The organism is Streptomyces sp. NBC_01197 (genome assembly GCF_036010505.1).
Lineage (GTDB): Bacteria > Actinomycetota > Actinomycetes > Streptomycetales > Streptomycetaceae > Streptomyces.
In genome coordinates this window covers 5050265-5107935 of the sequence record NZ_CP108569.1, presented here as the reverse complement: position 1 = coordinate 5107935, position 57671 = coordinate 5050265, and the positions used below count along the sequence as shown (strand labels likewise).

Sequence of the window (57671 nt, the reverse complement as noted above, 5' to 3'; positions counted from 1 at the left end):
AGACGACCGTGTACGCGTCGGGCTTCGCCGTCTGGTCCGGGTGCTCCGTGCCGGACGCCGGGTCGACGGAGGTCACGCCGTGCGTCTGGCCTGAGATCAGGTTGAGCGCACCGGGCGTGGAGGGGCCGTAGTTGGAGCTGTACGAGTTGTCGCCGAGCGTGTAGTGCTGGGCGTAGTTCCACAGTCCGGTGACCGTGTTGCCGTCGTAGTAGTCCATGACCAGGCCGGGCTCGCCGAAGAGGTTGCCCGAGCACTTGCCGGAGTCGGTGTTCTGGACGTACTGGTCGGCCTTGCCGCCGTTGGCCGCGTACTGCTCGGCCCCGTAGTTGTGGTTCTGGTCGCAGGTCAGCGCCTGCGACGAGGAGAGCCTGCGGGGCGTGTACTGGTTCGGGTTGTTCTTCAGCAGCCCGGCGTTGCTCAGGGTGTTGATGTTCTTCGGGGTGCGCGGGTCCGCCGTGAACTTCGTACCGTCGGTGTTGGCCGCCTTCGGGTACGTACCGAAGTAGTGGTCGAAGGAGACGTTCTCCTGGAAGATCACCACCAGGTGCTTGACCGGGGTGGCGGTCGAGTGGCTGCCGCCGTGCTGACCGTGTCCGGGCCCCTGGGGGCTCGCGAACGCGGGGGCCGAACCCCCGAGGACGGTGAGCGCCGCAGCTCCGGCGAAGGCGCCCCACCGTATCGCCCGCCGTCCGGGCCCCGCCGTTCTCCCTGTGCTGACCATGCTCTCCGTGCCTCCGCTGTTGGCTGTCGGCTTATCGCTCACGCGGAGGATGCTGCGCGGGCGCCACGACCGGGTGGCTGCGCGTCCGTGTCGCCGGGGTGAACAGCCAGTCACGAAGTCCGGGGGAAGACTTGACCGTTCCTTGGGAGAAGGAAGTTCGGGACTGCCGGCCGCGATTGCCGGGCAGGTTCAGGCGAGAAGCGTCCGGCCGAACCAGTCCGTACGGTCGCGTACGCCGGGCAGGGCGAAGAAGTAGCCCCCGCCGAACGGCTTGATGTAGTCCACCAGCGGCTCCCCGGCCAGCCGCTTCTGCACGGTCTCGAACTGCCGTGCCAGGTCCTGCTGGTAGCAGCAGAAGAGCAGCCCCATGTCGAGGTTGCCGTTGGAGTCCATGCCCCGGTCGTAGTTGTAGGCCCGGCGCAGCAGCCGCTGCCCCTCGGTCCTGGGTGTCCGTGGATTGGCCATCCGGATATGGCTGTCCAGCGGGATCACATCCCCCTTCGGGTCCTGCGCGTACTGCGGGGAGTCGAACTCGTGGTTCCCGTCGAGCGGGGCGCCGGTGTCGCGGGCCCGGCCGAACATCCGCTCCTGCTCGGTCAGCGAGACCCGGTCCCAGAACTCCACCAGCATCCGGATCAGCCGCGCCACCTGGTAGCTGCCCCCCGCCGTCCAGTCGGGCTCGGCGCCTCCTCCCACCCAGACCAGCCGGTCCATCGCGGCGGCGTCGTGTGCGTCGGGGTTGGCCGTACCGTCCTTGAATCCCAGCAGGTTACGGGGGGTCCCGCTGGGCCGGGACGGGCTGCTGAAGCCGTCCATCCGCCAGCGCACCTGCATCGCGCCCCGGGTGTGCCGGGCGATGTCCCGCAGCGCGTGCAGCACCACATCGGGGCTTTCGGCGCTGAGCTGCACGCTGAGATCGCCGTGACACTGGGCCTGGTCGAGGTCGTCGTCGGGAAAGGACGGCATGGTCTTGAGCCGCAGCGGCTTGCGGCTGTGGAGCCCGAAGCGGCCGTCGAAGAGGGACGCGCCGACACCGGCCGTGACGGTCAGCCCGCCCGCTGGGACCTGCGGTCCGAGCACGCCGGAGTCGCTGGGCGGGGCGGTGATGCCGAGCGGGGGCGGGGTGCCTCCGGTGGTCAGGAACCGGGCCCGCGCGGTGAGGGTGCGTAGCAGTTCGGTGAGTTCCCTGCGGCTGTCGGCGGTGACGTCGAAGGCCGCGAACACGGTGGCGCGCTGCGGCGCCCCGAGGATTCCCGCCTGGTGGGCGCCGTGGAAGTCCGTACGGGATGCGGCCGGGGCGGCCGGGGTACCGGACAGCGCGGCGGGCCGGTCGGCGCCCACCAGGGCGGCCCCCGCTGCCACGGACCCCACGCTCAGCGCCGCACTCCGCAGGAATCCGCGCCTGCGCACGTCGTTCGCGCCGGTCCCGCCGGTCCCGCCGTTCCCGCTCATACCGCTCCTCCTGCTGTTCCCGTGCCGTGCCGCGAGCTCCCGTCCGACGGACGGCCGCACCGCATACCGCAGTCCCGCATGTTTTCGTGCCGCACGCCGTCCCGCAAGACACCGCCCATGCGCTTGTTCACGCCGTCCCATCCACGTACTCATGCCGTTCTGCGCAGGTCGCAGAGGGCTGCCACCGAGGACAGCAGCTCGGTCGTCTGGCTGACGTCGGCGTCGAGCCGCTCCCGGTCGGCGGTCTTCAGCCGGTCCACCGGGGTCCAGCTGCCACCGTGGCCGAATCCGTCCAGGGCGCGCCGGGTGCGGTCGAGCCAGGAGTCCAGACGCGCCAGCTCCGGATCGCGGGAGGTGAGCAACGGCCGCAGTACGGAGAGGAGTTCACGGGTGCCGTCGAGGTTGGCGCGGGCGGTGGCCAGGCTGGTGCCGCTGCCGCGGTCGGTGCGTCCGGTCAGCTCGAACTGGACGGTGTTCTCCAGGACTTCATGGGCGCGCAGCCCCAGGTCCGCCGGGTCCATGCGCTGCTGCGGCCAGCCGTCGCGCAGTGCGCGGACCGCCGCGTCGAGCCGGTCGGCGGGGCCGCGCAGCGAGGCGGCGGACTCGCCGTGCCACAGCCCGTACTCGACGCGGTGGAAACCCTTGAAGTCCGGGTCGTGGGGGCCGCCGGGCAGTCCCGCACCGGTGCCGTTGATGGCGGTGTCCGCCTCGCCGAAGGTGCCGTATGCCGCGCCCATCCGCTCGTACACCAGATGTGCGGGCAGCCACGCCGCACGGGCCGCGACCAGGTCACCGCTGTCCACGGCCTTCCTCAGTACGCCGGTCTTCCGGGCGAGTTCGGCGGCCCTGGCGCCGATCCACTTCTGGTAGGCGAGGGTCGGCGGGACCAGATCGTGCTCGGTCACCGGCACCGAGTGCGGGCCGCTCCCCCGCGCGCCGCCCGCGATGTGCACGGTCGGGCCGCGTACCGCGTCCGTGTCGTCGGGCAGACAGGTGAAGGCGTACGAGCCGCCGCCGAGCGTGACCCGCATCGCGCGGGTCGTCCCGGGCGCGAGCCCTTCGGTCTCCGCGTAGACGGCGCCGGTGCGCGGGTCGGTGAGGTCCACCTCGGCCGGACCGTTGGAGGTGTTGGTCAGGTCGAAGACCTGCGTTCCCGGGTGCGGCCTGGTCCAGCCACGGCCGCAGGAGCCGGGCGCGACCTCGACGGCGGTGTGGCGCAGCCCGTCGGACGCGGTGGCCGGGTGCCCGGCCGCCGCGCCGGGCCCGTCGACGGTCAGGAGCGCACCGAGGGCGACCGCGGCGGCGGTCGCGGTGACGGCAACCGCCACCCATATACGGCGGCCGACGGCGGGAGCCTCACCGGAGCCGGAGCCGGAGCCGGAGCCGGGATCGGGGCCGGCAGCGCGGGTGGGCACAGGGTGGCTCCGTTCGTACGGCAGGCGAGCGGGGGCGGTCGGACGCCGCTCATGCTAGGCATCCGTTCCGCCCCCGAACTGCCGTACGGGAGCCGTCCCGGCGGGAGTTCCCCGAGAGTTCACCGCCGGGCCATACGGCCGTCGACGGCGAACCGGACCCAGGCGGGCCCGGGCGTACCCGCCTCAGTGGTTGCGCGGGAAGCCCAGGTCGACGCCCGCCGGGGCGTCCGCAGGGTCGGGCCAGCGGGTGGTGACGACCTTGCCGCGGGTGTAGAAGTGCACCCCGTCGTTGCCGTAGATGTGGTGGTCGCCGAAGAGCGAGTCCTTCCAGCCACCGAAGGAGTGGTAGCCGACCGGGACCGGGATCGGCACGTTGACGCCGACCATGCCGGCCTCGACCTCCAGCTGGAAGCGGCGGGCCGCGCCGCCGTCCCTGGTGAAGATCGCGGTGCCGTTGCCGAACGGCGAGGCGTTCATCAGGGCCACGCCCTCCTCGTACGTGTCGACGCGCAGCACACACAGCACGGGTCCGAAGATCTCGTCCCTGTAGGCGTCCGAGTCCGTGGAGACCCGGTCGAGCAGCGAGAGGCCGATCCAGTGGCCGTCCTCGTGGCCCTCGACCGTGAACCCGGTGCCGTCCAGGACGACTTCGGCGCCCTGGGCGGCCGCGCCCGTGACGTACGAGGCGACCTTGTCGCGGTGCGCCTTGGTGATCAGGGGGCCCATCTCGGACGACGGGTCGTTGCCGGGCCCGATGGTGATCTTCTCGGCGCGCTCACGGATCTTCGCGACCAGTTCGTCGGCGACGGAGGAGACAGCGAGGACGGCCGAGATCGCCATGCAGCGCTCGCCGGCGGAACCGTACGCGGCGGAGACGGCGGCGTCGGCCGCGGCGTCCAGGTCGGCGTCGGGCAGCACCAGCATGTGGTTCTTGGCGCCGCCGAGTGCCTGCACGCGCTTGCCGTGCGCGGTGGCGGTGGCGTGGATGTGGCGGGCGATCGGGGTGGAGCCCACGAAGGAGACGGCGGCGACGTCCGGGTGGCTCAGCAGGCCCTCCACGGCGACCTTGTCACCGTGCAGGACGTTCAGCACACCGTCCGGCAGACCGGCCTCGGTGGCCAGCTCGGCCAGCAGGTTCGCGGCCGACGGGTCCTTCTCGCTGGGCTTCAGTACGAAGGTGTTGCCGCAGGCGATGGCCAGCGGGAACATCCACATCGGCACCATGGCCGGGAAGTTGAACGGTGTGATGCCCGCGACGACACCGATCGACTGCCGGATCGACGAGACATCGACCCTGCTGGAGACCTGGGTGGACAGCTCACCCTTGAGCTGGGTGGTGATCCCGCAGGCCAGCTCCACGATCTCCAGCCCGCGGGCGACCTCGCCGAGCGCGTCGGAGTGCACCTTGCCGTGCTCGGCGGTGATCAGCGCGGCGATCTCGTCGCGGTGGGCGTCGAGGAGCGCCCGGTAACGGAAGAGGACCGTGGTGCGCGCGGAGAGCGAGGAGGTCCCCCAGGTCGCGTAAGCGGCCTTCGCCGAGGCGACCGCGGCGTCCACCTCGGCGGCGGAGGCCAGCGCGACCTGTGTGGTGACGGCGCCGGTCGCCGGGTCGGTCACCGGGCCCCAGTTGCCCGACGTGCCGTCGACGGCCTTGCCACCGATCCAGTGGTTGACGGTCTTCATGGTGAACGCTCCTAAAGCCTTAGAGATGACGGCGTCGGGCTGCGACCTGCCGGTCGTACTCCTCCCGGGCCCCGACCGCCGAGGGGCGGGTGGCGGTCTCGGCCACAGGAACATCCCACCACGCCTGCGGCGGGGGCGGCCCCGACACTGTGTCTGCCGTTTCGGTCTCCACGTAGACACATGTGGGACGGTCCGACGCACGCGCGGCGGCCAGGGCTTCGCGCAGGTCACGCAGGGTCTTGGCGCGCAGGACGGTCAGTCCGAGGCTGGCCGCGTTGGCTGCCAGATCGACCGGCAGCGGGTCGCCGGTGTACGTGCCGTCCGGCGCCCGGAAGCGGTACGCGGTGCCGAAGCGTTCGGCGCCCACCGACTCCGAGAGGCCGCCGATCGAGGCGTACCCGTGGTTCTGCAGGACGACGACATTGACCGGGAGCCGCTCCTGGACCGCGGTGACGATCTCGGTGGGATTCATCAGATACGTGCCGTCGCCGACCAGCGCCCAGACGGGCCGGCCGGGCGCCGCCAGCTGGACCCCGATCGCGGCCGGGATCTCGTATCCCATACAGGAGTAGCCGTACTCGACGTGGTACTGGTCGGCGGAGCGGGTCCGCCACAGCTGGTGCAGATCACCGGGGAGCGAGCCCGCCGCGTTGATGACGATGTCGTCGCCGGTCACAAGCGCGTCGAGCGCCCCGAGCACCTGGGCCTGGGTGGGCGCGGCGTCCTCGCTGCCCGCGTAGGCGGCGGTGACCCGTACCTCCCACTCCGCCTTCGCCGCCTGGTACGCGCCCTCGTACGCGGCGGAGACCCGGTGGCCGGTGAGCGCGCCGGTCAGCCGCTCAAGGGTGGCGCGGGCGTCCGCGACGAGCGGGAGGGCGGCCAGCTTGTGCGCGTCGGACCCGGCGATGTTGATGTTGACGAAGCGGACCCCGGGGTGCTGGAAGAGCGTCCCGGAAGCCGTGGTGAAGTCGGTGTAGCGGGTGCCGACGCCGATCACCAGGTCGGCGGCGCGGGCCAGCCCGTCGGCGGTGGCGGTGCCGGTGTGGCCGATACCTCCGACGTCCGCCGGGTGGTCGTACGGCAGCGCGCCCTTGCCGGCCTGGGTGGCGGCCACCGGGATGCCGGTCGCGTCGGCGAGGGCGCGCAGGGCGTCCTGGGCGCCGCTGTGGCGGACGCCGCCGCCCGCGACGATCAGCGGGCGGTGCGCGGCGCGGATCGCGGTGACCGCGTCTGCGAACTCGGTGGCGTCCGGCCGCCGTACGGGCACCCGCCAGATCCGCTCGGCGAACAACTCCTCCGGCCAGTCGAACGCCTCGGCCTGCACGTCCTGCGGCAGCGCGAGCGTCACCGCCCCGGTCAGCTCCGGATCGGCCAGGACCCGCATCGCGGCGAGCGCGGCCGGGATCAGCGCCTCGGGGCGGGTGATCCGGTCGAAGTACTTCGAGACCGGCCGCAGACAGTCGTTGACCGAGACATCGCCCGCGTACGGGACTTCGAGCTGCTGGAGCACCGGGTCGGCCGGGCGGGCCGCGAAGGTGTCGCCGGGGAGCAGCAGCACCGGCAGGTGGTTGACGCTCGCGAGGGCGGCGCCGGTGACCAGGTTGGTGGCGCCGGGGCCGATGGAGGTGGTGACGGCGTGCGCGGAGAGCCGGCCGGACTGCCGGGCGTATCCGACGGCCGCGTGCACCATCGCCTGTTCGTTGCGGCCCTGGTGGTACGGCATCGTGTCCTGGCCGCACTCGATGAGCGCCTGGCCGATCCCGGCGACGTTGCCGTGGCCGAAGATGCCCCAGGTGGCGGCGATCAGCCGCTGCCTGCGGCCGTCGCGCTCGGTGTACTGGCGCGCCAGGAAGGCCACCAGCGCCTGGGCGGTGGTCAGCCGGCGGGTGGCGGTGTGCCGGACATCCGGCTGACGGGCAGTCATCGGCGGTTCTCCTGTGCTCCGTTGCCGTACAGCGGGAGCCTCGGGTCGACGGGCTGCGTCTCCCAGGCCTGCCGGATCCAGCCGTGGTCGGGGTGGTCGCTGATCAGCCACTCGCGCTCCGCGCCCGGTCCCGCCATCACGTTGAGGTAGTACATGTGGTGGCCGGGGGTGGCCATCGACGGGCCGTGCCAGCCGTCCGGGATCAGCACCGTGTCCCCGCTGCGGACTTCGGCGAGCAGGTCGGTGCCGCCGGGCCTGGACGGGGAGACCCGGTGGTAGCCGGTGCCGCCGTCCGCGATCTCGAAGTAGTAGATCTCCTCCAGGACCGACTCCTCGCCCGGCCGGTACTCGTCGTGCTTGTGCGGCGGGAACGACGACCAGTTGCCGCCGGGGGTGAGCACCTCGACGGCGATGAGCCGGTCGCACTCGAAGGTGTCGGCGGCGGCGAAGTTGTTGACCTGGCGCGAGCAGTTGCCGCTGCCGCGCAGTTCGACCGGGACCTCCGGCGCGGGGCCGTAGCGGGCGGGGAGACGTCGCCCGCACTTCGCTCCTGCCAGGGCGAAGCGGCCTCCCGCACCGGAGGAGATCTGAGCGCGGGCGTCACGCGGCACGTAGGCGAAGTCGGTGACTCCGGCGAATACCCCTGCCCTGCCCCGCAGTTCGATGCTCTCTCCGTCAACAAGGACCGTACAGCCACCGGCGAGCGGCAGCACGATCCATTCGCTGTCCTGCGTGGAAAGGCGGTGTGAACCTCCGGGGGCGAGTTCCAGGATCCGCAGCGCCGAGCGGTCCCAGCCGGCCCGCTCGGGGCCGATGTCCAGGGCGTACGGGGCGCGGGCCGCGCTGCCCGCCCGTACCACCAGGGCCTCGTCGTGCGGACGACTGTCGTTCATACGTCCCTCCCGGGCGGCTGGAGCAGGCCCGCCGCGATGTCCACGGCGCCCGCCACGTCCCCGTCCGCCGGGTAGAGCAGCGAGCGCCCGGCCACCAGGCCCTGCACCGTGGGCAGTCGGAGTGCTGTGCGCCATTTCTCGTAGGTCGCGTCCTGGTCGCCGCCCGGTTCGCCGCCGAGCAGCACCGCGGGCAGTGTGGTGGTCTCCATGACCCGCGCCATGTCGTCGGGGTCGGCGGTGACCGGCACTTTGAGCCAGGTGTACGCGGAGGTGCCGGCCAGCCCGGACGCGATGGCGAGGGAGCGGGTGACCGCGTCGGCTGTGAGGTCGTTGTGGAGCCGCCCGCCCACCCGGTGGCAGATGAACGGCTCGACGAAGACCGGCAGCGCGCGGGCGGCCATCTCGTCGATGGCTCGGGCGGCGGAGTGCAGGGTGGCCGGTGAGCCGGGGTCCTCGTAGTCGATCCGGAGCAGCAGCTTGCCCGCGTCGAAGCGGAGGCGGGCCAGGTCCTGGGCGCGGTGGCCGGTGAAACGGTCGTCCAGCTCGAAGGAGGCCCCGGCGAGGCCGCCACGGTTCATGGAGCCCATCACGACCCGGTCCTCCAGCGCGCCCAGAAGCAGCAGGTCCTCCAGGATGTCGGCGGTGGCGAGCACGCCGTCGACGCCCGGCCGGGAGAGGGCGAGGCAGAGCCGCTCCAGCAGGTCGTGCCGGTTGGCCATGGCGAGCTCCCGCCCGCCGACGCCGAGCGAGCCGCGGGCCGGATGGTCGGCGGCCACGATCATCAGCCGGCCGCGGTCGCCGAGCAGCGGTCTGCGGACGCGGCGGACCGCGGCCTCGGCGATCGCTTCCGGGTGGCGGGTCCTGGTGGCCACCAGATCACCGACGGAGACCGCCGCGGCGCCGGTCACGGACGCACTCCCCGGAGGGCCGCGTCGACCTCGGCCGCGTACGGCATCGCGGACGAGCAGGCCAGCCGGGAGGCGACGATGGCGCCCGCCGCGTTGGCGTACCGCATGGTGCGCTCCAGCTCCCACCCGGCGAGCAGGCCGTGGCAGAGCGCCCCGCCGAACGCGTCACCCGCGCCGAGGCCGTTGACGACCTCCACCGGCACGGGCGGCACCTCGGCGGTGCGGCCGTCGCGGTGGACGGCGAGGACGCCGCCCGGGCCCTGTTTCACGACGGCCAGCTCGGGGCCCTGGGCGAGCAGCGCCTCGGCCGCCGCGCGGGGTTCGCGCTCACCGGTGGCGATCTCGGCCTCGTCGATGTTGCCGACGGCCACGGTGGCGTGGCGCAGTGCGCGGACGTAGTGCGGCTTCGGGTCGCCGGTCCAGAACATCGGGCGCCAGTCCAGGTCGAAGACGGTGGCGCGGGGCCCGGGAGGGGTGGGCTCCCGGAGGGTGTCGCCGCGGGCCGCCAGTGCGGTCAGGGTCGCCGTCCGGCTGGGCTCCGCGCAGAGCCCGGTCCCGGTCATCCAGAACACCCGCGCGGCCCGGATCTCCCCCAGGTCCAGCTCCTCCCCGTACATCTCCAGATCGGGCGCCTTCGGCTGCCGGTAGAAGTACAGCGGGAAGTCGTCCGGCGGGAACATTTCGCAGAAGGTCACCGGCGTGGGCAGGCCTGGTACGGGGGTCACCCAGCGGTCGTCGACGCCGAACGCCCGCAGTTCCTGGTGCAGATACTCACCGAACGGGTCGGCGCCCGTCCGGGTGACGACCGCCGTCCGGCGCCCCAGCCGCGCCGCCGCGACCGCGACGTTCGTCGCCGAGCCGCCGAGGAACTTGCCGAAGGTGTCGACCTGTGCCAGGGGCACACCGGCCTGGAGGGGGTAGAGGTCCACCCCGATCCGGCCCATCGTGATCAGGTCGTACACCGTGCACGTCCTCTCCATCGGCGGGCGGCCCCGACCGGGTGACGGGCCGGGCGGCGGGGCCGGTATCGGGCCCTCAGGTCTAACTCCCCCCTCGGACCCATGTCAACGCATTGTCCGGACATTCGGACGAACACTTGACAGCTTTCCGGGCCTGGCGGAAGCCTTGGTCCATGACGCAGATCCGGATCGGCTCCGCACCCGACTCCTGGGGGGTGTGGTTCCCGGAGGACCCGCTCCAGGTCCCCTGGACCCGCTTCCTCGACGAGGTCGCCGCGTCCGGCTACGAGTGGATCGAGCTGGGCCCGTACGGCTATCTGCCCACGGATCCGGTCCGCCTCACCGAGGAGACCGCCCGGCGCGGGCTGCGGGTGTCGGCCGGGACCGTCTTCACCGGGCTGCACCACGGGCCGGACGTCTGGGACGCGACCTGGGCGCATGTCGCCGGTGTCGCCGCGCTCGCGCAGGCGGCCGGCGCCGGGCATCTCGTCGTCATCCCGTCGTTCTGGCGCGACGACAAGACGGGTGAGGTCAAGGAACCCGACACTCTCGACGCCGGCCAGTGGCGGCAGCTCACCGGGCTGACCGAGCGTCTGGGCCACGAGGTGCGGGAGCGGTTCGGGCTGCGGATCGTGGTGCATCCGCACGCGGACACCCACATCGACACCGAGGAGAACGTCGCCCGCTTCCTGGACGCGACCGACCCGGAGCTGGTCTCGCTCTGCCTGGACACCGGGCACTACGCGTACTGCGGCGGGGACAGCGTGCGGCTCATCGAGACGTACGGGGAGCGGATCGGCTATCTGCATCTGAAGCAGGTGGACCCGGAGGTACTGGCGCAGGTGCGGGCGGAACGGCTGCCGTTCGGCCCCGCCGTGGCACGCGGAGTGATGTGCGAGCCGCCGGGCGGCGTCCCGGCGCTGGAGCCGGTGCTCGACGCGGCGCGGAAGCTGGAGACCGATCTGTTCGCGGTCGTCGAGCAGGACATGTATCCGTGCCCGCCCGACCGGCCGCTGCCGATCGCCCGCCGCACCCGTGCGTTCCTCCGCTCCTGCGGGTCCTGAGACAGCGGGGCCTGGGGCAGCTGGGCCTGAAGGACCGGCGGTTGCTCACGGTGTGCGCCTCTGTCCCCTCATGTGCCGCTTGAGCCACAGGAGTTACCTTTCCGTCACGCATGTCCGCGTTACGCGGCCTTTCGGTCACAGGAGATCGACAGCCCCTCTCCTGCCCCCTTCGGACGCCGTTGTCCGGGGAGAGGGTGAATTGATCACCAATGCGCAGCTCCGCGACTCCCCCGCCGGCCTTCCGGCCGGCGTCGCGCGGCAGGCAGGGAGGTGCTGGACATGACCGACCGGAAGCTCTGGTCCTACAAGGAGATCGCCGCACACATCCGGGTGCAGCCGGACACCGTCCGCTCGTACCGGAAGCACGGACTGCTGCCGCCTCCCGACCAGGTGGAGAACGGGAAGCCGTACTGGTACGCGGAGACCGTCCGGCTCTGGGTGTCGCGCAGGCCCAGGAACAGAGGCCGCTGACCCCCGGAGAACGGCCGCCGCCGCACCGGGGTCGAACGCCCCGGCGACACCCCGGGCCCCGGTGACCGTCAGGAGCCCCGGGCGCACCATGGATGGGTACACGCGATGGATGGGTACACGCGCATCCGTACGGCAGAGGAGACCAGCATGACCGCTGAGCGAGAGAACACCGCCTATCTCGGAATTCCCCAGTCCGGCCCGCCCGCCGAGGCCGCCCCCGAATCCGGCTGCTGCGGCGGCGGGTGCTGCGGGGGCGGTTCCGACGCGGACGCAGGCTCGGTCACCGCCGTCTACCAGGTGTCCGGGATGGCCTCCGAGCACTGCGAGGGCGCTGTCTCGCTCGAACTCGCCGAGCTTCCCGGCGTCACGGGCGTCACGGCAGTCGCCGCCACCGGACAGGTGACCGTGGTCTCGCTCGCCCCGCTGGACGACCGGACGGTGCGTTCCGTGCTGGGCGAGGCGGGTTACGAACTCGTGGGCCGGGCCTGATCACCAATGACCGGGCCCGATCCGCGCCCGTACGTGGAGATCTTCTGGCGACCGGGCCGCCCGAAGCCCTGTCCGCAGGTATTGCCATGGCCAACTCTTCGCTGTTCGTAGTGACAAACGGCCCGTAATTGCGTACCTTCACAGGACGTTCACAACGAGACTTAGATCACAGGATTTGAGGGGTAACCATTACGGCGCCCCGAGTGTCTAAGTGAACGATGCCAAGGATGTCTTGGGGGACGTCCGGCGGAACATCTTGGGGGATGTTCCGGGCAAGCGTTGGCCGGGGCACGTGCTACGGGGAGCTTGAGCGGCCCACCCGTCGAGTACGTACCCCGGCAGATCGCGTGCCGTGGCAGCAGCAGTACGCGGAGTGGCGTCCGCGCCCAACAGACGCCCGGACCGGATCCCGTGGGGGGAATCCGCCCGGGGAAACGGGAAGCGCCCCGTATCGTCGACCCGTGGGGGGATCGGCGGCGGGGCGCTTTTCGATGCGCTGTGCGCGGTGACTGCTGCGGTTGTGACCACCGCGGGTGCGCCTACGGCGTGGTGCGACCGCCGTGCGGTACGGCCGCCAGGCAGGCGACCGGGGTCAGCGGCCTTCGACCGGCGTGAAGTCGCGCAGGACCTCACCGGTGTAGATCTGACGCGGGCGGCCGATACGGCTGCCGGGCTCCTTGATCATCTCGTGCCACTGGGCGATCCAGCCGGGCAGCCGGCCGATCGCGAACAGCACGGTGAACATCTCGGTCGGGAAGCCCATGGCGCGGTAGATCAGACCCGTGTAGAAGTCCACGTTCGGGTAGAGCTTCCGCTCGACGAAGTACTCGTCGGCCAGCGCGTGCTCCTCAAGCTTCAGCGCGATGTCGAGCAGCTCGTCATCCTTGCCGAGGGCCGAGAGGACATCGTGCGCCGCCGCCTTGATGATCTTCGCCCGGGGGTCGAAGTTCTTGTAGACGCGGTGCCCGAAGCCCATGAGCTTCACGCCGTCTTCCTTGTTCTTCACCTTGCGGATGAAGGTGTCGACGTCGCCGCCGGACTGCTTGATGCCTTCGAGCATCTCCAGCACCGACTGGTTGGCGCCACCGTGCAGCGGGCCCCACAGCGCGCTGATACCGGCGGAGATCGAGGCGAACATGTTCGCCTGCGAGGAGCCGACCAGACGAACGGTGGAGGTCGAACAGTTCTGCTCGTGGTCCGCGTGCAGGATGAGCAGCTTGTCCAGCGCGGAGACGACGACCGGGTCCGGCACGTACTCCTGCGAGGGGACCGAGAAGGTCATCCGCAGGAAGTTCTCCACATACCCGAGGTCGTTGCGCGGGTAGACGAACGGGTGGCCGATCGACTTCTTGTACGCGTACGCCGCGATGGTCGGAAGCTTGGCGAGCAGGCGGATCGTCGAAAGGTGCCGCTGCTGCTCGTCGAAGGGGTTGTGGCTGTCCTGGTAGAACGTGGACAGGGCGCTGACCACCGAGGACAGCATCGCCATCGGGTGCGCGTCACGCGGGAAGCCGTCGAAGAAGCGCTTGACGTCCTCGTGCAGCAGCGTGTGCTGGGTGATCTCGTTCTTGAAGGTCGCCAGCTCGTCGACCTTGGGGAGCTCGCCGTTGATCAGCAGGTAGGCCGTCTCGAGGAAGGTCGACTGCTCGGCCACCTGCTCGATCGGGTACCCGCGATAGCGCAGGATGCCCTGCTCGCCGTCGAGGTAGGTGATCGCGGATTTATAGGCGGCGGTATTGCCGTATCCGCTGTCCAGTGTGACCAGCCCGGTCTGGGCTCGGAGCTTCCCGATGTCGAAACCCTGGTCGCCGACGGTGCTGTCGATCACCGGGTAGGTGTGCTCGTCATCGCCGTACCGCAGTACTACAGCCTTGTTAGCGTTCTCGCTCACGTCATCCCTCACCGACGTAGTGCCTCTTCTTCGAGGTGCCCTGACTGTCTCTACCATCCCCCACTTGGCTCAGCAGAGTGCACTCGGGGTCGCCCGTTGGGCTATTTGGCGGCACTCAGTGCCGCCAACCTGCTTATCCTGCCCTCTTCGCCCCGGTTCCGGAACCCCGGGGTGACGATTCCCATGGTCTGTCGTCCGCCCCGCCCCCGGCCAGTCTGTGGTCCAGCGCGGTGAACCGCCTGCCCGCGGAGACCGTGCGGACCGCCTGGCCGATCGCCTTCCGGGAGCCGACCAGGACGACCAGCTTCCTGGCCCGGGTGACGGCCGTGTAGAGCAGATTGCGCTGGAGCATCATCCAGGCCCCCGTGGTGACCGGGATGACCACGGCGGGGTACTCGCTGCCCTGCGAGCGGTGGATCGTCACCGCGTACGCGTGCGCCAGCTCGTCCAGCTCGTCGAACTCGTACTCCACCTCCTCGTCCTCGTCGGTGAGCACGGTCAGCTTCTGGCCCTCCGGATCGAGTGAAGTGACCACGCCCACCGTGCCGTTGAAGACTCCGTTGGCACCCTTGTCGTAGTTGTTGCGGATCTGGGTGACCTTGTCGCCGACCCGGAAGACCCGGCCGCCGAACCGCTTCTCGGGCAGGCCGGGCCTGGCCGGGGTGATCGCCTGCTGGAGCAGCCCGTTGAGCGTGCCCGCGCCGGCCGGGCCGCGGTGCATGGGGGCCAGCACCTGGATGTCGCGGCGCGGGTTGAGCCCGAACTTCTGCGGGAGGCGGCGGGCCGCCACATCGACCGTGAGCCGCCCGGCCTCCTCGGTCTCGTCCTCCACGAAGAGGAAGAAGTCCGGCAGGCCCTGGGTGACCGGGTGCACCCCGGAGTTGATCCGGTGGGCATTGGTGACCACCCCGGACTGCTGGGCCTGGCGGAAGATCCGGGTCAGCCGGACGTTCGGCGCCGGGCTGGTGGCCGACAGCAGATCGCGCAGCACCTCACCAGCGCCGACGGACGGCAGCTGGTCCACATCGCCGACGAGTAGCAGATGCGCACCCGGGGCGACCGCCTTGACCAGCTTGTTGGCAAGCAGCAGATCGAGCATCGACGCCTCGTCCACGACGACCAGGTCCGCGTCGAGCGGGCGGTCCCTGTCGTACGCGGCGTCGCCGCCCGGTTTGAGTTCGAGCAGGCGGTGCACGGTGGACGCCTCGGCCCCGGTCAGCTCGGCGAGCCGCTTGGCCGCGCGGCCAGTGGGTGCCGCAAGGACCACCTTGGCCTGTTTGGCACGGGCCAGCTCGACCACGGAGCGGACCGTGAAGGACTTGCCGCACCCGGGGCCTCCGGTGAGGACCGCGACCTTCTCGGTGAGCGCGAGACGGACGGCCGCCCGCTGTTCGGGCGCCAGCTCGGCGCCGGTGCGCCCGGCCAGCCAGAGCAGCGCCTTGTCCCAGTCGACGTCACGGAAGGCGGGCATCCGGTCCTGCTCGGTACGCAGCAGCCTGACCACCTGCGACGCGAGCGAGACCTCGGCCCGGTGGAACGGGACCAGATAGACCGCGGTGACCTGCTCCTCGCCGCCTTCGGGCCCCGGCACCCGCTCCCGTACGACACCCTCGTCGGCTGCCAGCTCGGCCAGGCAGTCGATGACCAGGCCGGTGTCGACCTGGAGCAGCTTGACCGCGTCGGAGATCAGCTGCTCCTCGGGGAGGAAGCAGTGGCCCTGGTCGGTGGACTGGGAGAGCGCGTACTGGAGTCCGGCCTTGACCCGCTCCGGCGAGTCGTGCGGGATGCCGACCGCCTGGGCGATGCGGTCGGCGGTCAGGAAGCCGATGCCCCAGACGTCGGCCGCCAGCCGGTACGGCTCGTTCTTCACGACGGAGATCGAGGCGTCGCCGTACTTCTTGTAGATCCGGACGGCGATGGAGGTGGAGACCCCGACCCCCTGGAGGAAGATCATCACTTCCTTGATCGCCTTCTGCTCCTCCCAGGCGGCGCCGATCATCTTCGTCCGCTTGGGGCCGAGCCCCGGCACCTCGATGAGGCGCTCGGGCCCCTGCTCGATGACGTCGAGCGTTTCCAGGCCGAAGTGCGTGGTGATCCGGTCGGCCATCACCGGGCCGATGCCCTTGATCAGCCCGGAGCCGAGGTAGCGCCGGATGCCCTGGATGGTGGCGGGCAGGACCGTCGTGTAGTTCTCCACGGTGAACTGCTTGCCGTACTGGGAGTGGGAGCCCCAGTGGCCCTCCATACGCAGCGACTCGCCGGGCTGGGCGCCGAGCAGCGAGCCGACGACTGTCAGCAGATCGGAACCGCGGCCGGTGTCGACGCGGGCGACCGTGTAGCCGTTCTCCTCGTTGGCGTACGTGATCCGCTCCAGGACCCCTTCCAGCACTGCCATGTTGGACATGGCACGACGTTACCGCCGGAGTCCGACAGCCCGGTACGGGAGGCCCGTCCGGCCGTCCGCGGCACCCCGGCCCGACCGTCACGATCGGATTACGGAGTGCGGGACTCCTCTTGACCGCCACCCATGTAATCGATTCCAATCTCCCGTGTAATCGATTCCATGCGGCCCACAAGGAGGTGGTCCAGCGATGGCGAGCATCAAGGACGTCGCGGCCGGCGCGGAGGTCTCCGTCGCCACGGTGTCCCGGGTACTCAACGGTCATCCGTCGGTCAGGCCCGACACCCGCACCCGGGTGATGGCCGCCGTGGAGGCCCTCGGTTACCGGCCGAACGCGGTCGCCAGGTCGCTGCGCACCCAGCAGACCCGCACCCTCGGCCTGGTCATCAGCGATGTGCTGAACCCGTACTTCACCGAGCTGGCCCGCTCCGTCGAGGACGAGGCGCGGGCGCACGGCTACAGCGTGATCATCGGCAACGCCGACGAGCAGCCCGCCCTCCAGGACCACCACATCCGCACCCTCGTCGACCGCCGGATAGACGGCCTGCTGGTCAGCCCCACCGATGGCGGCTCACCGCTGATGCTCGACGCGGTCAGGGCCGGCGTGCCGATGGTCTTCGTGGACCGCTGGATCCCGGGCGTGGACGTCCCCGTCGTACGGGCCGACGGGCGCGGCGCGGTCCGCGACCTGGTCGCCCACCTGTACGCGCTGGGTCACCGCCGGCTGTCCATCATCGCGGGCCCGGCCACGACCACCACCGGCAGCGAACGGGTGGACGCCTTCCGCGAGGCGCTGCGCGAGCACGGACTACCGCTGCCGGACGCCCGGATCGGGCACGGCGACTTCCAGGCCGGCAGCGGGCGCCGCGAGGCGACCCGGCTGCTGGCGCTCGCCGAGCCCCCCGACGTGATCTTCGCCGCCGACAACCTGATGGCGCTCGGCGCGATGGACGCGATCCGCGCCCACGGCCTGCGCATCCCGCAGGACATCGCGCTGGCGGCCTTCGACGACATCCCGTGGTTCGTGCACACCGAACCCCCGATCACCGCCATCGCCCAGCCGACCGGCGAACTCGGCCGGGCCGCCGTGCGCGCGCTGATCGACCGGCTTGAGGGACGCGAACCGGAGTCCGCGATTCTCCCCGCGCGGCTGGTGGTCCGCCGCTCGTGCGGCGAGCCACCGCCGCCCGCTTCCCCGCCCCCCACGTCCCCCGCCCCCACGCCGAACAGGAGCAACCGGTGAGCGTCCCCGAAGAGTTGCTGCGTATCGAAGGCATACGCAAGACCTTCCCCGGAGTGGTCGCGCTCGACAGCGTCGACTTCGACCTGCGCCGCGGCGAGGTCCATGTCCTGCTCGGCGAGAACGGCGCGGGCAAGAGCACCCTCATCAAGATGCTCTCCGGTGCCTACCGCCCCGACAGCGGCAGGATCTTCGCCGAGGGCCGCGAGGTCCGTATCCACGGCGCGCAGGACGCCGAGCGCCTCGGGATCGCCACGATCTACCAGGAGTTCAACCTGGTGCCCGATCTGACGGTCGCCGAGAACATCTTCCTCGGCCGCCAGCCGCGCCGCTTCGGGATGATCGACCGGGCCCGGATGGAGCAGGACGCCGCCGGGCTGCTGGCCCGGGTCGGCCTCGACATCGCGCCCCGGACCAAGGTCCGTGAACTGGGCATCGCCCGGCTCCAGATGGTGGAGATCGCCAAGGCGCTGAGCCTGGAAGCGCGCGTTCTGATCATGGACGAACCGACCGCGGTGCTCACATCCGGCGAGGTGGAGAAGTTGTTCGGACTCGTCCGCGCGCTGCGCGACGACGGCGTCGGCATCGTCTTCATCACCCACCACCTCGAAGAGATCGCCGCGCTCGGCGACCGGGTCACGGTGATCCGCGACGGCCGCAGCATCGACCAGGTGCCCGCCGACACCCCCGAGGACGAACTGGTCCGGCTGATGGTGGGCCGCAGCATCGAGCAGCAGTACCCCCGGCAGCGTCCAACCGCCGCCCGCCCCGAGGACCCCACGGCCGGGGATGCCCCGGCCCCGCTGCTCTCCGTACGCGGTCTGGGCCGGGACGGCGTCTTCCACGACGTCAGCTTCGAGGTGCGGGCCGGTGAGGTGGTCGGCATCGCCGGACTCGTCGGGGCGGGCCGGACCGAGGTCGCCCGTGCGGTGTTCGGCGCCGACCCGTACGACAGGGGCACCGTCGACGTCATCGGCAGACGGCTGCCCCGGCACGACGTGAACGCGGCGATGGGCGCCGGGATCGGCCTGGTCCCCGAGGACCGCAAGGGCCAGGGCCTGCTGCTCGACGCCTCGGTCGAGGAGAACCTCGGCCTGGTCACGCTGCGCTCGGCCACCCGCGCGGGCCTCGTCGACATCAAGGGCCAGCAGGCCGCCGCAGCCCGGGTCGCCGGACAGCTCGGCGTACGGATGGCCGGGCTCGGCCAGCACGTACGCACACTGTCCGGCGGCAACCAGCAGAAGGTCGTCATCGGCAAGTGGCTGCTCGCCGACACGAAGATCCTGATCCTGGACGAGCCGACGCGCGGTATCGACGTCGGCGCCAAGGTCGAGATCTACCAGCTCATCAACGAGCTGACGGCGTCCGGCCACGCGGTCCTGATGATCTCCAGCGATCTGCCCGAGGTGCTCGGTATGAGCGACCGGGTGCTGGTGATGGCGCAGGGCCGGATCGCCGGTGAACTCCCCGCGCACGAAGCGACCCAGGACGCGGTGATGGCACTCGCCGTCAGCGCGGCCACCTCCCACAACGAAGTGAAGGAAGCAGAGGGTTCCCGTGACCACTGACACGCTCAAGAGCAATACGGGCGCGAGTGGCGCCTCTGCGGTCGTCCGCCGCATCCTGCTCGACAACGGCGCACTCAGCGCCCTGGTCGTCCTGGTGGTGGCGATGTCGCTGCTCTCCGGCGACTTCCTGACCACCCAGAACCTGCTCAACGTCGGTGTACAGGCCGCCGTGACCGCGATCCTCGCGTTCGGTGTCACCTTCGTCATCGTCTCGGCGGGCATCGACCTCTCGGTCGGCTCGGTAGCCGCGCTCTCCGCGACCGTACTGGCGTGGACGGCGACCTCCGAGGGGATACCGGTCTGGATCACGATCATCCTCGCCGTCGCCACCGGCATCGCCTGCGGTCTGGTCAACGGCGTACTGATCTCGTACGGCAAACTCCCGCCGTTCATCGCGACGCTGGCCATGCTCTCCATCGGCCGCGGTCTCTCGCTGGTCATCTCGCAGGGCAGCCCGATCGCCTTCCCCGGCTCGGTCTCCTCGCTCGGTGACACGCTCGGCGGCTGGCTCCCGGTCCCGGTCATCGTGATGATCGCGATGGGGCTGATCACGGCGCTGATCCTGGCCCGTACGTACATCGGCCGCTCCATGTACGCCATCGGCGGCAACGAGGAGGCCGCCAGGCTCTCCGGACTGCGGGTCAAGCGGCAGAAGCTCGCCATCTACGCGCTCTCCGGACTCTTCGCCGCCGCCGCGGGCATCGTCCTCGCGTCGCGGCTCTCCTCCGCGCAGCCGCAGGCCGCCGACGGGTACGAGCTGGACGCCATCGCGGCCGTCGTCATCGGCGGGGCCAGCCTGGCGGGCGGTGTCGGCAAGGCGTCCGGCACCCTGATCGGCGCGCTGATCCTGGCCGTGCTCCGCAACGGCCTCAACCTCCTCTCGGTGTCGGCGTTCTGGCAGCAGGTCGTGATCGGCGTGGTCATCGCGCTCGCCGTCCTGCTCGACACGCTGCGCCGCCGCGCCGGGTCCGGTGCGGGCGCCGGTGCCGGTCAGGCAGGTGCGGGTGCCGGGGCCGGCGGTTCTGGCGGCAAGGGCAGGCAGGCGGCGCAGGCGGGCATCGCCGTCGTCTGTGTGGCGGCCGTCATCGGCGCCGTGACGTACTTCAACTCCGGTTCGTCGTCGGGCGGCAGGACCAAGGTCGGGCTCTCCCTCTCCACCATGAACAACCCGTTCTTCGTCCAGATGAAGGCGGGCGCCCAGCAGGAGGCCAAGGCCGAGAACGTCGACCTGACCGTCACCGACGCGCAGAACGACGCCTCCCAGCAGGCCAACCAGATCGAGAACTTCACCAGTGCCGGCGTCAAGGCCATGATCATCAACCCGGTGGACTCGGATGCGGCGGCCCCCTCCGTACGCGCCGCCGACAAGGCGGGCATCCCGGTGGTCGCGGCCGACCGCGGCGTCAACAAGGCGGACACCGCGACCCTCGTCGCGTCCGACAACATCGCGGGCGGCAAGCTCGCCGCGAAGACCCTGGCGGCCAAGCTCGGCGGCAAGGGCCGGATCGTCGTCCTCCAGGGCACTGCGGGCACCTCGGCCAGCCGCGAGCGCGGCCAGGGCTTCGAAGAGGGCATGAAGGCGTACCCCGGGATCAAGATCGTCGCCCGGCAGCCCGCGGACTTCGACCGCACCAAGGGCCTGGACGTCATGACCAACCTGCTCCAGGCGAACCACGGGCTCACCGGGGTCTTCGCCGAGAACGACGAGATGGGCCTCGGCGCCATCAAGGCCCTCGGCTCCAAGGCGGGCACGTCGATCCCGGTGGTCAGCTTCGACGGAACGCCCGACGGGCTGAAGGCCGTCAAGGCGGGCACCCTGTACGCCACGGTCGCCCAGCAGCCCGCTGAGCTGGGCAAGCTGGCGGTCCAGAACGCGGTCAGGGCCTCGCACGGCAAGAAGGTCAGCAGCATGGTGAAGGTGCCGGTCAAGGTCGTCACAGAGAAGAACGCGGCCGACTTCTCCTGACGGCCCGCCGGCCCCGCCGGAAGACCGGCCCTCCGAGAGACCGCCCACTCCGAAAGCAGGACTGATATGTACGACTACGACCTGCTGGTCGTAGGGTCGGCCAACGCCGACCTGGTGATCGGCGTCGAACGCCGCCCCACGCCCGGCGAGACCGTGCTCGGCTCCGACCTCGTCATCCACCCGGGCGGCAAGGGCGCCAACCAGGCGGTGGCCGCGGCCCGGCTCGGTGCCCGCAGCGCCCTGCTGGCCCGGGTCGGGGACGACGCCAACGGACGGCTGCTGCTGGAGTCCCAGCGCGCGGCGGGCGTCGACACCGCCGGCGTCCTCGTCGGCGGCGCGCCCACCGGTGTCGCCCTGATCACGGTGGACCCGTCCGGCGACAACAGCATCGTGGTATCCCCCGGTGCCAACGCCCGGCTCACCCCGGCCGACATCCGCGCGGCGGGCAGCCTGCTGGAGGCGGCCCGGGTGGTGTCGACGCAGCTGGAGATCCCACTGGAGACGGTCACCGAGCTGGTACGGGCGCTGCCTGCCGGGACCCGGTTCGTACTGAACCCGTCTCCGCCGCAGCCGCTGCCCGACGAGATCCTCGCGGCCTGCGACCCGCTGGTGGTCAATGAGCACGAGGCCAGGACGGTGCTGGGCGACGCGGCGGGCGACTCCCCCGAGGGGTGGGCGCGGGCGCTGCTCGCGCTCGGGCCGCGCTCCGTTGTGATCACCCTGGGCGCGGCGGGCGCGCTGGTCGCCGACGGCCGTAAGGGGACGAGCGCGCACGTACCGAGCCTCAAGGTCGACGCGGTGGACACCACCGGTGCGGGCGATGCCTTCACTGCGGCGCTGGCCTGGCGCCTGGGGCAGGGCGAGGACCTGGCGCAGGCCGCCGCGTTCGCCGCCCGGGTGGGCGCGACCGCCGTCACCAGGCCCGGCGCGCAGGAGTCCTACCCGACCGCCCACGAGGTGCGGGAAGAGACGCGTGACCAGGCACAGGACCAGGCACAGGACGAGGCACAGGAAGAGGCACGGGCGGAATGAAGAAGTCCGGAATCCTCAACCGCCATCTCGCGGGCGCCCTGGCCGAGTTGGGCCACGGCGACGGTGTGCTGATCTGCGATGTGGGGATGCCGGTCCCGGACGGGCCCCGCCTGGTCGATCTGGCGTTCCGGGCCGGGACCCCGTCATTCGCGGAGGTGCTCGACGGGCTGCTCGCGGAACTGGTCGTGGAGGGCGCGACGGCCGCCCGCGAGGTACGGGAGGCGAACCCGGCGACAGCGGAACTGTTGGACGCCCGCTTCCCGGACCTGCGGCTGGTCCCGCACGACGACCTCAAGGACCTGTCGGCTGCCACCCGCCTGGTGGTCCGCACCGGAGAGGCACGCCCGTACGCGAATGTGCTGCTGCGGTGCGGGGTCTTCTTCTGAACGGGACGGCCGACTGGGGGGGATGACCCGGCCACGACGTGCCGAGGGGGCCCGGACCACTGGACCGGGTCCCCTCCGCATTCCCGCGGCGGCCCGGTCAGACGCGGTCGGCCGCGATCAGGAGGTACTGGAACGAGCCGTCCTTGTACGAGTTGATGAACGCCTCTTCAATGCCTGTGACCAGCGAGGACGTGGCCCGCAGCTCCCAGTAGGGCAGCGTCGCCGCGGTCAGGTCGATGATGGTCTGCGGTACGAGACGGTTGTCGGCCATGGACTTCAGGTACTCCCGGCGGGAGTGGATGTTGCACTCGAAGTGCGCATTGATCTGCGAGACCCACTTCGAGGGCTGGCCGTAACGCGGGTTCCAGCAGCCGGTGATGGTCACATAACGGCCGCCGACCCCGAGGACCCGGGAGTGCTCGGCCATGAGGTCGTCCAGGTCGACGTACATACTCGACTCGTTGTTCCACGAGCCCGCGGCCCGGCCCGTCTCGAAGGGCGTGTCGAGCATGTTGCACACCCGGGCGCGGACGTGGTCGTCGATGCCGAGTTCGTGTGCGCGCCGGTTGCCGAACTCGGCCTGCTTGGCCGACAGCGTGACGCCCTCGACCTTGCATCCGAACCGCTGGTGCGCCATCACCATCGAACCGCCCCGGCCACAGCCGGCGTCCATCAGCATGTCGTCACGCCCGATGGAGCCGAGGTGGTCCAGGAGGACTTCGGCCTGCGCCGACTCCAGGCGGTGCAACTCGGCGATGAGCCTCTTCTCGTACTCGCCGTCGCGAGCGTCCCCGAGGGCGGCGTGGTCGACGTCGCCGATGCCGTAGTGGTGGTGGTAGAGCCCGTCGACGTCGCCGAGACGCAGGTTCACTGGCCTGGCCTCACGGTCCCAGTATCGGGCGATGTCACCCTGGTACGGCGACGCCGGGGCCGGGATGAAAACGGAGGCGTCAGTGGTGAGCTCGGTGCTGGTCATGGTGAAGTCCGCTCCTTACCAGAAATCGGGCAGGCTGTATCGGTAGGTGTTGGTCTGGTGCCAGTAGTGATTGCCGTCGACCCACGCGGCCACTCCCCTGAGGAAACGCAGCACGCTCGGGACGGGGCACTCGGCTGCCAGCGCGGCGGCTTCGCTTTCGAAGCCGTGCATGAGGTCGTTGTGGACCTCGACCGCCTTCAGATAGGCGTCCCGGTCGGAGACGCCCTCCCGGTCGGCGATCACCACGGGCAGATTCAGGTGTCTGCCGGGGCCGTTGAGCTCCTTGGTGTACGAGTACAGGTCGTTGACGATGGTGGTGGCGTTGCCCGCGAGTGCGATGACCCGCTGCATGGCCGGCTGGGCGTGCAGGTCGGCGGGGAGTTCGTAGCCGCCGACGGTGTCGGTGATGGTGGGGCAGGGGCGGAAGTTGTTGAACTGGCGCATCGCCAGGTACTCCCACACCTCGGGTACGTGGTCCGCCTGGGCCCACGCGGCCTCGGCCAGGTAACCCAGGTGCAGCCGGGCCATGTCGTGCCGGTACCGGTCGGTCTGCGAGGGGGTGGCCTGCTGGTTGAAGTACTCCATCGCGGAGCGGTAGGCGCGCCGGGGCGCGTCCGACTGGAGCGACTCCGCCCACTCCGGCGCGTACTCCGGCGTCGTGTGCAGGGGGTCCAGAGCCGTGTGGGCCAGCAGGAGTCGGCTGCCGAGTCCGACGGGTGACCCGCCGTGGTCCTCGCAGTAGCAGTCGTCGAGCGCGTTCTCGGCGACCATCAGCCGGGTGGCGACCATCAGATGGTCGACGGTGGGCGCGTCCGGGTGGCAGGCGACCATGTAGCGGCCGACGGAGAAGCCGTCGAACTGGTCCTCCCACTCCGGGGGGTACGCCTGGACCTCGTCCACCGCCCACACCTTGATCCGCCGGCTGACCTCCTCCACCCGAGCCGGGTCGGGGGGCGCCACCGGATGGTGGTAGAGACCCGGGACCGGTGTGCCCTCCACCGGAGGATCGGCCTCGGGCCCGGCCTCCGGCTCGGCAGGAGCCGGAGGTTCCGCGCGCCGTCCCAGGTGCAGTCCCGACGTGCCCAGACCGCTGGGGCCGCACAGGATCCGTTGCAGAGCAGCGCTCGGCTGCAGAAGTGAAGGCCCGGGATCGGGCATCCGTAACTCCTTGGTCAGGTGGGTGGGCTGCCCCGGGACCAGGTGCCTGCCGCGGCACTAGCTCCGGTGGCCGATCTGTACGTTCTCCAGCACGCCGAGCGCATCGGGCAGCAGGACGGCGGCGGAGTAGTAGGTGGTGACCAGGTACGAGATGATCGCCTGCTCGTTCATGCCCATGAAACGCACCGAAAGCCCCGGCTCGTACTCCTCCGGCAGGCCGGTCTGGTGGAGTCCGATGACCCCCTGGTTGTCCTCGCCGGTGCGCATGGCAAGGATTGAGCTGGTGTTGTCCTTGCTGATGGGGATCTTGTTGCAGGGCAGGATCGGAACCCCGCGCCAGGCCGGGACCTGCTGGCCACCGAGGTCCACGTGGTCCGGGTAGAGCCCGCAGGCGTTGAACCCGCGCCCGATCGCCGCGATCGTCCGGGGATGGGCGAGGAAGAGCTTGGTGCCCCGGCGGCGGCAGAGCAGCTCGTCGAGGTCGTCCGGGGTGGGCGGGCCGGACTGGGTCTGGATCCGCTGCTTGAAGGCGGCGTTGTGGAGCAGGCCGAATTCCCGGTTGTTGATCAGCTCGTGCTCCTGGCGCTCACGCAACGCCTCGACAGTGAGCCTGAGTTGCTCCTCGGTCTGGTTCATCGGCCCGTTGAAGAGGTCGGCGACCCTCGTGTGGACGCGCAGGACCGTCTGCGCGACGGAGAGTTCGTACTCACGCGGGTTGAGCTCGTAATCGACGAAGGCGCCCGGGAGCTGGGCTTCGCCGGTGTGACCGGCCGACATCGCGATCTCGGCCTCGCCGTGCCGGGTCTGCGGCCGGAGCGCGAGCGAGCTGAACTGATCGAGGTGGGCCTGGAGACTCGGCGCGCCGGACACCACGGCGTCGAAGTCCGCGCGGGACAGGGTGAGCAGGGTGCCGGAGGTCTCGGCGGTGGCTGTGTAGTCCCACCTGGCGTCGGTGTCCAGAAGGGCGTTCTCCCCGAACCGGTCACCGTCGGCGAGCAGGGCGACGGAGACCTCGTCGCCGTACTTGCCCGCGGAGGTCTGTTTGATCCGGCCGTGCGCGACCAGGTGGATCTGCTCGGCGAGGTTCCCCCGCTCGGCCAGCACCTCGCCGGCGCGGAAGTCGCGCTGGACGCACCGGTCGGCGATCGCGGTGAGCACGTCGACGTCGTCGAAGCCGCGCAGCAGGGCCAGTTCGCCGAGCTCGCGGGGGATCACCCGGACCCCCGCACCGTCCTGGACGAACTCGATGTGTCCGTCGCCGACGGTGTAGGTCAGACGGCGGTTCACCCGGTAGGTGCCGCCCTTGGTCTTCACCCAGGGGAGCATCCGCAGCAGCCACCGCGAGGTGATCTCCTGCATCTGCGGAGCGGACTTGGTGGTGGTGGCGAGGTTGCGGGCGGCCGCTGTGCTCAGGCTGGACTGCCCTGACGGCGCCGGCTCTGTTTCCGGGCCGGTCTCAACTGTCATCAGGCGAGTTCTCCTTTGCGACGGCGGTGATCGGCAACGCACGCGCCGACCGATGAAAGAGGAATGAAGCGGGGCGAATCGCAGGCAATCCGTCCAGATTCACGAGAACCGTAAGGGCCCGTTCGTCCAACCCGCCCGGGTGGACAGCCGAGTTACTTCGATGCAGCGATCTCGCCCCGCATCGGGTTTATCGGATGACCGACGAAATCCGGACAGTGCGAGCGACGCGAAGGAGCACAGCAAGAAGGGCGACCGCCTGGCTGGTCGCCCTTCTTGCTGTGCTGCTGTGACGCTGCCGGTCCACGACCGCTACATCGCGTACCGCACGAACCGCTCAGCCGTCTCCCGCAGCAGTTCCACGCCGTCCCGAGCCCACAGCTCCTCGTTGAACAGCTCCACTTCGACCGGCCCCGTGTACCCTGCCGCGTCCACCCGCTCCCGCCACTCCCGCACGTCGACCGACCCGTCGCCGATCTGGCCGCGCCCGTTCAGGACGCCCGCCGGCAGCGGCGTGGTCCAGTCCGCCAGCTGGAACGTGCAGATGCGACCGCCCGCTCCCGCCCGGGCCACCTGCGCGGGAGACTGGTCGTCCCACCAGATGTGGTACGTGTCCACGGCCACGCCCACCTGGTCGGCCGGGAAGCGTTCTGCCAGGTCCAGTGCCTGGGCCAGGGTCGAGACCACGCAGCGGTCCGCGGCGAACATCGGGTGCAGCGGTTCGATCGCGAGACGCACCCCGCGCTCGGCCGCGTACGGCCCCAGTTCGGCCAGCGCATCCGCGATCCGCTCGCGTGCGCCGTGCAGGTCCTTCGAGCCCGCCGGGAGGCCGCCCGAGACCAGCACCAGCGTGTCCGTACCCAGCGTCACCGCCTCGTCGACCGCCCTGCGGTTGTCCGCCAGCGCCGCCGCCCGCTCGGCCGGATCGGTCGCGGTCAGGAACCCGCCCCGGCAGAGCGTGGTGACGCTCAGGCCCGCGTCCCGTACGAGTGCGGCTGCCGCCTCCACTCCGTACTGCTGGACCGGTTCGCGCCAGAGGCCGACCCCCGGGACGCCCAAGTCGGTGCAGGCGGAGACGAGTTCGGGGAGGCCGAGCTGCTTCACGGTCATCTGGTTGATGCTGAAGCGGGCGAGGTCTGCGGTCACTGAGCGACTCCGTACACACCGAGCAGGGACTTCATCCGGCTCTCCGCGAGCGCCGGGTCGGGGAAGAGGCCGAGGCGGTCGGCCAGCTCGTACGCCCGCGCCAGATGCGGCAGCGAGCGCGCCGACTGGAGGCCGCCCACCATCGTGAAGTGCGACTGGTGTCCGGCCAGCCAGGCCAGGAGGACCACGCCCGTCTTGTAGAAGCGGGTCGGGGTCTGGAAGAGATGGCGGGACAACTCGACCGTGGGGTCGAGGAGGTCGCGGAACCCCTGGCTGTCCCCGGTGTCCAGGACGCGGACCGCCTCGGCGGCCAGCGGGCCGAGCGGGTCGAAGATGCCGAGCAGGGCGTGGCTGAAGCCGCGCTCGTCGCCCGCGATCAGGTCGGGGTAGTTGAAGTCGTCCCCGGTGTAGCAGCGGACCCCGTCGGGCAGCCTGCGGCGCAGCTCCACCTCGCGCCCGGCGTCGAGCAGCGACACCTTGATGCCGTCCACCTTGTCCGGATGGGCCGCGATGACCTCCAGGAAGGCCCCGGTCGCCGCGTCCAGATCCGGTGAGCCCCAGTAGCCGTCGAGCGCCGGGTCGAACATCGGGCCGAGCCAGTGCAGGATGACCGGCTCCGCGCTCTGGCGCAGCAGCCGACCGTAGATCTCCAGGTAGTCGTCGGGGCTCTTGGCCGCCGCCGCGAGCCCGCGCGAGGCCATCAGGATCGCCTGGGCGCCGGTCTCCTCGACGACGGCGAGCTGCTCCTCGTACGCGTCGGCGACCTGGTTCAGCGTCACTTCGCCGGCCGGGAGCTGGTCGGTGCCGACACCGCAGGCGATGGCCCCGCCGGCCGACCTGGCCTCGGCCGCCGACCGGCGGATCAGCTCCGCCGCGACCGGCCAGTCCAGGCCCATGCCGCGCTGCGCGGTGTCCATGGCCTCCGCCACACCGAGCCCGTGGGACCAGAGGTGGCGACGGAAGGCGAGGGTGGCGTCCCAGTCGACGGCGGGCGGCCCGTCCGGCGAGACATCGGCGTACGGGTCGGCGACGACGTGCGCGGCGGAGAAGACCGTACGGGAGGCGAGCGGCGCACCGCCCACCGTGAACGCGGCGGGTTCGGCGCGGGGCGTGTAGGCGTATGTACCGCCGGCGCCCACGCCCGCGCCTGCGCCTTCGCCCGCGCCGGGAAGCAGGATCGTCATAGCGAGATCTCCGGGACGTCGAGACGGCGGCCCTCGGCGGACGACTTCAGCCCCAGTTCGGCGAGCTGCACTCCGCGCGCACCGGCCAGCAGGTCCCAGTGGTACGGCTCGTCGAGCACGATGTGGCGCAGGAACAGCTCCCACTGGACCTTGAAGCCGTTGCCGAAATCGCCGTTGTCCGGGACCTCCTGCCACTGGTCGCGGAACGCGTGGGTGGCGGGCAGGTCCGGGTTCCAGACCGGCTTTGGGGTGGAACTGCGGTGCTGCACACGGCAGTTGCGCAGGCCCGCGACGGCCGAGCCCTCCGTGCCGTCGACCTGGAACTCGACCAGCTCGTCGCGGTTGACGCGCACCGCCCAGGAGGAGTTGATCTGGGCGACCGCGCCACTCTCCAGCTGGAAGATGCCGTACGCGGAGTCGTCGGCGGTCGCCTCGTACGGCTCGGACCGCTCGTCCCAGCGCTGCGGGATGTGCGTGGCGGTGAGCGCCTGTACGGAGGTGACGCGGCCGAACAGCTCGTGCAGGACGTACTCCCAGTGCGGGAACATGTCCACGACGATGCCGCCGCCGTCCTCCGCACGGTAGTTCCACGAGGGGCGCTGCGCCTCCTGCCAGTCGCCCTCGAAGACCCAGTAGCCGAACTCGCCCCGGATGGAGAGGATCTTCCCGAAGAAGCCGCCGTCGATGAGCCGCTTGAGCTTCAGCAGGCCCGGCAGGAACAGCTTGTCCTGGACGACACCGTGCTTGATGCCGGCGGCCGCTGCCAGCCGGGCCAGCTCCAGCGCGCCGTCGAGGTCAGTGGCGGTCGGTTTCTCGGTGTAGATGTGCTTCCCGGCGGCGATGGCCTTGCGCAGCGCCTCTTCGCGGGCGGACGTGACCTGGGCGTCGAAGTAGATGTCGATGGCGGGGTCGGCCAGGACGCCGTCGAGGTCGGTGGACCACTGATCCAGCCCGTGCTTCTCGGCCATCGCCCGGAGGGCGTGCTCACGTCGGCCGACCAGGACGATCTCGGGCCAGAGCACCGTGCCGTCGCCGAGGTCCAGGCCGCCCTCCGCGCGGATCGCGAGGAGGGAGCGGACCAGGTGCTGGCGGTAGCCCATCCGGCCGGTCACGCCGTTCATGGCGATCCGCACTGTCTTACGTGTCACGAAAGATCCCTCCACACGGTCATAGCAAGCGCTTTCTACGCGCTATGAAGCTAACCTGCGCACACCGGCCCCGACAAGAGGCGCGGGCAAGAGGCGGGCAAGAGGCCCCGGCAAGAGGTGTGGTCAGGCGCACGGGCTGAGATCACATGACACATGACAGGAGATGCGGGCGAGTGGCACGGAGGCAGACATGACGGCGACCCTCTCGGATGTCGCGGCCCGCGCACGGGTCTCCCCGGCGACGGTGTCCCGGGTGCTCAACGGCAACTACCCGGTGGCGGCGGCCACCCGGGAGCGCGTACTGGCGGCCGTGAACGAGCTGGACTACGTACTGAACGGCCCGGCCAGCTCACTCGCCGCCGCCACGTCCGACCTGGTCGGCATCCTGGTCAACGACATCGCCGACCCGTTCTTCGGCATCATGGCGGGCGCGGCCCAGTCGGAGATCAGCGGCCAGGAGGGCAGCGGGCGCGCGGGCGGTGAGAAGCTGGCCGTGGTCTGCAACACCGGCGGCTCCCCGGAGCGCGAACTCACTTATCTCACGCTCCTCCAGCGCCAGCGCGCCGCCGCGGTCGTGCTGACCGGCGGCGCCATCGAGGACCCGGAGCACACCACCGCGGTCTCCGCGAAGCTCGCGAAACTCACCGGCGCCGGGACGCGTGTGGTGCTCTGCGGGCGCCCGTCGATCCCCGGCAGCGAGTCCGCGGTGGCCGCGCTGCCCTTCGACAACCGGGGCGGCGGACAGCGCCTCACCGAGCATCTGCTGAGCCTGGGCCACCGGCGGATCGGTTACGTGGCCGGTCCGGCCGAACGGACGACGACCCGCGACCGCCTGGAGGGCCACCGGCTGGCCATGGCGGCGGCCGGACTGCCCGACGACCGGGCGGCGCTCACGGTCCACGGCCCGTACGACCGCCGCTCCGGCTACCACGCCACCCTGGAACTGCTCAGCAGAGAGCCCGGGTTGACGGCGATCGTCGCGGCGAACGACACCGTGGCGCTGGGGGCGTGCGCGGCGCTGCGGGAGCGGGGGCTGCGGATTCCCGATGACGTCTCGGTGGCCGGTTTCGACGATCTGCCGTTCTCCGTGGACGCGGTACCGGCGCTGACGACGGTGCGGCTGCCGCTGTACGAGGCGGGGGCGCGGGCCGGGCGGCTTGCGATGGGCCGCGAGGCGGCGCCGAAGGGGGGCGTCGCGGTGATACACGGCGAACTGGTGACCCGCGCGTCGACGGCCCCGCCGGGGCGGTGACGGGCCGGGCGTGCGCCGGCCGGGGCGGAGCGCGGTCCCGCCCCGCGAGGCGGGGTACCGGGAAGGCACCGAGTGCGCCAATGATGTGCTGGCATCAGCAGCTCTCAGCCTTCAGGAAGGAACAGTCCGTTGAAATTCGCGTTCTCCACCCTCGGAGTACCAGGAATCACCGTCCCGGACGTGGTGCGGCTCGCAGCGGACAGCGGCTACCAGGGGGTCGAACTGCGCGCGCACCCCGAGGAGGCGGTGCACCCCGGCACCGGACTGCGGGAACGGACCGCGGCGGCCGAGGAGTTCGTCCGCGGCGGCGTCGAGATCCTCGGGGTGGCCGGATACGTAAGGGTGGCCGCGCCCGGCGACGACAAGGAGATCGAGGGCGACCTCGCCGAGCTGGTCTTCCTCGCCGCCGACCTCGGCGCCCCGTTCGTCCGCGTCTTCCCCGGCGGTGGCGGCCAGGAACCGGCCGAGGCCGACGCGGCAGCGGCCCGCAGGCTGGGGGCGGCCGCAGAGGTCGCCGCCGACAAGGGCGTACGGATCCTGCTCGAAACCCATGACTCGCACCGTACGGGCGCCGACGCGGCACGGGTACTCGGCCCGGTCGGCCACCGGAACGTCGGCGCGCTGTGGGACGTGATGCACACCTGGCTGGGCGGCGAGTCCCCGGCGGCCAGCCATGCCGTACTCGCGCCGCACCTCGGCTACGCACAGGTCAAGGACATCGCGTCGGCCGAGGACACCACCCCGCTGGCGCTCGGCGCCGGGGTACTGCCGCTCGCCGAGTGCGTGGAACTGCTCGCACCGGACCAGGGGTGGCTCTGCTGGGAGTACGAGAAGCGCTGGTATCCGCACGCGGACGAGCTGCCGGGGCTGCTGACGGCGGGAAGGGAGCATCTGGAGCGGCTGGTGACCGGGGACGGCGCCGCGGCCTGACGGTCCGGCAGCACAGCCGGGGGCGGCCCCAACAGTGCGGCGAGCCGGGCCAGGCCTCCGCCATCCGCTCCGGGGTCCGGCCCGGCTTGCTGCCAAACGGGCCAATGCCGCCCCGATCCGGCCCGCACCCTTGACCTGACAGTTATTTTCCGGATATCCGTGCTCCTTGGAAGTTTCCTTCAGATTCCTTGCGCAGCATGGCCGGAAGGGGCACCAGTGCAGTACCGCACCTCCAGACGCTCCCTGCTCACCGCTACCGCAGCCGCGGTCGCCACAGCAGCCACGGGAGCCACCGCACACGCCGATCCCCACCGCCCCGGTCCCGACCCAAGCGGTCGCGACCGGCGGCTCAAGAAGCTCATCGGCCGTATGAGCATCGAGGAGAAGGTCGGCCAGCTCTTCGTGATGCGGGTGTACGGACACTCCGCCACCGCGCCCGACCAGGCCGACATCGACGCCAACCTGAAAGAGATCGGCGTCCGCACCGCCGCCGAGCTGATCGCGAAGTACCACGTCGGCGGCATCATCTACTTCAGCTGGGCGCACAACACCCGCGACCCGCACCAGATCACCTCCCTCTCCAACGGCATCCAGCGCGCCGGTCTCGCCCAGCGCACCCCCGTACCGCTGCTGATCGCCACCGACCAGGAGCACGGCATCGTCTGCCGGGTGGGCTACCCGGCGACTCTCTTCCCCGGTGCGATGGCGCTCGGCGCCGGGCGCTCGCGCGAGGACGTCCGTACGGTCGGCCGGATCTCCGGGGCCGAGCTGCGGGCGATCGGCATCCGGCAGGACTACTCGACGGACGCCGACGTCAACGTCAACCCCGCCAACCCGGTCATCGGCGTCCGCTCCTTCGGCTCCGAACCGGCCGCCGTGGCCCGGCTGGTGGCCGCCGAGGTGCAGGGGTACCAGAGCTCCCAGGTCGCCGCCACCGCCAAGCACTTCCCCGGCCACGGCGACACGGCCGTCGACAGCCACACCGGGATCCCGGTCATCACGCACACCCGCGAGCAGTGGGAGACCATCGACGCGCCGCCCTTCAAGGCCGCCGTCGCCGCCGGGATCGACGCGATCATGACGGCGCACATCCAGTTCCCCGCACTGGACCCGAGCAACGACCCGGCCACCCTGTCGCGGCCGATCCTCACCGGCATCCTCCGCCAGGAGCTGGGATACGACGGCGTCGTCGTCACCGACTCGCTGGGTATGCAGGGCGTACGGGACAAGTACGGCGACGACCGGGTGCCGGTGCTCGCGCTCAAGGCCGGCGTCGACCAGCTGCTGAACCCGCCGGACCTCGACACCGCCTGGCATGCGGTGCTCGGCGCGGTGAAGAGCGGGGAGCTCACCGAGGAGCGGCTGGACGAATCGATCCTGCGGATCCTGCGGCTCAAGGACCGGCGCGCGCTCTTCAGCAGCCCGTACGTGGCGGACGTCCGGGTGGACCGGACGGTCGGCATCCGCTCTCATCTGAAGGCGGCCGACGGGATCGCCGAGCGGACCACCACCCTCCTGGTGAACAAGGACCGGTTGCTGCCGCTCTCCCGGCGCAGCGCCAGGAGTCTGCTGATCGTCGGCGCCGACCCGGCGTCGCCCTCGGGGACGACGGGCCCGCCGACGACCGTGCTCGGCAAGGAGCTGACCGGCCTCGGCTTCACCACCACGGTCCTCCCGACCGGCACCGCGCCCACCGCCGCGCTGATCGACAGCGCGGTGGCCGCGGCGGCGGGCAAGGACGCGGTGATCATCGGGACCTACGATGTGGCCGCGGGCGACCCGCAGTCCAAGCTGGTGGCGGCGCTGGTCGCCACCAGGGTCCCGGTGGTGCAGATCGCGATCCGCAATCCGTACGACATCGCGGAGCTCTCCGGAGTCCGGGCCTCGCTCGCCACGTACAGCTGGACGGACGTCGAACTCCGGGCGGCGGCTCGGGTGATCGCGGGCCAGGTCGCGCCGCGCGGGGTGCTGCCGGTCCCCGTGCAGCGTGCGGACGATCCCACGAAGGCGCTGTATCCGGTGGGGCACGGCCTGAGCTACTGAGCCGCCGTCGCACACGTAAGGGCTGCGCCCGCCGCGGGAGTTCGCGGCGGGCGCAGTTCAACCGCCCTCGCTGGAGGCCCGGGTGCCGGCCGGGGCCGGGGTCACGGCCGCATAGCCCGTTCCCGCTTCAGGCTCTTGCGGTCGAGCGTCGCGTCGTACGGGGCGAGTGGCCTGGCCCGCTGGGGGTCGGCCTGCACCGCTGCCGGTGCGACCCCGGCCCAGGCCAGAATGCGCGCGGTGGCCTGCGCCTTCTCGGCGGGAGCGAGGCCGTCGACGTTCGCACCGTGGTTCATCCCGGGCGCGGTGAAGACGTAGCTGTCGTGCGGATGCTTGCCGACGCTGAAGCGCTCGGCGCCCCAGGGGTCGTTCTGCCCGTACACGTACAGCATGTGGTCGGCGTGGTGCTTCACCCAGTTGTCCACGTCGGCCATCACACCCGGCTGGAAGCGCATCGGGATGGAGCTGGGCACGAAGTGCCGCGGCGGCTGGTAGCCGTAGCGGCTCAGCTTGCCGAGCCAGGACTGCTGGATGTCCGGCGACCCGAGCTGGGTGCCCGCCTGGTAGTAGTACGGCGTGTACGCCTCAAGCCCCTGGTCGGTGTAGAAGGAGAACCCGGAGATCGTGTCGACGGAGTCCCAGATCGCCTGGTCGGTGGCGTGCGGGGCGTCGGCGGGGACGGTGTCGCAGTCGGAGAGCAGGCTGTACTGCCAGAAGCCCCAGATGTAGTCGAGCACCACGGCCTCGTACGCCTTGTCGAGCGACCCGACGGTGCTGAAGGTGTAACCGTTGTCCTTGGCGTACTGGGCGTACTTCTTCTCCAGCGGACCGCGCCTGATGAGCGCCTCGCGCTGGACGCCCTCCAGCCGGTCGCGGCACTCCTTGGTGCCGACGGTGCTCAGGAACCGGTCGTACGCCGAGTCCTCGTTGTTGACGACGTCGTCGGGCGCCACATACGCGACGACCCCGTCCATGTCCTTCGGGTAGTAGCGCTCGTAGTAGGTGGCGGTCATGCCGCCCTTGGAACCGCCGGTGGTCAGCCAGTTCCGGGTGTAGATCTTCTTGAGCGCCGTGAACAGCCGGTGCTGGTCACTGGCGGCCTGCCAGATGTCCAGCTTGGACCAGTCGGCGGGCTGCGGCCTGGACGGCGTGAAGTAGCGGTACTCCAGTGACACCTGGTTGCCGTCGACGATGCGGGTCGGCTCGGTGCGGCTGGGCGTGGTGGAGACGTTGTACCCGCCGGTGTAGAACACCGTCGGCCGGCTGGTGTCCTTGTGCAGCAGGGTGAAGCGCTGGTTGAAGGTGCCGTCCGACGGGTGGCGGTGGTCGATGGGCTGGGCGTACTGGAGGACGAAGAAGCGGTAGCCCGGGTAGGGCTTCTCATCGATGAGGCTCATGCCGGGAATCGCGAGGATCCGGGCCTTGATGTCCGTACTGTCCGGTCCCGCGGCGGTGGCCGCACCGGCTGATGCCCCCGCCGCACTCAAGGTGCCTATGAGCACCACTAACGCGAGCAGCCATCTGAGCGCCTTGCGCATTCAGCCCTCCCCTGGGGATCACAACGAGTAGCCGCGAACCTAGCCGGGGTAACACCAGGCACGCCAGACCCAGTTGACCATCAGGAGAGATCACCCGCTCAGCACAGGAACCAGCCCGACGCCCCCTTCTTGCCGGAGACCGCGCCCACGGCCCGGACACAGCGGTTCACCGCACGGACCCTCACCGGCCCCGCCAGACGGGTGAACCGGCCACTGTCGGAGACCGGCCGGCCACCGCGCACCTGGAGCTGGACGGACATCTGCCTCCGGGCGCCCGGCTTCCTGGCGAGGGTGACGGCGCAGACGTACTGGCCGGTCCGGTAGACCTGGAGCCGGCCGGTGGCGAAGCCCACGGACCTGACCTCGTGCCCGGGGCACCCGGACGCGGCGCTCGCCGGCTGAGCACCCGGCACCACCAGCGCGAGCGCCACCGCGGCCGCAGCCGTCAGGCCTGCGGCCCAGCGGCCGGCTCCCCGGCCGCGCGGTGGTACCCGTACGGACCCGCGCACCGGCGGACGCACCGGCGCGAGCCCCGCCCCGCTCCCCGGCTTTCGCCACAACTCGAACACTTCTTCCCCTTCGGCCGCATAGGCGTATGTGTGTACGGACGCATGGGGCAGTCCGCCGGTTGCGCCACAGAAGCGGACAGAGGGTGACAGGTTCGATACCACCCCTGCCATCTGTTACGGACCGTGTTTCCGTTTACGGCCAGCAGGACCCGTCGTACACCGGCCGAGCCGTCACCGGCCCGATTCCGCCGCCGGAACCGTCGTCCCGGCGCGGGGTCTACGGCGGCCGCGGACCCCGCCCCTGCCGCCGCGTTCACGGACCGGCCACAGCAGCACGTACGCCGTGGACACCGCCACGAACGCCAGCCGCAGCAGCCCGCGCATGGCGTCGTCCGGGACGACGAAGACGCTCCCGTACAGAGTCAGCAGTGCCAGCCAGCTCCACCACGGCACCAGTCGGCGCTGCCCGATGACGTCCCACAGCAGGGTGCCGAGCAGCACCGACGCCGTGTAGTACGTGTAGACGCTCGGGTCGAGCACGATCCGGGCGTTGGCACCGATCAGGACCACCGCCGGCCAGCGGCCCCGCCAGACGGCGACCGTGCCGAGCACCAGGCCGAGCGCGGCCTGCGCGGGGCGGTCCCAGCCCGGCGTCTCCGGATCGCCGACCCCGAGCCAGCGCAGAGCGGACGCCGGATGGTTGGGGATGGCGAACTTGGCCGCGGCGAAGGACTGCGGGTCGCCGACGAAGAACGGCAGCCAGGCGACCGCCACCAGGCCCGCGCACCACAGGGCGGCCCGCAGCCAGTGCCGCCGGGGAAGGGCCAGCAGCAGCGGGAGGAAGGCCAGCGCGGTGGGTTTGGAGTCCATCGCCAGGGCGAGGAACGCGCCGGTGGCGGCCGGGCTGCCCCGGGTGACGGCCCGGACCGCGAGTGCGGTGAAGAACAGCGCGAGTACGTCGTCCAGGTGCCCGAAGCGGACCGCGACCTCGATCCACATCGGGATGAAGGCGAGCCCGGCGATCAGCACCCGCTGGCGCAGCCGCTGGTGGTTGGTGCCGGTGCCCAGCAGATGGTGCGCGGCGCTGCGCCCGGCCAGGACGACGATGACCAGGCCGAGCAGGGACATCAGCGCGGCGGCGAGGAACTGGCCGGTGGCTTCCGGGAACGGGTTGAACAGTCCGGCGACGAGGAAGCTGACCGGGCCCATCTGGAGCTCGGGATGGTGGGCGTAGAGGTTGAGCCCGCCGGTGCCGCCGGAGTCCTGGTAGATCAGCTCCCCGCCGGCGCGCAGATAGTGCCAGGAGAAGCCGCCGTGCGGCTCCACCACGGCGAACCACAGCACCGTCCAGGCGGTGAGCAGCACCAAGTGCATCCGCTGGCTGATCGTCGGCACCGTATCTCAGCTCCCGCTTCCGGTCTGTGCGCTGTCGGGGCTGCACATCCCGGCATGGAAGAGGGCCGAACGGGAGAAAAAGTTGTCCCGGCGGCGGACGTGCGGCCCCGGTAACGCTCTCATCCCGCCCTCGGAGCCCGGTCATGAGGTCCCGGCATGATCCGGACGAGAGGCCCTACGCGACCACCTCGGCGGGCTCCCCCACGAAGGTCCGCCACAGCCGTGCGTAGCTGCCGTCCTGGGCCAGCAGCTCCTCGTGCGTGCCGTCCTCGACCACCCGGCCGTGGTCCATCACCACCACCCGGTCCGCCCGCGCCGCGGTGGTCAGCCGGTGGGCGACCACCAGCGTGGTCCGCCGCCCGGCGATCCGGTCCGTGGCCTGGTTGACCTGGGCCTCGGACGCAAGGTCGAGTGCGGCCGTCGCCTCGTCGAGCAGCAGGATGTCCGGGTCGACCAGCTCGGCGCGGGCCAGCGCGATCAGCTGGCGCTGACCGGCCGAGAGGTTACGGCCGCGCTCGGCCACCTCGTGGAGGTAGCCGCCCTCCAGGGTCGCGATCATGTCGTGCGCACCGACCGCTCGCGCCGCCGCCTCGACCTCGGCGTCGGTCGCGTCCGTCCGCCCGTACGCGATGGCGTCGCGGACCGTACCCGCGAAGAGGTACGCCTCCTGCGGGACGACCCCGAGCCGGTGCCGGTAGGCGGTCATGTCCATGTCCCGCAGATCGATACCGTCGGCTGTGACCCGGCCCGCTGTCGGGTCGTAGAACCGTGCGACCAGCTTGACCAGCGTGGACTTGCCCGCGCCGGTCTCCCCGACGAAGGCGACTGTCTGCCCGGCCGGGATCCGCAGATCGATACCGCTCAGCGCCGCGCCGGGCTCAGCGGCTCCGTCGGCTCCTTCGGCCTGGCCGTACGCGAACGAGACGCCCTCGAAGGCGAGGTCGCCGCGGAGCGCGGGGACCTCCAGCGGCACGGAGCTCGCCTCGGTCGACGTGGGTTCGGTGAGCAGTTCCTGGATGCGCTTGAGCGAGACGGTGGCCTGCTGGTAGCCGTCGAAGACCTGGGACAGCTGCTGCACGGGCGCGAAGAACAGGTCGATGTACAGGAGGTACGCGACCAGGGCGCCCGTGGTCAGGGTGCCGGCCTCGATCCGGTGGGAGCCGACGATCAGCACGGCGGCCGCGGCCACCGACGAGAGCAGCTGGACGAACGGGAAGTAGACGGAGATCAGCCACTGGCCGCGCACCCGCGCCTGCCGGTAGTGGTCACTGCGGCGGGCGAAGCGGCCCACACCGGTGGACTCGCGGCGGAACGCCTGCACGATCCGCAGCCCGGAGACGGACTCCTGGAGGTCGGCGTTGACGACGGAGACCCGCTCGCGCGCCAGCTCGTACGCCTGCACGCTCTTCTTGCGGAAGAAGTACGTGGCGACGGCCAGGAACGGCAGCGTCGCGAAGACGACAAGGGCCAGCTGCACATCGATCACGAACAGCACCACGAGGATGCCGAAGAAGGTGACGACCGAGACGAACGCGGTGACCAGGCCGGTCTGCAGGAAGGTGGAGAGCGCGTCCACGTCCGTGGTCATCCGGGTCATGATCCGGCCGGTCAGCTCGCGCTCGTAGTAGTCGAGGCCGAGCCGCTGGAGCTGCGCGAAGATCTTGAGGCGCAGGGTGTAGAGGACGCGCTCGCCGGTACGCCCGGTCATCCGGGTCTCGCCGGTCTGCGCCAGCCACTGGACGGCCACGGTGACCAGACCGAGCCCGGCCGCCGTCCACACCGCGCCGGTGGCGAGCCGGGTCACTCCCTGGTCGATGCCGTGCCGGATCAGTACGGGCAGCAGCAGCCCCATGCCCGCGTCGACTGCGACCAGGAACAGGCTGATGAGCAGGACCGGCCCGAAGCCGCGCAGCAGCCGGCGCAGCCCGTACGAGGTCTCGGCGGCGACGGCGTGCGCCTCGTCCACGTCCGGGGTGTCCGTGGCTGGGGGCAACGCGGCGACCTGGGCGAGGAGTTCGGGCGTCGCGGGCATCCCGCCGGGCGCGGGCGCGCCGTCGGTTTCGGCGGCGGTGCCGGGGGCCTCGCTGCGGACCCAGAGCGGCGGGGTGATGCCCCGCTCGACGTCGAACTCGGCGTCCAGCTCAGCGCGTACGGAGGTGTCCTCGGGCTCGTCCGCCGCGGGCCCGGTGTGGCCGGGCGAGACGCCGCCCAGCTCGTCCGGGTCGGTCAGCAGCTGCCGGTAGAGCGCCGAGCGCTGCTCCAGCTCCGCGTGCGTACCGACGTCGGCGAGCCGGCCCCCTTCGATGACCGCGATCCGGTCGGCGAGGTTGAGGGTGGAGCGGCGGTGCGCGATGAGCAGGGTCGTCCGGCCCGCCATGACCCCGCGCAGCGCCTCGTGGATCTCGTGCTCGACGCGGGCGTCCACGGCGGACGTGGCGTCGTCGAGGAGGAGCAGCCTGGGGTCGGTGAGGATGGCGCGGGCGAGCGCGATGCGCTGGCGCTGGCCGCCGGAGAGGGTGAGGCCGTGCTCGCCGACGGTGGTGTCGTATCCGGCGGGCAGCTCGGCGATGAAGCGGTCGGCCTGGGCGGCGCGCGCCGCGGTGCGGATCTGCTCGTCGGTGGCGTCGGGGAAGCCGTAGGCGATGTTGGCGCGGACGGTGTCGGAGAACAGGAAGCTGTCCTCGGGCACCAGCCCGATGGCGGACCGCAGCGATTCCAGGGTCAGCTCGCGTACGTCGTGGCCGCCGATGAGGACCGCGCCGTGCGAGACGTCGTAGAAGCGCGGCAGGAGCAGCGAGACGGTGGACTTGCCGCTGCCGGACGAGCCGACGACGGCGACGGTCTCGCCCGGCGCGATGGTCAGCGAGAAGCCGTCGAGCACGGGCCGGTCGTCGGTGTACCCGAACGAGACGTTGTCGAACTCGACGGTGGCCTCGGCGTCCGCCGGGAGCGTCTTCGTGCCGTCCTCGATGGACGGCTCGGTGTCGATCAGCTCCAGGACGCGCTCGACACCCGCGCGGGCCTGCTGGCCGACGGTGAGCACCATGGCGAGCATCCGGACCGGGCCGACGAGCTGCGCCAGGTAGGAGGAGAAGGCGACGAATGTGCCGAGGGTGATCTCGCCGCGGGTGGCCAGCCAGCCGCCGAGCGCCAGCATCGCGACCTGCCCGAGGGCGGGGACGGCCTGGAGCGCCGGGGTGTAGCGGGAGTTCAGCTTGATGGTGCGCAGCCGCCCGGCGAAGAGCCTGCGGCTGACCGTGCGGATCTTGCCGGTCTCCTGGTCCTCCTGGCCGAACCCCTTCACCACGCGGACTCCGGTGACGGCTCCGTCGACGACGCCCGCGACGGCGGCCGCCTGCCCCTGGGCGTACCAGGTGGCGGGGAAGAGCCGGGTCCTGCTGCGCTTGGCGATGATCCACAGGGCGGGCGCCACCGCCACGGCGATCAGGGTGAGCAGCGGGGAGAGCCAGGCCATGATGACGAGCGAGATCAGGAACAGCAGCACGTTGCCGAGGGTCATCGGCAGCATGAAGAGCAACCCCTGGATGAGCTGTAGGTCGCTGGTGGCGCGGCCGATGACCTGCCCGGTGGACAGCTCGTCCTGCCGCCGCCCGTCCAGCTTCATGATCGTTCCGTACATCTCGGTACGGAGGTCGTGCTGCACGTCGAGCGCGAGGCGTCCGCCGTAGTAGCGCCTGATGTAGGTGAGGACGTAGACGACGACGGCAGCGCCGATCAGCAGCCCTGTCCAGACGGCGAGGGACCGGGTGCCGTTGCCGATGACGTCATCGATGATCACCTTGGTGACCAGCGGGACGAGCGCCATGACGGCCATCCCGGCGAGCGAGGACCCGAGGGCCAGCAGCACATTGCGCCGGTACCGCCAGGCATACCCGACGATCCGCCGAGCCCAGCCGTGCCGCTGCACGCCCCCGGCCGGGGCCCCAGGGGCGTCGTCTTGCGCCTTGTCGTGCTGCGCGCCGTCGTGCGCCTTGTCCTGCTGCGCCTTGTGCTGCTGCGCGCGGGCCTGCTGCGCGGGGTCCTGTTGCGCGGCGTCCGCCACTGGTGCCTCCCGTTGTCTCATACCACCGGAAGGATCCAACGCGGCGACCTGGGGATTTCATCCCGCTGCAACATCCGGGGCCCGGAAGTCGGCCGGAAGTCCACGGGGTGCCGGTCTGCGGACCTAGGACCTGCGGGAGGGCGGGGGCGAAAGCCGTGCGAGGAATCGTTGCGGTGGCCGCCCGGCCGGGTGAGAGAACTCCGTCTGCGACACCCGCCCGGCGCACGGCGCGAGGAACTCAAACTGGCCCGGGACATGGGCCAGGCGGTCCACGACCGGCGGGCCGGGCTGGGGATCTCACAGGTCGAGCTGGGCCGGCGGGCCGGGATGACGCAGCCGCAGATCTCCGAACTGGAGCTGAGCGGTACGGTCCCGACGCTTCCGCTGCTCGCCCGCCTGGCGCGGGCGCTGGACACGTCGCTCCAGCTGGAGCTGGTCGACGACGTCTCCAACGTCGGGTTCAGGGCGCACACGCCCGCCGCCTGAGCGGTGCAGCGGGCCGGGCCTCCGCCCGGGGTGCTGGGGCGCCCCCGCCCGGAGTGCGAGCGCGCCCCAGCCCGGGCGCATCACCGCACCTCAGCCCAGATGCGTCGGCGCGAACATCTTCAGCACCGCAGGCAGCACGACCACCGAAGGGCCCGGCTCCGCGAGGGCCTTGGCCAGGTCATCGGTCAGCGTCTCCGGGCGCATCAACGGATCTCGCCCATCCACATACGCCGCCCCATTTCGTCGAGATCCGCCCGACGATCCTCGTACTCGGGTAGCCCAAGTTTCACGAGCCGCCAGAAGTCGTCGCGGTGACCGGACACCTTCACATGGGCCAGCTCGTGCGCGATGACGTAGTCGATCAGGTGCATGGGCAGTTGGAAGAGCGGCCATCCCAGACTCATCAGACCCTTGCCGCCCGGCTCTCCCTGTGGCGGCCGGTACGAACCCCACCGGTCGCCCAGGTCTCGCACGTCGAGCTCTGGTTCGGCCACGCCCATCCTCGCGGCCCAGGGCTGGAGCCGCTGCACCGTCCAGGACCTTCCCGCCCGGCAGTACCAGTCGACGAGCGCGGCCCGCCCCATCCGAGGGTCCGCTGCCGTCTCCCTGCCCATCACGAGGCGCCCGGCGATCAGCCGGACTCGCCCGCCTGCCGACTCCTCCTCTCCGGAAACAGCCAGACGGTACGTCCGCCCCAGGTAGCGGAAGACCTCCCCGTCGGCGAGCTGCTTGGCGGGACTGAGCGGGCGCGTGCGCTCCCGCTCCTGCTGTTTGGTGAGCAGCCAGGCCCGATGGGCTCGTACGAACTGCTCCGCGTCGGAGGCAGAACACCCGGAAGGGGCGTGCAGGGTGAGGGTCGCATCGGGCTCGACGGTCAGCGCGAAGCGCTTCCGGCGCGTGCTCGTACGGACCCGCAGCGCCAACCCGTCCACAGTGATCAGGTCATCGGGGCCGGAGGAGGTCGAGAGGTCGGCGAGCGCGGTCACGCGCCCTATTCTCCCCTTGCCCTGCCCCGGAACTGCCGCTGGTTGTTCTGAGCGAAGGCAGCGAGTCGCTCGGCGACGCTGTCGACCGGCGCCCAGTCGGCGCCGACGGGCCGCACACCGCCCCCGAGCAGAGCGCCGTGGATGACGCTGGCCAACGTGCTGAGGTCCTGGCTCTGGCCCTGATATGAAGCCTTGGCCATGGTGACGGTGGCGACGTCACAGACAGCGCCCGTGAGCTGCCTGATGTCACCGCCGTCGGTGAGCCGGACTCCCTCTGTCTCGCCCAAGGTCTGCTCCAGGAGCCGGAACACCTTCTGCTCGATCGGACTCAGGCCCGCGAGCTCCGGAGTCTCCTCCTGTTGCTCCCTGGCCTTCGCGATCAGCGGACCGAACGCGGCGACCTGATCGTCGAAGCGACCGGGCATCGTCCGCAGGATCTCCTCAAGGCGTGCCGAGAGTTGTGTGTACTTCGCAGGGTCCTCATGCCGGGTCCGCTCCTCCAGGTGGAAGCGGAGTGCATGGCCCATCTCGGCCGCGGCCTCCTCCGGAGGCAGCCGCCGGACGGCGTCGTCGAAGGTGAGCGCGGTGAGTGAGACGGGCGGGATGACCTGGTCGATCTCCGGACCCTCCAGATGGTCCGCGATCATTGCCTGGACCTTGCGGCCGTAGCGGCGCAGCGTGAACGTTCCGCCCCCGGCGTCCCGGAACAGGCGTCGTACCCGCTTCTGGAGCAGGCCCCAGCGCCTTGCGTCGGCCACGTAGTCAAGAGCCGCCTCATGCGGAAGGGCGCGCTCCAGGACAGCGAGGAACTCGTTCAGCTTCCCGTCGAAGTCGAGGCGCAGTTCCTCGGACTGCAGCGCAAGCGCCGCAGGGCCCAGCTTGGCGAGCTGGTCGAGTGCCGCGTCATCGATGCCGTTGCTGCGCAGGAAGCCGCGGACTTCATCAGCGGCGGGTCGGAGCTTCTTCACCTCGTCCGACAGCGGGCGCATCGTGTCGTCGACATCGACGTTCCGGTACCCGGCGAGGGCGCTGGAGAGGTGCTCGAAGACGCCGTAGTAGTCAACGACGTAACCGACCTTCTTGCCCGGTGAAGTCCGGTTGACCCGGGCGACAGCCTGGAGCAGCTCGGCGTCCCGGATCGGCCGGTCCAGGTAGAGAACCTGCTCACGTGGAGCATCGAATCCCGTAAGCAGCATGGACTTCACGATCAGGAAGGCGATGGGGCTCTCTGGATGCACCGGGTCGGGCACCGAGGCGGGAAGCGGCGGCAGCTCGGCGTCGGACGTGGCGGACCACGGATTCGAAAGATCCGGTGCATCGGTCGGCGGTGCGGGCTGGGGCGGCGGGTTGAAGGGCGTCACCGCCACCCATTCCTCGTCGGGCGCCAGAGCGGGGAAGGCCTTCTGGAAGCGCCCGGTGTACGCCTCCTGCCGCCCGGAGTCCGTCCACTCCCGCCACTCGCCACGCTTGCTCCCGGCCCCCGGTGAGATGACCGGTACGAAATCGATCCGGCGCAGCAACGCCCGGAACTGGTACGCCTGATGGAGATAGCGCAGCTTCTTGGTCAGCTTCTCCGGCGGAGTCCCGGTCACCGACTCCGGGTCGAAGGTCGCGAGTTCGGCAAGGAGCTCGTCCCGGGCATTGCGCAGTGCTCGGTGATACCGCACGGCCGCCTTTCGGCTGACGGCCGCGACCTGTGCCTTGAACCCGCCGGGCAGGACCGTGGTGACCCAGTGCTCCAGTATGTCCGCGGCTTTCGCCTCGATCATCGGGATGGATTCGGCGACGTCCCGATCCGTGGGCCACTTGCGCAGGAGCCGGTCCTTCTCCTCCCGGGTGCGGTCCCGGACCAGGTCATCGAACTGCCTGTCGAGGGTCTCCCCCTCGATGACCGCGCCCTCACCGGTCCGGCCCTCGTAGCGGATACGTACGACGACGCCGTCGTGCTCGGCGTCCTCCATCCGGTACTCGTCGAGGAAGCCGCGCTCGGAGTCACCGCGCCCGAAGATCCGGCGGGTGTCCGACTCGCGCCCGGTGATGATCGGCGTGCCCGTGAACCCGATCTTCGCGGCGTTCGGGATCGCCTTGCGCAGGGCTGAGTGCAGAACGCTGGTGTGCGAGCGGTGCGCCTCGTCGATGAGGACGAGGATGTCGGGCGAGGGATTGCACTCGGAGAAGACCGGTACCGGACCGGCGACTTCCTCGGCCTCCTGCTCCTGGGACTCCTCCCCCGCCACGAGATCCCGGTCGTCCCCGCTGCCTTCGGCGTCTCCGGCGAAGGTGAACCCGGTTCCGTACTTCTGAATCATCCCGAAGACGACGCGCCGCCCGCCGTCCCGCAGCAGGCCCTCCATCTGCGTACGGGTCTTCGCCGTCTCCACATCGGACTCACTGAGCTTCAGCGTCCGCGAGAGCTGGGTCTGCAACTGGGTGCGGTCGGTGACCACGACCACCATGAACTCGCTGAGCCGGTGGTGCAGATGGACCCGTCGCACCAGGAAGGTCATGGTGAGGGACTTGCCGGAGCCCTGGGTGTGCCAGATGACGCCACCACGCTCGTCCTCGGTGCCCTCCCCGGCGCGCAGCCGCCCCGTCAGCAGCCTGCGCACGGCCTTCTCGGTGGCCCGGTACTGCTGGTGCCGGGCGACGGCTTTCACGGTGCGGGCGGCTCCGCCGGCCGACTCGGACTCAACGGTCATCGGGATCACGTAGTGCCGTACGACGTTGAGCAGCCCCGCCGGCCGCAGCACCACGCCGACGAGCTTCTGCTGCTCGCTGAGGGGCCGCTTGGGGTCGGCTCCGTCGGCGAGTAGCCCGGCGGTACGCAGCTCGCGCCGCAGGGCACTCTCGTTCTCCGGCTCGACACTCCGCCACGGGTGGAAGTGTTCGGGCTCGGAGGTGACGGTGCCCAGGTGGGCGGTCTCGCCGGTCGCGGCGACGAGAAGCTGGACGGTACGGAATAACTCCGGCACGCCTGCGGGTGGTTGAGGATCGTCGAGGTCCTCCACCGGGAGCCCCGCGTAGTACCGCAGGTCGAGCACGGCGCTGCGGACGGGCTCGGCGAGGTCGGGGCTCTTGCACTCGACGGCGGCGAGGGGGATGCCGTTCACGAAGAGGACGACGTCGAGTATGGACAGCTCGCCCGAGCGGTCACGTACGCGGAGCTGGTCGACGACGGTGAAGGTGTTCAGCGTGAGGCGGTCGGGGTGCCACTCGATGTACTGGACGGTGGCGGAGGCGCCGCCGTGTGCGGCGGAGGGGGTAGGGAGCGTCCAGCCGTGGAGGAGCAGTTGGGTGGCGGCGAGGTTGGCGGCGACGACGCCCTTGCCCAGGGAGACGGAGGCGAGTTCCTGAACCGACCGCCGGATGTCACCGGCGTCCATCCAGGGCTGCCCGTCACTGCCCCGGACGTTGATCCGGTGGAGGGTGGGCCCGAGTTGGTCGACGAGCAGGGGCATGTCGGCGTCGAGGGTGTCCAGCTCACCGCCTGGGACGTGGGTCCACCCCATGGCTTCCAGCTGTGCGACGAGAGGCCGCTCCACCTCGTCCCGCTCGACCTGCACCACCACTGCCCCGCGCCTCTCGCCGTACGCCTCTGTGTTCCCCGGAGATCCATTCTGCGCCTTGGGGGCGGAGAGCGGGAGGGGAACAGGGAGAGGGCACGTGGGGGTGGGGCAGGTCGGGTCAGTCGCCGGGGTGCTCCCCGGGATGCTCGTCGTCGGGCACCTCTGGCATCTCGGGCACCTCGGGTACGGGGAGCCGGCCGCCCCGGCTGCGGGCGATGCGGTGGATGTCGTGGAGGGACTCGGTCAGCCGGGCGGCGAGGAAGCGTAGCTGGTGGGCGGTGGCCTGGTGGTCGCCGAGGAGGTCGGCGGCGTGGTCGAGGAGGTCGTCGGCCATGCCGAGCTGGACGGACTCGATGTTGTCGGCAACGCGGGTGATGTGGCTGGTGGAGATTCCGTCGGCGTCGCCGAGGAGGTAGCAGGGGTCGCCGTTGAGGTTCGCCCAGGGAAGGAGGCGGGCGTTCGTGCCGGTCGGGTTCCGGCTCTGATACATCATGCGGCGACCTCGATCCCGTGAATCCAGCGCGGCCCGACATCGACACCGTGCACAGCAAACCAGAGGGCGCGGCGACGGGCGCGTTGCTGCTGGGCGTGCGCGCGTTGCTCGCGTTCGTGGGCGAGGAGGTAGGGGCGAACGAGGAGGGTGTCCTCGCCTCCGAGGGGCGTGGCGTACGGGGAGGGGCGTCGGGTGGTGGCCCCGGCGGGGGCGAGCGACGGCCTTGGCACCCCGCGCTGCCGATGTCGCCCGGAGGCCGGCCAGAGGAACCGCAACAGCGTTGCGAAGAGGCGGCCGATAGGGTTCAACACGTCAGCAACTCCCTGAAGTTGGTGGCCATGCCCCGGGCCGTCGCATCGGTCGCGGGGTCTTCGTTTCGGCCGAGATCGTTTGGATCCCGCGCAATATGTAACCGCTCGGGCACCCTCCGCAGGTACCGTTGAAGGGCGGGGGGACCGTGAACACCGTGAACGCCGCCGCCGAAAGCCACGGAAGCTGCCGGGAGTTGAGGACATGGCACGCAAACGCACACCCAACCCAGCTCTGGACTACCTGCTCGACCAGGCGCGATGGACTCGGACGCAGCTTGCGCAGCAGGTAAATCACCTTGGCCCTCAGGCGGGACTCAACCTGACGTACGACCGCACGGCAGTCGCGCACTGGATCGCAGGCGTCCAGCCAAAACCTGAGGTCAGGGCCCTGATCGTCGAAGCCCTCTCCGCACGGCTCGGCAGGCCGGTCACACACGCGGAAGCCGGGCTCGTATGCACTACGTCAATCGGCGAGGATCAACATGGCGACACTGTCGAGGAGCTGATCGACCTCGGAAGGGCAACAATGGATCCGTCCCGCCGCAGCCTGCTGGCCGCCACCGTCTTCTCCGCCGCCCTATCGGTCCCCGCATTCGCATTCCCTGCCCAAGGGGCGGACCAGCCCGTCACTCCCGGCAAGAGGACGGTTCGAGTCGGCGCCTCCCAGGTCCAGTCAATTCGCACCATGACTGACCGCATCGCGGACATCCTCGACGAGCTCGGAGCCGGGCACGCCATGCCCATGGCTTCTGCCTTCCTCGTCAACACGGTCGGCCCCTGGCTCCAGGCCCAGGCGACCGAATCCGTACGCAAAGAGATGCTGGCGGCCGCCTCCGACCTCACCTACCTGACCGGCTGGATGGCGATGTACGAGAAGGCTCACGGACTGGGGCAGCGTTACTACGTCCAGGCCCTCGGCTTGGCCCGCGAGGCAGAGGACCGCGTCACCTATAGCAGGACCCTGCGCGGTATGTCCCTCCAAGCGTCCAACCTGAGACATGGCCCCAAGGCGCTGGAACTCGCCAACTCAGCAGCGGAAGCAGCTCCTTCAGGAGGCCCCCGACTTGTCGCGTTCCTTCGCGGCCAGCAAGCGCATTCCGCGTCCATGGTCGGCCTGAAGGACCAAGCACACACTCGGCTCAGGGAGGCCGAAGAAGCGCTGTCAAAGGCAGACAACCGTAGGAATGCAATCGGCGGCTACGACCAGACCGCCTACCTCTTCCATGTTTCGCATGTCCTGTACGAGGAGCAGGACTTCGAAGGATCCATCAAGACTCTGAAGCAGTCCATCCGACTCCAGCCCAAGCAGGAACGCCAAGGGCGTGTACACGCGTACGCGGTCCTGGCACAACGCCAATTGCGCCTGGGGCACCTCGAAGCGGCCTGCGAGAGCTGGTCACGTTTCCTGGACGAGTACGAGCACGTCTCGACGAACCGAGGCGACGGCCACTTCCGGACCATGCGCACAGAACTTCGCCGACACTCCACAGCCCGACCAGTCCGCGAACTCGCGGACCGCATCCGAGAAGTGAACATGGCGAAGGCAGCATAAGCACCTCGCTTCATCCCGCCCGCATCTCACGGTGATGGCAGGATCAGTATCACCCTTACAAAGCGGCAACCCGCCCGGACAACAGGTCATCCACCACACCCTGCTTAAGGGTGCGCAACTTGGCAATCTCACCCCGCAGTGTAGTCGAATTCTCTGCATGAGCTCGCACCAAAGCGACCACCTTCTGTTGCCTCACTGGATCCGGGAAGGACGCAGGGAGCCTATGGACCACATTTCTATTAAGGGTAGGAACTGATGTTGCGGCATCGTACCGCTCCAGACGCATCGCCCTCATATAAATGGCAACGAAATACGGATCGTTTCCCTTGAAATCGGTAACCCACAAGCTCGTGTCATGAGGCCAGTAATTACCCTCAACATAATAGACGCCTCCAAGTTTCCCCTTCCGCCCAGTGACGACCCCAGGCCCTCTAACTTTTGGAACGTCGTGAAAGCTAGAAATGCCAGACGATGAAACGACTGGCACCTCTCCAGGGCGCTGTTCGGCCACTGTGATGTCAAAACCACGTTGGAGGTGCACAAAGTCTCCGAACTTACCGTGTACCCACTGCCCCCCAGAGTCAGAATCCCACGGATATAGGAAGTTGGACAGCGCCCCATGTTCAACAAATTCTCGCTTTTTACATTCGCGCAAAGTCCATGCAACCTGCATGTCAATCGAATCAAGCACATCGATGATCCGCCGCTGCGATTCAAGCGGCAGGAGAGGGAACCGCAGCGAAGCGAATCGGTCACCCCCCAAGTGCGCGATACTCGTCGTCTGCTTGGCAATCGCAGCGAAGACGCCTGTCGCCAACCAGCGCTCGAAGATGGCTTGGGCATACGCGGGAAAAACTTGAGGCCCCGGCCTGAATCGGACCAGAGTGTTCTGAAAACAGAACTCCCCCTCTGACCGGTCATAAATCGCGCTGCGCCCGACAAGTTCGAGACTTTGACCCTCGTTCAGCAGGATATCTCCGGGCATCAGGCCATACGTCTTACGCTCCTTGCCCGTGAACCCCATCGTGTTCACGTCCGCGTAGTTGATCCGCCCCAGATGAACGTTCGCGACGCGCAAGTAAGGGAACTGCCCGGCAGCATCCCGGCTGGCCGGTGAAAGCTGCTTCCCCATACGGACGTCACCGACATCCCGGACTTCGGGCCACTGGATCTCACTAATTGGCATAACCCAACTCCTTCAGGAACCCATCCAGCTTCCCCGCCGCCAGTTCCCGCCCCGCCCGGATCTCCCTCAACGACACCGCGTACTTCTGCTCCCACGTCTCGTACGAAGCAGCCAACTCCCGCTGCCACCGCACCACGTGGCCCTCCAGCTTGGCCGCCAGGTCGGCCCGGAGCAGGTCCAGCACCACCCGGCGCTCGCCTTCCTCACCCAGCTCGTCCCGCGCCCGGAACAGTCCCGGCGCTTCCTCACCCAGCATGGGCGGGCTGCTCGGGTACGGATAGCGGTGGAAGTCCGCCTCAAGGCGCTTGATGTCCGCGTTCGCCTTCGTCCGCGCCCTCTTCACCTTCGCCAGCCCGGCCGTGATCTCCGCCAGCTGCTCGACGCTGAGGTTGACTCCCTCGGAGCCGGAATCCGAGTCGGACTCGGCCTCCGCCTCTGAGTCACCGTCCCCCTCCGACTCCTCCCCGCCCCCCGTGAGCCTCGCGTTCAGCTCCTTCAGCCGCGCGTCCGCCTCCGCCTTCCGGGCATCCGCTTCCGCCAGCTTCTCCAGGAAGTCCGGAGCGATCGCCGCGACCACCTTGTGGTCGTACGCCTGCCGTCGCTCCGCCGCAGACCGCGTACGCAACTTCCGTGTCCGCGCGTCCTGCTCAGGAGCGAGCATCGTGTCTACGTTCTCGACCCACCCCGCAACGACGCCCTCGAACCCGTTCTCCGACAGAGCCAGGAGGTCGTACTTCGCCTCGTACCACCACCCCGCAACCGCACCAGCCAGCGCATACCGGTCCAGAAGCCCAACCCCGCTCAGCCGCTCCACGAACGACCCCATCAACTGCCCACGCACCGCCATCAGCGCAGCCTTGCGCTCCGATGGTGTCGACGACTCCAGCACCTCCGGCGTCGCCGCAACCGCCTCCAGCCGGCGTGCGGCCTCCGCCTCCCACCACCCGCTGAACTCCGCCCGCAGCGCCTCCTCACGGGGGCGAGCCAGCTCGCCCAGCTCCGGACGGCCGCCCGCCGCCTCACCCCGGAAGTCCACATACTCCGGGTCCGTCGGTTCGCGCTCCACGAACAGGTCGTCGAGCCCGATCCCGTACGAGTCGAGCAGCGGCTTCTTCGCCTCGATCTCCGCGCGCGGGACCCCGCCCATCAGATGCGCCCGCACATCCTGCGGCTCGGGCGGCGGCGTGTTGTCCACGTAGCGCCGGATGTTGAGGTTGTCGTCGTTGGCGGCGAGCTCCTCCCGGCTGACCAGCCGCGAGAACCCCGGCACCTCCCCGTACCCATGGAAGGTCGACACGATCTTCTCTGCATGCTCGGGCAGCAGCACGTTCTGCGCCCGCTCGGCGTGGAACTCCCGGTCCGCGTTGATGAACAGCACCTTGCCCGCTCGCTCCGGGTCCTTCCGGCCCGGCGGGCGGAGCACCAGAATGCAGGCCGGGATGCCCGTCCCGTAGAAGAGGTTCGGAGCGAGGCCGATGACCGCCTCCACCGCGTCCTTGTCCAACAGCTTTGTGCGGATGGCCTGTTCACCGCCACCACGGAACAGCACCCCATGCGGCATCACGGTGATGACCATCCCACCCCGGCCTTCCTGCTTGGCCTCCCACAGCATGTGCTGGAGGAACATCAGGTCGGCCTTGCCGCGCTCGCTCGTCGCCCCGTACTCCGCACGCTCCGTCGCGTGCAGCAGGTCACTCAGCACGTAGTCCATGGAGAACGGCGGATTGCTCAGCACCCCGTCGAACCGGTCCGCGTCCGACCTCGGCACATGCGTCGGCTGCGACAGTGTGTCCCCGGTCGTCAGGTCGAACCGGCGGACCCCGTGCAGGACCATATTCATCGTCGACATGATCCAGGAGCCGCTGTTGGCGTCCTGCCCGGCGAAGAACATCGACGAGGTGTCGCCGCCGTGCTCCTCCACATACTCCGCCGCGTGGATGAGCATGCCGCCCGAGCCGACGCACGGGTCGTAGATCCTCATGCCTTCGGTGGGGGCGAGGAGTTCGACCATCATGCGGACCACGGCGCGCGGGGTGTAGAACTCGCCGCCCTTGCGGCCGGCCGAGTCGGCGAACTCCTTGATCAGGTACTCGTACGCGGCCCCGATCAGGTCCGGGAACTCGAAGTCCTCCGTACGCAGCCGGATGCGCCCGAAATGCGCGATGAGGAGCTTGAGCCGCTGGTCGGCGAGCTTGGCCGCGCCCGTCGCTGCGCCCGATCCGCCGATGCGGTTGAAGTCGAGGTGGTCGAAGAGACCCTTGAGCTTCGTGTTCTGGCCTTCGAGCGCCAGCAGCGCGGGCCGCAGGGTCATCTCGTTGATGTTGTGGGAGGCGGCGGAGACCAGCTGCCACCGGGCCTTCTCCGGAACAAAGAGGACATCGCGCTGGCGGTACGGGGCGGGCTGCTCCAGATAGCCGGGCAGGTCATCGGCGCCGAGCTTCAGCTCTTCGGACGCATACTGCCTGATCCGCTCCCCCGCCGCCTCGAACTCATCGTTGGCCCGCTTCAGGAAGAGCAGCCCGAAGATGTAGTCCTTGTACTCGGAGGCATCCATCGTGCCTCGGAGGATGTCCGCGGCGGCGAACAGATGCCGCTCCAACTGGGCGAGCGTGAGCTTGGCCACGTACGACTCCCTACGACCTGAGATGACGGGCAAACCCTACGGCCGTCCAGGTCCGTACCGAAATCAATCAGTACGTGGAGATCCCGAGACCCCGCTCCACCAAGGCGTACACGTCCGTGTAAGGGTCCCTGTCGATCTTCTGCAGTTGCTCGCCGTGCCGGCCGTTCATCTGCTCCGCGTTCTTCTTCGCCGTCTCGTAGCGGCCGACGATCTGGTGCGGGAGGACAACCTTGGGGTCTTTCGCATCCACGGTGCCCGGCGCGAACGGCAACCGGCCGGCCGCTCCACCGCACACGCCGGAGAACCTGCCGTTGACCACCTGGTAGTGGGCGAGGCGCCACACCTCGAAACACGGGTGCGAGAAGGCAACCTCGATCCCATCATCCTTGGCCTGCTTCATGGCGGCTGCGAGATGCGGGTAGTTGTCGTGGTCGAAGACGCACCAGAACTGGGGTCTGAGGTCGGATTTCAGAGTGACCTTGGCTCGCTTGGCCTCGCGGTCCTTCTCCCGCTTCAGCGCAACCGCCATGTCGACCAGATCGAGCGGCTTACGGTCGCTCTTCAGCTTGCGATTCATGATGTGCATGTCGACCTGCAGGGCCGGGTCCTTCGGGAGGCCGCTCTCCCTGACGATGTCGAGATAGCCCGGCTCGGTCACCTTGCCCTCGGTGAAGATGTAGACCTCGCGCCTGCGCTGCCCGGTCCCCCTCGCCGGACGGGCCAGCGAGTCGTTCCCCCTCCTTGCCCGCGCCATCAGTCCTGCCCCACCTCGTCATATGCGCCCGTCGTCCGTGAAGCGCGCAGCCGCCGGGCGATCTGTCCCTCCAGGAGTGCGGGAACTCCGCCGAACGCCCCGGCCAGATACGACTTGGTCAGGTCCTCGTCCTCGCCGGGGTCCGCGTCTGTCAGCGGGTACAGCTCGCTCGCGCCGTCCTTGTCCTTCTGTGTCAGCCACACCTGGCCCGGCTCCAGGAGCCGCTCGCCGATCGGGGTGGTGAGCATCGTCGCGTCGTGTGACGTGAAGACCAGCTGCGCGCCGTGCGGGTTCGCGTCCGGGTCATGGAAGAGGCGGACAACCTCGGCGGCGAAGCGGGAGTGCAGGCTCGCATCCAGCTCGTCGATGAGCAGCACCGCGCCCTCGTCGAGAGCCAGGAGCAGGGGGCCCAGGAGGGCGAACCAGGAGCGGGTGCCGTAGGACTCCTCATGCCAGTCGAAGGCCACATCCCCGGCGGCCGAACGATGAGTGAGCTTCACCGTGCTTCTGCCCGGTCCGTCGGGAACGATCGCCGCCCCGGAGATGCCCAGGTCCGCGACCTGAAGGAGCGCCTGGATACGGGAGGCCCGCGCGCCCCCGAGCTCACGTGTGGTGAACTCCTCACGCTGCGTCCGCTCGGCCTCCGGGTTGATCGACCAGAGGTTGCGGCGAAACCAGTGGAAGAGTGGCGAGAGCTGCGGGTGGTTGTCCGTGCCGGCGGTGGACAGCAGGAGTGCGTTCGGCCTCGTACGGCGTACGAGCTGGGCGCGGTCGCGGACCCGGCCGCCCGGCCACTTGAAGACCTCGACACGGGAGGCGTCGCGGTCGAGCCACTCCTGGCGGCGTCCGCGCGGGTAGCTGTGCAGCCATTCGGCTTCGACACGGGAGGGGCCGAGCTCGAAACCGTACGTCCAGCGCACCGAGTCGATCACGAGATCGGCTTCGAAGAAGGACGGCTCACCCTCGCTCTTCGGGCTCAGGGCGAATGCCTGGCGCGGGATGCCGTCGTAAGAGGCCCAGCGTGCATAGGAGTTGAGGACTGCGTTGCGCATGTCGCCGAGAGCAGCCAGGACGTTCGACTTGCCAGAGGCATTCGCGCCGAAGATGCCGAGCAGGGGGTATACGGCTACGGATCCGCCGCCTGCCAGCTCCAGCTCGGTAGCTGCCCCGTTCTCCTCACCTTCGGGCGCGACGAAGGACAGCTCCTGCTCGTCTCGCAGAGACCGTACGTTCGCGACACGGAACCTCAGCAGCACACCCTCCTCCTCTCCGCGCCCAGGTTATCCGCCGGGTCCGACATCGGCCCGACCGGGAACCCGTACGGCCTCCGGGAAGATATCCCGCACCGGAGGCCGCGGGCAGCCGAATGGGTGATCAGCTGTCGCCCAGATGCGTCGGCGCGAACATCTTCAGCACCGCAGGCAGCACGACCACCGAAGGGCCCGGCTCCGCGAGGGCCTTGGCCAGGTCATCGGTCAGCGTCTCCGGGGACGTACGCAGTGCCGGGACCCCGAAGGACTCGGCCAGGGCCACGAAGTCCGGACGGGTGAGTTCCGTCGCGGTGGCCTCGCCGAAGGCGTCCTCCATGTACTCGCGCAGGATGCCGTAGCCGCCGTCGTCCACGATCAGCCAGGTGACCGGCAGGCCGTACTGGCGGGCCGTCGCCAGTTCGGCGATCGAGTACATCGCACCGCCGTCGCCCGACACCGCGAGGACCGGCGTGGTCGGGTCGGCGACCGCCGCTCCCAGTGCGGCCGGGAAGCCGTAGCCGAGGCCGCCCGCGCCCTGCGCGGAGTGCAGCGCGCCCGGCCAGGCGGACCACGCCCAGTAGGCGAGGATCGTCATGTCCCAGAAGCTGGGTGACGACGCGGGCAGCGCGGCCCTGACCGAGGCCAGGATCCGCTGTTCCCGGTCCAGGTCCTGGCCCGCGATCCGCTCCGCGACCTTGGCGAGGACGGTGCGTACGGAGTCGGCCGCGCCCGGATCGGTGCGCTCCTCCACCGTTTCGAGCAGGGCGGACAGCGCGATCCGGGCGTCGGCGTGGATGCCGAGCGCCGGGTGGTTGGACTCCAGCTTGCCGAGGTCCGCCTCGATCTGGACGACCCGGCCGCGTGGCTTGAACGTGTGGTAGTTCGAGGAGAGTTCGCCCAGCCCGGAGCCGACTACCAGCAGGACGTCCGCCGCCTCCAGGAAGTCCGTGGTGTGCCGGTCCTCCATCCACGACTGGAGCGAGAGCGGGTGCTCCCAGGGGAGAGCGCCCTTCCCGCCGACCGTGCAGACGACCGGGGCGTCGAGCCGTTCGGCGAGCGCGAGCAGCTTGCCGGCCGCGTCGGACCGTACGACACCGCCCCCCGCGATGATCACCGGGCGCTCGGCGTGCGAGAGCAAGTGTGCTGCCACCGCCGTCAGTTCGGGGCGCGGTTCCAGCTCGCGCGGGGTCGCGTCCATCGCGGTGACGGGCGGCAGGGTCGTCGCGGCCAGCAGCACGTCCTGCGGGATCTCCACCCAGACGGGCCCGTGCGGGGCGGTCAGCGCGGACTCCCAGGCCGCCGCGATGGCGGAGGGGATCTGGGACGCGGTGCGCACGGTGTGCACGGACTTCACGATGTCGCGGAACGACGCCTTCTGGTCACGGAGTTCATGCAGGTATCCGTGGCGTCCGCCGCCGAGCCCGGCCGTCGGGACCTGGCTGGAGATCGCGAGCACGGGCGCGCTGGCCGCCGCCGCCTCCTGGAGCGCGGCGAGCGAGGTCAGCGCGCCGGGGCCGGTGGAGAGCAGCAGCGGGGCGACCTCGCCGGTGATCCGGCCGTACGCGTCGGCGGCGAAGCCCGCGTTGTTCTCGACGCGCAGCCCCACGTACGAGAGCGCGGAGCGGCGCAGCGCGTCGAACATGCCGAGCGCGTGCTGGCCGGGGAGGCCGAAGACCGTGGTGGCGCCCAGCCCCTGGAGGGTCTCGACGACCAGGTCGCCGCCGTTGCGCCCTGCCGGAGGGTTCAGCGCGGCGGCGGTCTGCTCAGCGGTGAACCGCGGGGTCTCGTGGTGGTGGTCGTGGGTCACTTCGCCCGCGCCTCGGCAATCTGACGCGACATGATCGTGGTCAGCTCGTACGCCGTGTGGGAGGCGGCTACGGAGGTGATCTCGGCGTGGTCGTACGCCGGCGCGACCTCCACCAGGTCGGCGGAGACCAAGTGGCAGGAGGAGAGCCCGCGGACGATCTCCAGGAGCTCGCGGGAGGTCAGCCCGCCCGCCTCCGGGGTGCCGGTGCCGGGCGCGTGCGCCGGGTCCAGTACGTCGATGTCGATGGAGATGTACAGCGGCCGGTCGCCGATGCGCTGGCGCAGCTGGTCGGTGATCTCGTCCACCCCGCGCCGCATGACGTCGGCCGACGAGACGATGCCGAAGCCCATCTTCGCGTCGTCGTCCAGGTCCTTCTTGCCGTAGAGCGGGCCGCGCGTGCCCACGTGCGAGAGCGCGGACGTGTCGAGGATGCCCTCCTCGACGGCCCGGCGGAACGGCGTGCCGTGGGTGTACTCGGCCCCGAAGTAGGTGTCCCAGGTGTCCAGGTGCGCGTCGAAGTGCAGCAGCGCGACCGGGCCGTGCAGCTTGGCGACCGAGCGCAGCAGCGGCAGCGCGATGGTGTGGTCACCGCCGAGCGTCATCAGCCGGGCGCCGGTGGAGAGCAGGTCGTCGGCGGCGGCCTCGATGGTGTCGACGGCCTCGTTGATGTTGAACGGGTTGGCCGCGATGTCGCCCGCGTCGGCGACCTGGGCCAGCGCGAACGGCGCCGCGTCCTGCGCCGGGTTGTACGGGCGCAGCAGCCGGGACGCCTCGCGGATGGCGTTGCCGCCGAAGCGGGCGCCCGGCCGGTAGGAGACACCGGAGTCGAAGGGCACACCGACGACCGCCACATCGGCCGTGCCGACCTCGTCGAGCCTGGGCAGCCTGGCGAAGGTCGCGGGGCCGGCGTACCGGGGGACGCGGGACGAATCGACGGGGCCGCGCGGCTGTTCGGTGCTGCTCATTGGGGTGCCCTTCTTCTCTGTTTCTCTGTGCTTCTGCGCTTTTGACGCGTTCTCTGTGCTTCTGCGCTTTTGACGTGTCTTCGCTGCGCTTGTGACGCGTCGGAACTTTAGCTGTGGGCCGCTACGGAATCGGCGGCGGAGCCGGGCTCCGAGCCGGGCCCGGCGGCTGCTTCCGCGCCGGATCCGTCACGCCCGGCCAGCCGCTCCCGCCAGGCCGCGAGCACCGCCCTGTCGGTCGGCTTGGTGGCCAGCGAGACGACGACGTACACGACCAGGGAGCAGAGCAGCCCGTAGTAGATCGGCTCGTTGGCGAGGGCGCCGAACTTCACCATCAGGCCCAGCACGACGAGCCCGCCCGCCGCGACGGACGCCAGCGCTCCCTGCACCGTGCCGCGTTTCCACAGCAGACCGCCCAGGATCGGCACC

The 57671-nt window shown here is 70.3% G+C and carries 43 protein-coding genes and 1 pseudogene (2 of these 44 running past the window's edge); 13 read left to right on the top strand and 31 right to left on the bottom strand.

Translation table 11 applies throughout. The features are described from left to right. From OG452_RS23415 to iolC, 8 genes are all read right to left on the bottom strand, one after another. Nucleotides 1-721: the 5' portion of a phospholipase C gene (locus tag OG452_RS23415; RefSeq protein WP_327299745.1), read on the bottom strand. It extends 1160 nt beyond the left edge of the window; 721 of the gene's 1881 nt are visible here — the first part of the coding sequence; it begins with the start codon at nt 719-721; the stop codon falls past the left edge of the window. Between the two features lie 189 nt (nt 722-910). Continuing rightward, nucleotides 911-2173 (bottom strand): iron uptake transporter deferrochelatase/peroxidase subunit, encoded by a 1263-nt coding sequence (gene efeB, locus OG452_RS23410; protein WP_327297547.1) that lies wholly within the window; start codon nt 2171-2173, stop codon nt 911-913. A 149-nt stretch (nt 2174-2322) separates the two neighbouring features. Continuing rightward, entirely contained in the window at nt 2323-3507 is a 1185-nt protein-coding gene (locus OG452_RS23405) for an EfeM/EfeO family lipoprotein (protein ID WP_442810166.1), read from the bottom strand. A gap of 264 nt (nt 3508-3771) precedes the next feature. Beyond that, the gene (locus OG452_RS23400; protein ID WP_327297545.1) at nt 3772-5271 is read right to left on the bottom strand and encodes a CoA-acylating methylmalonate-semialdehyde dehydrogenase; all 1500 of its coding nucleotides are present in this window, start codon (nt 5269-5271) and stop codon (nt 3772-3774) included. A 19-nt stretch (nt 5272-5290) separates the two neighbouring features. Beyond that, the gene (gene iolD / locus OG452_RS23395) at nt 5291-7195 is read right to left on the bottom strand and encodes a 3D-(3,5/4)-trihydroxycyclohexane-1,2-dione acylhydrolase (decyclizing) (RefSeq protein ID WP_327297544.1); all 1905 of its coding nucleotides are present in this window, start codon (nt 7193-7195) and stop codon (nt 5291-5293) included. Further along, complete coding sequence (iolB, locus tag OG452_RS23390; RefSeq protein ID WP_327297543.1) at nt 7192-8088, bottom strand: 5-deoxy-glucuronate isomerase; 897 nt, start codon at nt 8086-8088, stop codon at nt 7192-7194. The genes iolD and iolB overlap by 4 nt, the downstream gene beginning before the upstream one ends. Next, nucleotides 8085-8996 carry a Cgl0159 family (beta/alpha)8-fold protein gene (locus OG452_RS23385; protein WP_327297542.1) on the bottom strand — a complete coding sequence of 304 codons (912 nt, stop codon included), beginning with the start codon at nt 8994-8996 and terminating at the stop codon, nt 8085-8087. The genes iolB and OG452_RS23385 overlap by 4 nt, the downstream gene beginning before the upstream one ends. Further along, nucleotides 8993-9976: a 5-dehydro-2-deoxygluconokinase gene (gene iolC / locus OG452_RS23380; RefSeq protein ID WP_442810078.1), complete on the bottom strand. Its 984-nt coding sequence runs from the start codon at nt 9974-9976 to the stop codon at nt 8993-8995. The genes OG452_RS23385 and iolC overlap by 4 nt, the downstream gene beginning before the upstream one ends. Before the next feature lie 152 nt (nt 9977-10128). Here iolC and OG452_RS23375 point away from each other — a divergent pair, with 152 nt between their 5' ends. The 3 genes from OG452_RS23375 (at nt 10129) to OG452_RS23365 (ending at nt 11979) form a co-directional block, all read left to right on the top strand. Continuing rightward, nucleotides 10129-11019 (top strand): sugar phosphate isomerase/epimerase family protein, encoded by an 891-nt coding sequence (locus tag OG452_RS23375; RefSeq protein ID WP_327297540.1) that lies wholly within the window; start codon nt 10129-10131, stop codon nt 11017-11019. A gap of 279 nt (nt 11020-11298) precedes the next feature. Further along, on the top strand, nt 11299-11490 hold the full coding sequence (locus OG452_RS23370) for a helix-turn-helix transcriptional regulator (RefSeq protein WP_327297539.1): 192 nt from the start codon (nt 11299-11301) through the stop codon (nt 11488-11490). Between the two features lie 147 nt (nt 11491-11637). Beyond that, entirely contained in the window at nt 11638-11979 is a 342-nt protein-coding gene (locus OG452_RS23365; RefSeq protein ID WP_327297538.1) for a heavy-metal-associated domain-containing protein, read from the top strand. 592 nt (nt 11980-12571) lie between these two features. On the opposite strand, the gene OG452_RS23360 is transcribed toward OG452_RS23365, so the two are convergent. Next, nucleotides 12572-13870, bottom strand: coding sequence for a citrate synthase (locus OG452_RS23360; protein ID WP_266856891.1), 1299 nt, complete (start codon nt 13868-13870; stop codon nt 12572-12574). A 133-nt stretch (nt 13871-14003) separates the two neighbouring features. Beyond that, on the bottom strand, nt 14004-16274 hold the full coding sequence (gene recD2 / locus OG452_RS23355) for an SF1B family DNA helicase RecD2 (RefSeq protein ID WP_327297537.1): 2271 nt from the start codon (nt 16272-16274) through the stop codon (nt 14004-14006). A gap of 187 nt (nt 16275-16461) precedes the next feature. Here recD2 and OG452_RS23350 point away from each other — a divergent pair, with 187 nt between their 5' ends. The 5 genes from OG452_RS23350 to rbsD all read left to right on the top strand — a co-directional run bounded on the left by OG452_RS23350 (nt 16462) and on the right by rbsD (nt 22463). Then, on the top strand, nt 16462-17514 hold the full coding sequence (locus tag OG452_RS23350) for a LacI family DNA-binding transcriptional regulator (RefSeq protein ID WP_327297536.1): 1053 nt from the start codon (nt 16462-16464) through the stop codon (nt 17512-17514). After that, a complete protein-coding gene (locus OG452_RS23345; protein ID WP_327297535.1) occupies nt 17511-19079 on the top strand; it encodes a sugar ABC transporter ATP-binding protein in 1569 nt (522 codons plus the stop codon). Before OG452_RS23350 ends, OG452_RS23345 begins: the two co-directional genes overlap by 4 nt. Further along, on the top strand, nt 19069-21045 hold the full coding sequence (locus OG452_RS23340) for an ABC transporter permease/substrate-binding protein (protein WP_327297534.1): 1977 nt from the start codon (nt 19069-19071) through the stop codon (nt 21043-21045). The genes OG452_RS23345 and OG452_RS23340 overlap by 11 nt, the downstream gene beginning before the upstream one ends. Nucleotides 21046-21111: 66 nt before the next feature. After that, on the top strand, nt 21112-22077 hold the full coding sequence (locus OG452_RS23335; protein WP_327297533.1) for a ribokinase: 966 nt from the start codon (nt 21112-21114) through the stop codon (nt 22075-22077). Further along, nucleotides 22074-22463: a D-ribose pyranase gene (rbsD, locus tag OG452_RS23330; RefSeq protein WP_327297532.1), complete on the top strand. Its 390-nt coding sequence runs from the start codon at nt 22074-22076 to the stop codon at nt 22461-22463. The genes OG452_RS23335 and rbsD overlap by 4 nt, the downstream gene beginning before the upstream one ends. 97 nt (nt 22464-22560) lie before the next feature. Here rbsD and OG452_RS23325 read toward each other — a convergent pair whose 3' ends face one another. From OG452_RS23325 to OG452_RS23300, 6 genes and pseudogenes are all read right to left on the bottom strand, one after another. Next, complete coding sequence (locus OG452_RS23325) at nt 22561-23439, bottom strand: geranyl diphosphate 2-C-methyltransferase (protein ID WP_327297531.1); 879 nt, start codon at nt 23437-23439, stop codon at nt 22561-22563. 15 nt (nt 23440-23454) lie between these two features. Further along, nucleotides 23455-24561, bottom strand: a pseudogene (locus OG452_RS23320) (family 2 encapsulin nanocompartment cargo protein terpene cyclase); the annotation flags it as partial. Between the two features lie 93 nt (nt 24562-24654). After that, nucleotides 24655-26064, bottom strand: coding sequence for a family 2B encapsulin nanocompartment shell protein (locus tag OG452_RS23315; protein ID WP_327297530.1), 1410 nt, complete (start codon nt 26062-26064; stop codon nt 24655-24657). A 309-nt stretch (nt 26065-26373) separates the two neighbouring features. Beyond that, nucleotides 26374-27171, bottom strand: a complete 798-nt coding sequence (locus OG452_RS23310) for a sugar phosphate isomerase/epimerase family protein (RefSeq protein WP_327299744.1) — start codon at nt 27169-27171, stop codon at nt 26374-26376. Nucleotides 27172-27203: 32 nt separating this feature from the next. Further along, complete coding sequence (locus tag OG452_RS23305) at nt 27204-28391, bottom strand: dihydrodipicolinate synthase family protein (RefSeq protein WP_327297529.1); 1188 nt, start codon at nt 28389-28391, stop codon at nt 27204-27206. After that, on the bottom strand, nt 28388-29539 hold the full coding sequence (locus tag OG452_RS23300; RefSeq protein ID WP_327297528.1) for a Gfo/Idh/MocA family protein: 1152 nt from the start codon (nt 29537-29539) through the stop codon (nt 28388-28390). Before OG452_RS23300 ends, OG452_RS23305 begins: the two co-directional genes overlap by 4 nt. A gap of 190 nt (nt 29540-29729) precedes the next feature. Between OG452_RS23300 and OG452_RS23295 the strand changes: the two genes are divergently transcribed. From OG452_RS23295 to OG452_RS23285, 3 genes are all read left to right on the top strand, one after another. After that, a complete protein-coding gene (locus OG452_RS23295) occupies nt 29730-30791 on the top strand; it encodes a LacI family DNA-binding transcriptional regulator (RefSeq protein ID WP_327297527.1) in 1062 nt (353 codons plus the stop codon). Between the two features lie 129 nt (nt 30792-30920). Then, nucleotides 30921-31721 carry a sugar phosphate isomerase/epimerase family protein gene (locus tag OG452_RS23290; RefSeq protein WP_327297526.1) on the top strand — a complete coding sequence of 267 codons (801 nt, stop codon included), beginning with the start codon at nt 30921-30923 and terminating at the stop codon, nt 31719-31721. A 216-nt stretch (nt 31722-31937) separates the two neighbouring features. Next, on the top strand, nt 31938-33764 hold the full coding sequence (locus OG452_RS23285; protein WP_327297525.1) for a glycoside hydrolase family 3 protein: 1827 nt from the start codon (nt 31938-31940) through the stop codon (nt 33762-33764). 101 nt (nt 33765-33865) lie between these two features. Here OG452_RS23285 and OG452_RS23280 read toward each other — a convergent pair whose 3' ends face one another. From OG452_RS23280 to OG452_RS23265, 4 genes are all read right to left on the bottom strand, one after another. After that, complete coding sequence (locus OG452_RS23280) at nt 33866-35299, bottom strand: S28 family serine protease (RefSeq protein WP_327297524.1); 1434 nt, start codon at nt 35297-35299, stop codon at nt 33866-33868. 98 nt (nt 35300-35397) lie between these two features. Further along, nucleotides 35398-35868, bottom strand: coding sequence for a hypothetical protein (locus tag OG452_RS23275; protein ID WP_442810076.1), 471 nt, complete (start codon nt 35866-35868; stop codon nt 35398-35400). A 171-nt stretch (nt 35869-36039) separates the two neighbouring features. Then, nucleotides 36040-37182 carry a hypothetical protein gene (locus OG452_RS23270; protein WP_327299742.1) on the bottom strand — a complete coding sequence of 381 codons (1143 nt, stop codon included), beginning with the start codon at nt 37180-37182 and terminating at the stop codon, nt 36040-36042. Between the two features lie 196 nt (nt 37183-37378). Next, nucleotides 37379-41131 (bottom strand): ABC transporter ATP-binding protein, encoded by a 3753-nt coding sequence (locus OG452_RS23265; protein WP_327299741.1) that lies wholly within the window; start codon nt 41129-41131, stop codon nt 37379-37381. 324 nt (nt 41132-41455) lie between these two features. Here OG452_RS23265 and OG452_RS23260 point away from each other — a divergent pair, with 324 nt between their 5' ends. Continuing rightward, nucleotides 41456-41752, top strand: coding sequence for a helix-turn-helix domain-containing protein (locus OG452_RS23260; RefSeq protein ID WP_327297523.1), 297 nt, complete (start codon nt 41456-41458; stop codon nt 41750-41752). Nucleotides 41753-41955: 203 nt separating this feature from the next. Here OG452_RS23260 and OG452_RS23255 read toward each other — a convergent pair whose 3' ends face one another. The 4 genes from OG452_RS23255 to OG452_RS23240 all read right to left on the bottom strand — a co-directional run bounded on the left by OG452_RS23255 (nt 41956) and on the right by OG452_RS23240 (nt 47108). Further along, the gene (locus OG452_RS23255; RefSeq protein ID WP_327297522.1) at nt 41956-42738 is read right to left on the bottom strand and encodes a M48 family metallopeptidase; all 783 of its coding nucleotides are present in this window, start codon (nt 42736-42738) and stop codon (nt 41956-41958) included. Between the two features lie 5 nt (nt 42739-42743). Next, nucleotides 42744-46307 (bottom strand): type I restriction endonuclease subunit R, encoded by a 3564-nt coding sequence (locus tag OG452_RS23250; protein WP_327297521.1) that lies wholly within the window; start codon nt 46305-46307, stop codon nt 42744-42746. A gap of 115 nt (nt 46308-46422) precedes the next feature. Continuing rightward, on the bottom strand, nt 46423-46797 hold the full coding sequence (locus tag OG452_RS23245) for a hypothetical protein (RefSeq protein ID WP_327297520.1): 375 nt from the start codon (nt 46795-46797) through the stop codon (nt 46423-46425). Then, nucleotides 46794-47108 carry a hypothetical protein gene (locus OG452_RS23240; RefSeq protein WP_327297519.1) on the bottom strand — a complete coding sequence of 105 codons (315 nt, stop codon included), beginning with the start codon at nt 47106-47108 and terminating at the stop codon, nt 46794-46796. The genes OG452_RS23245 and OG452_RS23240 overlap by 4 nt, the downstream gene beginning before the upstream one ends. Nucleotides 47109-47310: 202 nt before the next feature. Between OG452_RS23240 and OG452_RS23235 the strand changes: the two genes are divergently transcribed. Next, on the top strand, nt 47311-48660 hold the full coding sequence (locus OG452_RS23235; RefSeq protein WP_327297518.1) for a tetratricopeptide repeat protein: 1350 nt from the start codon (nt 47311-47313) through the stop codon (nt 48658-48660). Nucleotides 48661-48715: 55 nt separating this feature from the next. On the opposite strand, the gene OG452_RS23230 is transcribed toward OG452_RS23235, so the two are convergent. The 7 genes from OG452_RS23230 to OG452_RS23200 form a co-directional block, all read right to left on the bottom strand. Further along, complete coding sequence (locus OG452_RS23230) at nt 48716-49846, bottom strand: restriction endonuclease subunit S (RefSeq protein WP_327297517.1); 1131 nt, start codon at nt 49844-49846, stop codon at nt 48716-48718. Continuing rightward, nucleotides 49836-52469: a type I restriction-modification system subunit M gene (locus tag OG452_RS23225; protein ID WP_327297516.1), complete on the bottom strand. Its 2634-nt coding sequence runs from the start codon at nt 52467-52469 to the stop codon at nt 49836-49838. The genes OG452_RS23230 and OG452_RS23225 overlap by 11 nt, the downstream gene beginning before the upstream one ends. A 67-nt stretch (nt 52470-52536) precedes the next feature. Beyond that, nucleotides 52537-53223 carry an RloB family protein gene (locus tag OG452_RS23220; protein ID WP_327297515.1) on the bottom strand — a complete coding sequence of 229 codons (687 nt, stop codon included), beginning with the start codon at nt 53221-53223 and terminating at the stop codon, nt 52537-52539. Then, entirely contained in the window at nt 53223-54479 is a 1257-nt protein-coding gene (locus OG452_RS23215; RefSeq protein ID WP_327297514.1) for an AAA family ATPase, read from the bottom strand. The genes OG452_RS23220 and OG452_RS23215 overlap by 1 nt, the downstream gene beginning before the upstream one ends. Nucleotides 54480-54597: 118 nt before the next feature. Continuing rightward, on the bottom strand, nt 54598-56280 hold the full coding sequence (locus OG452_RS23210) for a thiamine pyrophosphate-binding protein (protein WP_327297513.1): 1683 nt from the start codon (nt 56278-56280) through the stop codon (nt 54598-54600). Further along, on the bottom strand, nt 56277-57245 hold the full coding sequence (gene speB, locus OG452_RS23205) for an agmatinase (protein WP_327297512.1): 969 nt from the start codon (nt 57243-57245) through the stop codon (nt 56277-56279). The genes OG452_RS23210 and speB overlap by 4 nt, the downstream gene beginning before the upstream one ends. Nucleotides 57246-57352: 107 nt before the next feature. Continuing rightward, nucleotides 57353-57671: the end of a sodium:solute symporter gene (locus tag OG452_RS23200; RefSeq protein ID WP_327297511.1), read on the bottom strand. 1190 nt of this gene lie beyond the right edge of the window; the window shows 319 of its 1509 coding nt (coding positions 1191-1509); the start codon falls outside the window, past its right edge; it ends in the stop codon at nt 57353-57355.

What these genes read in the sequence shown, in the direction of transcription:
- OG452_RS23315 (WP_327297530.1), bottom strand. Translation starts at nt 26,064, where the DNA reads ATGACAGTTGAGACCGGCCCGGAAACAGAGCCGGCGCCGTCAGGGCAG.
- OG452_RS23350 (WP_327297536.1), top strand. Translation starts at nt 16,462, where the DNA reads ATGGCGAGCATCAAGGACGTCGCGGCCGGCGCGGAGGTCTCCGTCGCC.
- iolD (WP_327297544.1), bottom strand. Translation starts at nt 7,195, where the DNA reads ATGACTGCCCGTCAGCCGGATGTCCGGCACACCGCCACCCGCCGGCTG.
- OG452_RS23325 (WP_327297531.1), bottom strand. Translation starts at nt 23,439, where the DNA reads ATGACCAGCACCGAGCTCACCACTGACGCCTCCGTTTTCATCCCGGCC.
- speB (WP_327297512.1), bottom strand. Translation starts at nt 57,245, where the DNA reads ATGAGCAGCACCGAACAGCCGCGCGGCCCCGTCGATTCGTCCCGCGTC.
- OG452_RS23280 (WP_327297524.1), bottom strand. Translation starts at nt 35,299, where the DNA reads ATGCGCAAGGCGCTCAGATGGCTGCTCGCGTTAGTGGTGCTCATAGGC.
- OG452_RS23235 (WP_327297518.1), top strand. Translation starts at nt 47,311, where the DNA reads ATGGCACGCAAACGCACACCCAACCCAGCTCTGGACTACCTGCTCGAC.
- iolC (WP_442810078.1), bottom strand. Translation starts at nt 9,976, where the DNA reads ATGGAGAGGACGTGCACGGTGTACGACCTGATCACGATGGGCCGGATC.
- OG452_RS23370 (WP_327297539.1), top strand. Translation starts at nt 11,299, where the DNA reads ATGACCGACCGGAAGCTCTGGTCCTACAAGGAGATCGCCGCACACATC.
- efeB (WP_327297547.1), bottom strand. Translation starts at nt 2,173, where the DNA reads ATGAGCGGGAACGGCGGGACCGGCGGGACCGGCGCGAACGACGTGCGC.
- OG452_RS23365 (WP_327297538.1), top strand. Translation starts at nt 11,638, where the DNA reads ATGACCGCTGAGCGAGAGAACACCGCCTATCTCGGAATTCCCCAGTCC.
- OG452_RS23270 (WP_327299742.1), bottom strand. Translation starts at nt 37,182, where the DNA reads ATGCACTTGGTGCTGCTCACCGCCTGGACGGTGCTGTGGTTCGCCGTG.
- OG452_RS23335 (WP_327297533.1), top strand. Translation starts at nt 21,112, where the DNA reads ATGTACGACTACGACCTGCTGGTCGTAGGGTCGGCCAACGCCGACCTG.
- iolB (WP_327297543.1), bottom strand. Translation starts at nt 8,088, where the DNA reads ATGAACGACAGTCGTCCGCACGACGAGGCCCTGGTGGTACGGGCGGGC.
- OG452_RS23245 (WP_327297520.1), bottom strand. Translation starts at nt 46,797, where the DNA reads ATGATGTATCAGAGCCGGAACCCGACCGGCACGAACGCCCGCCTCCTT.
- OG452_RS23400 (WP_327297545.1), bottom strand. Translation starts at nt 5,271, where the DNA reads ATGAAGACCGTCAACCACTGGATCGGTGGCAAGGCCGTCGACGGCACG.
- OG452_RS23310 (WP_327299744.1), bottom strand. Translation starts at nt 27,171, where the DNA reads ATGACCGTGAAGCAGCTCGGCCTCCCCGAACTCGTCTCCGCCTGCACC.
- OG452_RS23220 (WP_327297515.1), bottom strand. Translation starts at nt 53,223, where the DNA reads ATGGCGCGGGCAAGGAGGGGGAACGACTCGCTGGCCCGTCCGGCGAGG.
- recD2 (WP_327297537.1), bottom strand. Translation starts at nt 16,274, where the DNA reads ATGTCCAACATGGCAGTGCTGGAAGGGGTCCTGGAGCGGATCACGTAC.
- OG452_RS23230 (WP_327297517.1), bottom strand. Translation starts at nt 49,846, where the DNA reads ATGCCAATTAGTGAGATCCAGTGGCCCGAAGTCCGGGATGTCGGTGAC.
- OG452_RS23295 (WP_327297527.1), top strand. Translation starts at nt 29,730, where the DNA reads ATGACGGCGACCCTCTCGGATGTCGCGGCCCGCGCACGGGTCTCCCCG.
- rbsD (WP_327297532.1), top strand. Translation starts at nt 22,074, where the DNA reads ATGAAGAAGTCCGGAATCCTCAACCGCCATCTCGCGGGCGCCCTGGCC.
- OG452_RS23375 (WP_327297540.1), top strand. Translation starts at nt 10,129, where the DNA reads ATGACGCAGATCCGGATCGGCTCCGCACCCGACTCCTGGGGGGTGTGG.
- OG452_RS23305 (WP_327297529.1), bottom strand. Translation starts at nt 28,391, where the DNA reads ATGACGATCCTGCTTCCCGGCGCGGGCGAAGGCGCAGGCGCGGGCGTG.